Source organism: Archangium violaceum (genome assembly GCF_016887565.1).
Taxonomy (GTDB): domain Bacteria; phylum Myxococcota; class Myxococcia; order Myxococcales; family Myxococcaceae; genus Archangium; species Archangium violaceum_B.
The window spans coordinates 6033433-6091103 of the sequence record NZ_CP069396.1; the positions used below are offsets into that span (position 1 = coordinate 6033433).

Consider the following 57671-nt stretch of genomic DNA (forward strand, 5'->3'; position numbering starts at 1 on the left):
GCTGGACTTCCGGCGCTTCGGCGGCACGCTGCACCACCGGACGGCCTTCGCGGGCGCCACCACGGGCCAGCAGCTGCTGTACGCGCTGGACGAGCAGGTGCGCCGCTGGGAGGCCGAGGGCCGCGTCACCAAGTACGAGTACTGGGAGTGGCTCGGCACGGTGAAGGACGGCTCGGGCCGCGTCATCGGCAGCGTGGCCATGGATCTGCGCACCAATGAGATCCGCACCTTCCCGGCCGAGGCCGTGTGCCTGGCCACCGGTGGTCCGGGCATCGTCTTCGGGCGCTCCACCAACTCCATCATCAACACCGGTACCGCCGCTGGTCGCGCTTTCATGGAAGGCGCCATCTACGCCAACGGCGAGTTCATCCAGGTGCACCCCACCTCCATCCCGGGTGAGGACAAGCTGCGCCTGATGAGCGAGTCCGTGCGTGGCGAGGGTGGCCGCGTCTGGGTGCCGCGCAAGAAGGGCGACACGCGCAGCCCCAAGGACATCCCCGAGAGCGAGCGCTTCTACTTCCTCGAGGAGAAGTACCCCAAGTACAAGAACCTCGTGCCGCGCGACGTGGCCACGCGTGAGATCTTCACCGTGTGCCGCGAGATGGGCCTGGGGCTCGACGGCGGCGACGCCGTGTACCTGGACGTCACGCACATCCCGGCCCACGTCCTCACCGCCAAGCTGGGCGGCGTGATGGAGATCTACGAGAAGTTCGTGGGTGACGATCCGCGCTACGTGCCCATGAAGATCTTCCCGGGCATGCACTACTCGATGGGTGGCCTGTACGTGCGCTTCGAGGCGGGTCCGAACAACGAGCCGCTCGCCGGCAGCCCCATCAACCAGTCCACCAACATCCCTGGCCTGTACGCCGCGGGCGAGGCGGACTACGCCTACCATGGCGCGAACCGCCTGGGCGCCAACTCGCTGCTGTCCTGCATCTACAGCGGCATGATCGGCGGCCCGGCCATGGTGTCCTTCGCCAAGAGCCAGTCCAAGAGCGCCACCGACGCGGACAACCAGAAGTACTTCGCCGAGTCGAAGAAGTTCTGGGAGGAGCGCTTCGCCACCATCAAGAAGATGGACGGCAAGGAGAACGCGTACGGGCTCACCAAGGAGCTCGGCGACCTGATGACGGAGAACTGCACCGTCGTCCGCTACAACGACCGGCTCAAGAAGACGCTGGAGCGCATCCGCGACTTCAAGGACCGCTGGAAGAACCTCAACGCGCTGGACACCGGCAGCGTGGGCAACCGCAGCATCTCCTACGCCAACCAGCTCTGGAACATGTTCGAGCTGGCCGAGGTGATCGCCAAGAGCGCGCTCCTGCGCGACGAGAGCCGCGGCGCCCACTACAAGCCGGAGTTCTCGCTGCCCGAGCCCAAGACGAAGGATCCTCGCGAGGATCCCTCGTGGATGGAGCTGTGGAAGAAGCGTCACGACAAGTGGGCCAAGACGACCATCGCGAAGTACGCGGTGGAGGGCCCGCAGATCAGCTACGAGGACATCCCCACGCCCGTGCTCGACCCCGAGCCGCGCTGGTACGCCTAAGGAGGGAACGACATGGACAACGCGACCGCGCAGGCGCCTGTCAGCACCAACACCAAGCACGTCACCTTCCGCATCTGGCGCCAGGACGGCCCGGACAAGGCGGGCCGCTACGACGAATTCCGCGTTCCCTACGGCAAGGGCGCCAACGTCGTCTCCTGCCTCATGGAGATCCAGCGCAACCCCGTCACCACCGACGGCCGCAGGGTGCCCCCGGTCATCTGGGACGCCGCCTGCCTCGAGGAGGTCTGTGGTAGCTGCGCCATGAACATCAACGGGCGGGTCCGCATGGCCTGCTCGGCGCTGATCGACCGCATCATCGGGGACGGGGAGCCCATCATCACCCTGGAGCCGATGAAGAAGTTCCCGGTCACGCGCGACCTGGCGGTGGATCGCAGCCGCATGTTCGACGCGCTCAAGCGCGTGAAGGCGTGGATCAACATCGACGGCACGCACAACCTCGGCCCCGGCCCGCGTCAGTCCCCGGGTGACCAGACGGTGATGTACAAGCTGTCCACGTGCATCACCTGCGGCAGCTGCCTCGAGGCGTGCCCCCAGGTGACGATCGACAACGACTTCATCGGCGCCGCCTCCATCAGCCAGGCCCGCCTCTTCAACATGAACCCCACCGGCAAGATGAACGCCGAGGAGCGCGTCCGGGGTCTCATGGGGCCGGGCGGCATCCAGGACTGCGGCAAGGCGCAGAACTGCGTGAAGGTGTGCCCGAAGGAGATCCCCCTGACCACGTCCATCGCGGTGATGAACCGCGAGGTGACCAAGCAGGTCATCAAGGACATCTTCTTCGACCAGGAGGACGAGAAGAAGTCCGCGGGCGGTCCTGCCTAGCAGGGCAGGGGAGTGTTCGTTTCACCGCTGTTGCACGAGGCCCCGTGTCCGGCCGTTTTCCTCGGCGGGCCGGGGCCTCGGTTCTTTTCCGGTCCGCTGGTTTGGCTCTTGACAATAGGGCCTTGCCAAGCGGGCCATTCTGCGCGAGAGAGGCAGCCGCGTCGTCCCGCCCCGGGGATTTGCTCCCGGGTGCCAGTCTCGCGTCACCCGCGTCACCCGGAGCTTCGATGAAGATCCACGAGTACCAGGGCAAGGAACTCTTCCGGAAGTATGGCGTCCCCACGCCGAGGGGCATCCTCGCGCTCTCGCCCAACGAGGCCGAGGCGGCCGCCAAGGAGTTGGCGACCCCCGTGGTCGTCGTGAAGGCCCAGATCCACGCGGGTGGCCGCGGCAAGGGTGGCGGCGTGAAGCTCGCCAAGAGCCCCGCCGAGGCCAAGGAGCTCGCCAAGCAGATGCTCGGCATGAAGCTCAAGACGATCCAGACCGGGCCCGAGGGCCAGACGGTCCACAAGGTCTACATCGAGGAGGGCCTGGCCATCGGTCAGGAGCTGTACCTCGGCGTGACGCTGGATCGCGCCACCTCGCGCATCACCTTCATGGCCTCCCGTGAGGGCGGCGTGGAGATTGAAGAGGTGGCCGCCCACAGCCCGGAGAAGATCCTCCGCGAGGCGGTGGACCCGGCGGTGGGCTTCCAGGACTTCCAGGGCCGCAAGCTGGCCTTCGGCCTGGGCCTCACCGGCCCCACGGTGAACAAGTTCGTCCAGTTCTGCTCCGCGCTCTACCGCATGTACGTGGAGACGGACTCCTCCCTGGTGGAGATCAACCCGCTCGTCATCCTCAAGGATGGCGGCGTGGTGGCGCTCGACGCGAAGGTGAACTTCGACGAGAACGCCCTCTACCGGCACAAGGACCTCATCGAGTACCGCGACGTGGCCGAAGAGGAGCCTCGCGAGACCCAGGCCAAGGAGTGGGACCTGGCGTACATCGCGCTCGAGGGCAACATCGGCTGCATGGTGAACGGCGCGGGTCTGGCCATGGCCACCATGGACACCATCAAGCTGGTGGGCGGTGCGCCGGCCAACTTCCTGGACGTGGGCGGTGGCGCGAGCAAGGAGAAGGTGACGGCGGCCTTCAAGCTCATCCTCGCCGACCCGGCCGTGAAGGCGGTGCTCGTCAACATCTTCGGCGGCATCATGAAGTGCGACGTCATCGCCGAGGGCATCATCGCCGCGGCGAAGGAAGTGCAGCTCAAGGTTCCGCTCGTGGTGCGGCTCGAGGGCACCAACGTGGAGAAGGGCAAGGAGCTGCTGCGCAACTCCGGCCTCGCCATCACCCCCGCCGACAACCTCCGCCAGGCCGCTGAGAAGGCCGTCGCGGCGTTGAAGTAGTCCAGGCAGAGAAAGGTTCAAGCCATGAGCATCCTCGTCAACGAGAACACGAAGGTCCTCTGCCAGGGCATCACCGGCTCGGCGGGCTCGTTCCACTCCAAGCAGATGCTGGAGTACGGCACGAAGCTGGTCGCGGGCGTCACGCCGGGCAAGGGTGGCACCGACTTCGAGGGCAAGGTCCCTGTCTTCAACTCGGTGGCCGACGCGGTGAAGCAGACCGGCGCCAACACCTCGGTCGTCTTCGTTCCGCCCCCCTTCGCCGCCGACTCCATCATGGAGGCCGCCGACGCGGGCATCTCCCTCATCATCACCATCACCGAGGGCATCCCCGTCAACGACATGGTCCGCGCCAAGCGCTACCTGCAGGGTAAGCCGGGCGTGCGCCTGATCGGCCCCAACTGCCCCGGTGTCATCACCCCGGGCGCGAAGTGCAAGATCGGCATCATGCCGGGCCACATCCACAAGCCGGGCCGCATCGGCGTGGTGTCGCGCTCCGGTACGCTCACCTACGAGGCCGTGTTCCAGCTCACCCAGCTGGGCCTGGGCCAGTCCACCGCGGTGGGCATCGGCGGTGACCCGGTCAACGGCACGGACTTCGTGGACGTGCTGAAGCTCTTCAACGCCGACCCCGAGACGGACGCCGTCATCATGATCGGCGAGATTGGTGGCGACGCCGAGGAGCGCGGCGCCGAGTACGTGGCGCGCGAGTTCACCAAGCCCATCGCCGGCTTCATCGCCGGCCAGTCCGCTCCCCCGGGCAAGCGCATGGGCCACGCCGGTGCCATCATCTCCGGTGGCAAGGGCACGGCCTCCGAGAAGATCAAGGCGATGGAGGCCGCTGGCATCGTCATGGCCGCCAGCCCCGCCGAGCTCGGCACCACGCTGCAGGAGGCCGTCAAGCGCGGCGTCCCCAAGAAGAACCGCTAGTCCCACCTTTCACACGACACACCGAGGACCACGACAATGGCCATCGAGCGTACGCTGTCCATCATCAAGCCCGACGGGCTGCAGAAGGGCGTCATCGGCAAGATCATCTCCCGCTTCGAGGAGAAGGGTCTCAAGCCGGTCGCCATCCGCCTGCAGCAGCTCTCCCAGGCCCAGGCCGAGGGGTTCTACGCCGTCCACAAGGCGCGTCCCTTCTTCAAGGACCTGGTCAACTTCATGATCTCCGGCCCCGTGGTGCTCATGGTGCTGGAGGGTGAGAACGCCGTCCTGGCCAACCGCGACATCATGGGCGCCACCAACCCGGCCAACGCCGCCCCTGGCACCATCCGCCGCGACTTCGCCACCAGCATCGACCAGAACACGGTGCACGGCTCGGACAGCCTCGAGAACGCCAAGATCGAGATCGCGTACTTCTTCCGCGAGACCGAGATCCACGGCTACGAGTACTCCGGCAAGAAGTAGCCGCCAGGGCAACACGCCCACGACACGGCCCGGCTCCCGCGTTTCCTCGCGGGAACCGGGCCGTTGTCTTTTTCGAAAGACACCGTACTTGGAGTGAAGACGGGAATAAGATGGCGCTCCTCCCAGGAGCCACTCCATGTCCTTCGAATTCTCCATCGTCCCCGGCAAGGTCATCCACGAGATCATCCATGGCGACATCGCCGGCTGCGTCCAGCAGGTGGAGCGAGCCTATCTGCTCCATGGCGAGCGCAAGAGCGTCAACCCGGACAGCTACTTCCTGCGCTTCCCCGACAAGCCGGACGCCCGCATCATCGCCCTTCCGGCCTACCTGGGCGGGGACTACGACGTCGCGGGACTGAAGTGGATCTCCAGCTTCCCGTCCAACGTGAAGAAGGGCTTCCCCCGGGCCTCCGCCGCGCTGCTGCTCAATGACTACGAGACGGGCTACCCCTTTGCCTGTCTGGAGAGCTCCATCATCTCGGCGGCGCGCACGGCGGGCTCTGCGGTGCTGGCGGCGCAGTGGCTGAATGGAGGGCAGCGGCGCACGCGCTCGCTGGGCATCGTCGGCAATGGCCTCATCGCCCGCTACATCTACGACTTCTTCCTGAAGATGAACTGGGAGGTGGATGAGGTCTGGCTGTACGACACCACGCCCGGCGAGGCCGAGCGCTTCGCGGACAAGGTGTGCGACAAGGCGCGGCACCGCCGTGTGCACGTGGCGCCGGATCTGGCCACCACGCTGCGCTCCAGTGACATGGTGCTGCTGGCCACCACGGTGCCCACGCCCTACATCACCGACGCGAGCCTGCTGTCCCACCATCCCATCGTGCTCAACATTTCACTGCGCGACGTGTCGCCGGAGATCGTCCTCGCGAGCCACAACATCGTGGATGACGTGGAGCACGTGATGAAGGCCAACACCTCGCCTCACCTGGCGGAGAAGCTCAGCGGGGGACGCGGCTTCGTCACCGGCACACTGGCCCAGCTCATCCAGGGGGAGTGCAAGGTGGACCGCTCGCGCACCATCCTCTTCTCGCCCTTCGGGCTGGGGGTGTTGGACCTGGCGGTGGGCTCGTGGGTGTTCGAGCAGGCGAAGGCCGCCGGGAAGACCGTGGAGATCAACGACTTCTTCTACGAGCTGACGCGCTAGCCCCGGAGCAGGGGAGAGACTCCAGGAGATGAGAATTTCCTGGCAATGGAGAACTCAAGGGGATGTTGGCGATGTATGGTTTTGCTGGTTAAATTCCTGGCATGACCAAGATCAACCCCAATGTCTTCTCGGGGCAGAGGCCTCCCCGGATCAATCAGAACCGGGTGAAGAAGCAGCCCAGGACCGAGACCGGGGATGCTTCTCACGTGGTGCCCAACGTCACGGTCGACTCCTTCCTGGAGCAGGAGCCCACTGGCAAGAGCAAGGAGCTGTGGCTCGGCAAGGGCGAGCAATCGGGGCTCCGGCAGCAGCTGGCGAACGACAGCGGACGGGCGCCGAAGCAGGAGCTGGGAGAGCGGGAGGGCAAGGTCGGGCGCAACCTCGTGTACCAGCAGAGGCTTCGCACATTCGCGGGCGAAAATCGGCTCCCCATCCCCACGGTGACACAGCCCTGCGCCCCCGACATCGAGCCCACCCGATGCGTCGGCGATGCGGAGGTCGCGCGCAGGCTGACGCAGGCTCGCCTGGGTCCAGGTGAGCAACCCAGGCCCATCGCCCAGGCCACCTACATGAGTGGTGACCGCAACGCCATCTGCGCGGCGATGGTCTTCGACGAGCGGCTCAAGGTCGACATCCTCCACAAGAAGGGGGATGCCGGGGATGCCGCGGCGGCGCAGAATCTCAAGGGGTTCTACGTGGACGCGCTCAAGGCCCACGGGCTCTCTGAGGAGGCGGCATCCGCCCGCATCAAACTGGTCCCGGAAGACGACCCCCGGACGGCCTACCAGCAGCGGACGGAGTTCCCCGGCAGCTCGAGGGGAAATCTGACGCCCGGAGTCTGCACGAGCGTCGTGGCGAACGCCTTCCAGAACGACACCGTGGGCTCGAAGGAGGCGCTCAAGAAGGTCTGGCTCGGCTCGATACCGGAACAGGACCGGAAGACGCTGGATGCCTGGGTCCAGAAGAGCTTCGGGCACGTCCAGGACGGCTCCGTGCTGGTCTGGGTTCGTCAGGCGGGCACGGAGGCCAACCGCCGTCCCGAGCTGAACATGAGCGAGTTCGCCCTCGCCCAGGTGACCCATACCGTCAAGGAGCTGGGAAAGCCGTTCCACCTGGTGGGAGACCCCATCGGGAAGGAGACGGCCGACAAGCACCCGCTCATGAACTTCTGGGAGAAGATGCCCCCGGGGCTCAACGACCGCACGCACCAGCTCTACGTCATGAACAAGCTGAGCGAGCGGGGCTGCATCCTCGTGGGGATGCGCAGCGGCATCCTCGAGCCGCACGCGATGCTTGGCATGCCCACCGTCTCCATCGAAGGGGCGAGCGGCGCGAGCCGCAACGAGCGCCTGCGGCAGTACGCGGGGCGCCTTCCCTACTGGCGGCCGCTCGAGACCGTCTCCGACATCGGAGAGGGGGCGACACAGCTGCAGGCCACCCGGGAGGACCGGCGGCTGCTCAAGGACCACATCCGAGGGGAAATCCAGTCACACCTGGGGGATCTGGGACCCCAGGGACAGGAGATCCTGACGGCCCTGGACAACAAGCAGGACCCCATTCCCATCCTGGGCAAGATGAAAGGCGATCTCAGCAGGCTCATCAAGGACAAGGGAAGCGATCCCACCACCCAGCGCAAGCTCGAGCTCGTCAACTCGCTCGACGAGAAGCTCAAGCTCAGCCGTGAGCTGAAATCGGAGATCGAGCAGCACCAGTTCCAGATGGAGGAGCTCGATTATCTGAAGAAGAGCCTGCAGCAGTTCTACGGGATGTCCTGAGTCCGCGTTGCCAGGATCGGTCCGACGAGGAGCCCCTCCGCCGTCTGGGGCTCCCCGAGACGCCAGCTCTGCCCGGTGGCGCTGTAGGGGTACACCAGGAAGAGCGAGGAGGCGCGTGTCTCGACCTGGATGCCCAGGCCGGACTCGCTTCCGGACTCGAGCGTGGTGACGAGTGCGATCGCCGCCACGTCGGCCGAGCCGCTGCGTTGCTCGAGATGCCCGAGGGTGGCATCCAACAACTCGTCCCACGAGGCGCGTGGCAATTGGTCTCGCGGAAAAAAGGTTCGTGGATTGTCGCCTGCCGGGTCGAGCGTCAGCCCGAACGGGAGCACGGAGCCGTGCTTGCGGAGCAGGAGCAGGCCCGCTTCACGCGCCACATGCAGCGCCTTTCCCAGCAACTCCTCGTCATTCATGGCCGCCGTCCTCCGTGCGAATCCCGGTGGGGCCGCAGGGTACGCGAAGGGTTCTTTTACCAGAAAATAATATTTTGGGAGTCTGGCAAGAATTACAGGATTCTGCTTGACCCGATTCGCGGAATTCGATGATAACCGATAAATGAACAAAACACTCGTGTTGATGACTGTCCTGGCGATGGCTCTGGTGTCCACTGGCGCTGAAGCAGCAAACACGCTTCCAGCCAACCAGGCCCTGTATGCGGGAGATCGGCTCGTATCCGCCAATGGCGCTTATCAGCTCATCCTGCAGGCCGGTGACGGCAATCTGGTGGTGTACCGTATCGCCGACATGAAGCCGATCTGGGCGGCCTATACCTCTGGCGGCGCGATGGCGGTCATGCAACAGGATCGCAATTTCGTCGTTTATGGGAATGCGAATGGCACCAATCCCCTCTGGGCCACCAATACAGGTGGGTCTGTCGTGGATACCGGTGCCTACCTTCTCCTTACGAATACGGGCGTATTGGCGGTTGTCAATTCCGCTTCGAAGGTGCTCTGGTCGACCCCCGCGGATCCGGCGACTCAGCCGTGCCTGCCGACGATTCCCTACACGGTTTGTTTTTTCCCTGGCTCGCCGAATCAATATACCAGCACTATCTTTGCCTGTAATTACGCCGACGCCGTGAATCGTGCGGCAATGTCTGGCGGCCGCCTGGGGGCTTGCTTCTAGGAGCTTGTCGGAGAACCCCACCGTAGCGGTCTTTATCGCCATGTCAGCCCCTCCTGGCTCCCTCCCCAACCTTGCACTGCACCGGGAGGAGCATGCTGGACATGAAAGAGAGTGAACCCAGGATGCGGAGTACCTTGGGGCTGGCGGGCTTTCTCCTGGTGCTCGTGGCGGCCCTCGGTGCCCAGGCGGAGCCGCCCCCCTCCACGTTCCCTGGCCGAAAGCCGGACTCCAGAGAGCCCTGGGGCGCTTTTCTTGGCAAGGCCGCTCATGAGGTCATTGGCATAGAGTACACTTTGCAGCACCCCTCCAGCGTCGTCTTCCTCAACACCGCCAGCCTTTCAACCATTGTGAAGGAGGGGAGGTTGGGGGACCCCGAGCGTCTTACAGAACGCGTGAGGCTCTTGCGCCCGGACATCACCGATACCCGCCTCCTCGTGTTGTTCGAGATCAAGCCGAACGGTGAGGAGTCGCACAGGGAAGGGAGAGAACAGGCGGGACGCTACCTGGCGGCGCTCAATGAGGCCGTCAAGCCTGGCAAGAAACTCGTGGGAGGCACTGGCTTCGAGGGGTCCCTCTTCCTCGAATTCGAGAACGGGGGAGCACTCTGGCAATTGTCCTGGCGCACGCCAGAGCCTGGAGTGACTCTGTACCGCTGGAGCTACCGGCGCAAGAAGCCCAATGCCTCCTGGAAGGAGCGGGCGGCCCAGAAGGTGGAGGAGTTGCCCGTGGAAGAAATAGCGCAGCGCGCTGAGTTGGCCGAGCAGGCGATCCGGGCTGCCTATGAAGGGGGCGAACGACCCAAGGGATTCCAGGGCCAGGTCTACCTGCCTGTGGACTGTCGCTGAGCGGGCGGGAGGCGTCTGCCGCCCTCGGAGCGAGCGAAGTGCCTGGCGCTTGAGGTGTTCCTGGCCGCGGTGTTAGGGCGAAAAGCCATGACCACGGAACACTCCCCGGTGCTCGAGTTTCCAGCGATGCTTTACGGCACCACCGCCGCCATCCTCCGCAAGGTGAGAGCCGAGGGCCACTGGTGGGCCCGGGAGTACCTCAAGACCGGTGTCTTTCCCCAGCCTCGGCAGATGCGCCAGGTGCCGCCCGGCGAAGTCCTGGTGGTGCGCCCAGGGGCCGAATTCGGCTTGAACCACCCACGCTGGTGGATGCACATGTTCGTCGGCGTCTTCACCAGCTTGGACGAATGCGTCCAGAAGGAGGAGCGTCAACGCACTGAAGATGCCTTCGAGTCCTTCTGCCTGAGTACTCCTTGGGGGGCCCTCTACCATGCTGTGTCTCCGCCCCCCTTAAGGAGCGCTGAGCGCATGGCGAACCGGCTCGCCGCGGTGCTCCGCTTCTGGGATGTGCTCCAGGGCCTTCGCTATGCGTTCTGGTTCGGTAGGAAGTACACGCTGGAAGAACTCATGGAGGATATCTACCGCAAGACCCTGGAGGCATGGTGCCCTGGAGGCCCTGCCTCGGTCCGCGAGCACATGGCCCTGACGGTGGAGCGCATGTCTCACGCTACCCGAGACGATTGTCTGGAGGCCGTGCTCCGGGTGATTCCTGTCCTGGTGAAGGTGGACACCGACTTGAAGCACCGCGAGGTGCTCAGCGACCCGGGCTTCCTGCGCGATCGTCTCTGTGCGCTTCCCCTGGAGGACTTCGAGGATTTATCCAGCGCCTACAAGTACACGGTGGCCGTACAGTTGGCTGCCTGGGACAGGGAGTTGGGACGGCATTAGACGCCGGTGACCTCGCTGTAGGCCGAGGTTCCCGCGTGGTCGGAGGAGACGTGCTCTAGATAGCCGAAGACGGCCCGGCTGACACGTGCGACGAGTGTCGCGTCGTCGCGCTCGCCGCGGTCTCCCGCGGAGTCGACAAGGCCCTTCACGATCGCCAGGAGATCGCTGGCGACGAACGGGGCTCGAAATGTCCCCCCCTGCGCGCGTCGGCCCATCGTGAGCACCAGGATCGGAGCATCGTGATCAGCGGGCCAAGGGGCCCGAGGACTACGCTGGAGGTCAGGTGGTTCGCCCTACGGGGCCCGTCGGCTGGTAGCAACCGGACGCGGGAGGGCGGGCGAGCCGAGCGAGCACGCTGGACGGCATTCGTCGACGGCCCTCCGTCAGGAGGGCCGATGGCCACGGAGCGACTGTCCATGCGTCACATACGAGAAGTGCTACGGCAGAAGTGGGAGCAGAAGAGAAGCCACCGGGAGGTGGCCAGCAGCCTGGGAATCAGCGCGGGAGCGGTGGGGAGCGTGCTGGCGCGCGCCACGGCCGCGAAGCTGAGCTGGGAGCAGGTGGAGCAGATGAGGGAGGAGGAGCTGGAGGAGCGGCTGTATGGCGTCGCGCCGAAGCCCGCGGCCCAGCGGCCCCTGCCCGACCCGGTGTACATCCACACGGAGAGAAAGAAGCCCGGCGTCACGCTGGAGTTGTTGCACCTGGAGTACCTGGAGAAGCATCCGGACGGGTACCGCTACACGCAGTTCTGCGAGTACTACCGGCAGTGGCTGGCCAGAAACCGGCTCACCATGAGGCAGGAGCACCGGGCGGGAGAGAAGCTCTTCATCGACTACTCGGGAAACAAGCCGCACCTGGTGGACTCAAATACGGGCGAGCGCGTGGAGGTGGAGCTGTTCGTGGCGGTGCTGGGGGCCTCCAACTACACGTACGCGGAGGCCACGCGCACGCAGCGAGGGCCGGACTTCATCGCCAGCCACCAGCGCTGTTTCATGTACCTCGGCGGCGTGCCGGGAGCGCTGGTGCCCGACCAGCTCAAGAGCGGGGTGACGCGAGCGTGCCGCTTCTACTCGGTGCCGTACGCGCTGGTGCACCAGGTGCTGGAGGCGCGGGTGACGGCCACCACGGTGGAGCTGTACCAGCGCGGCGAGCGCGTGGCGAGCCACGTGCGCAGCGACGAGCGGGGCCGGCACACCACGCAGCCCGAGCACATGCCCAAGGCGCACCAGAAGCACTGGGTCGGTTGCCGCCACCTTGTCTGGGTGACGTCCGAAGGCCCTTCCTTGTGACGAGTAGGGGGCGGAGGCGGCTCGCGACCGAGGGGGGAGCTCAGCCAGTTCATCCTGTGGTCCAACCCTGCCTCATGTAGGCCGGGGAGGGCAATTTCCCCGGCCTACCTGCTACGGGTTGGCTACTTCACAGCGTAGAACAGGTCGTCGTGGTCGGGAGAAGATGAACCGCACGTGTGCGGGCCTACAGCCAGGGACACGTGCCCGACTGAGTAGAGATGGCGGTCCTCGAGCCCGTGGTTGGAGGGAAGCTCGGCCCAGAGCTGAAAGCGCACCAGGGTCCAGGTGGTCGGCTCGAAGCCGACGAGTGACGCCAGCGCGCCGTCATCGTGCACGCGGTTCTTCGCGCGTCCGGTTTCGGAAGCGCGCAGGGCATCGAGCGCGGCATGGGGCGGGATGGGAACCGTTTCGCGTGAGGCGAAGCGCGCCTCCGCGATCCTCGGCGACACTTCCGCATGCCATACGGACCAGGTCTTCACGGACGGCCAGCCGAACGATTGCGTCAGGCCGACGAAGCCCGGTCCGCTCAGGAACTCGTTCATCCCCGCGGGTGACTTCCAAAGGTAGAAGGGTGCATACAGGTTCTCGGAGTCCGACGGCTGCCGCGCCTTCTTTCGAGCGCTGAGATAGGCCTTGAACACCAGCTCTGGGAAGCCATCCATGAGGTGGCCCTTTTCGGCGATGCGGCGGTCGACAATCGACATGTCGTAGTCGGCGGGCAGAACGAAGCTGTATTGCATGGCAATCATCGTGAATCCTCTTGAAGGGTGGAATTGGGCACCGCCGCGATTCCGCGCCCGAACGACCAGTCCTCGGCCTCGGTGGTGTTGACGACCACCATGATGTCCTCCGGCCGGATGCCGGGCGCATCGGCCAGCAGTTCCGCCAGCCGCTGATAGAAAGCCTGCTTGACGCCGCGCGTACGGCGTCTGCCCGCCGTAATGCAGACCAGGACGTAGTTGTCGGAACGCGGGCCGCACAGGTAGTGCCGGTCGAACACCAGTTCTTCCGGTTCATGCTGATGAATGATTTGAAAACGATCGTCCGGTGGCACCTCGAACGCCTCGACCAGCGCGCGGTGCACGTTGTCGGACAGCGCCTTCAAGAACGTCGGCGATCTTCCTCTGAGCAGCGAAATACGGGCCAGGGGCATGGCGTGCATCTCCGGTTTCGTGCCGTCAACGGCTTTCGAGTGGATTGACGGCGAAAAGCTAGTGCGCCATGTTGATCAAGAAAATCGGGAACTTTCGAATCGATGATTCGAAAAAGCGGGATGGTTGCATGCGCAAGGTGAATTTCGATCTGGATGCGTTGCGCAGCTTCAGCACCGGCATGGAGCTCGGCAGCTTCGCCAAGGCCGCCGACAAGCTGGGCCGCTCGACCTCCGCCATCAGCGCGCAGCTGAAGAAGCTGGAGGAGCAGGCGGGCACGCCGATCTTGCGCAAGGAAGGGCGGGGCCTGGGTCTGACGGACGCCGGCGAGGTGCTGCTCGGTTATGCGCGCCGCATCCTGGAGCTGAATGACGAGGCGTGGATGGCGCTGGGCGGCCTGGAGCTGGAGGGATGGGTGCGGCTCGGCATGCAGGAGGACTTCGGCGAACACCTGTTGTCCGACGTGCTGGGGCGCTTCGCTCGCAGCCATCCGGGAGTGCGTATCGAAGCGAAGATCGCGCGCAACGGGGAGCTGATGACGCAGGTGCGGACGGCGAAGCTCGACCTGGTGCTTGCGTGGCAGGCGGGAAACGATATCCCGCATACGGAGTCGGTTGGCACGTATCCGCTGCAGTGGATCGGACCTGCCGACCGGCCGCTGGGACCCTGGCGCGAACGCGGCGGGCCGGTGCCCCTGGTCGCCTTCGAAGCGCCGTGCCTGATGCGCAGCATGGCGACCGAAGCGCTGGACCGCGCCGGCATTCCGTGGCGGCTCGTGTTCACGAGTCACAGCCTCGGCGGCGTCTGGGCGGCCGTCGCCGCGGGGCTGGGTGTCACGGTGCGCACGCGTTTTGGCATGACACCGGGCTTACGTGTCCTGAGCCCCGAAGAATACGGTCTGCCGAAGCTGCCCGCGCTCGGTCTTGCCATTCATCGCGCCGAAGCCGAGCCCGCGCCGGTTTGCCGACGGCTGCATGAAATCATGCGTGAGAGCATCGCGGAACTGGAAGGCCGGCTTCGGTAGGCCTTCCTCCACGGCCCTATCGTGCTTCCACGGGGGCCGGGAACATCCTCGGCTTCTTGCGGATTCCCAGGCTGAGGGGCACCGCCACCAGGGCGATGACCGTGGCCACCAGGTAGACGTCGTTGATGCCCTCCACGAACGAGAACAACTCGATCTGACGGCGCTCCGTCATCCCCTGCTGCATGAGCACCTGCGCCTCCCGGGCCGTGAAGGTGGACAGGAGCGACGTGAAGATGGCGATCGAGAATGCCCCGAACACGTTTCGCAACCAGTTGCTGATGGAGGAGGCGTGGCCGCTCAGCTCGCGGGGAATCTGCTCCATGCCCGCGTTGCTGGCCGGCATCATGGACAGAGAGATGCCCACGTTGCGCACCAGCATCCACACCACCATGTAGGAGCGTGGAATCTCCGGCGTCAACCGGCTCAAGGCATACGTGCCTCCCGCGATCAGCAGGACGCCGGCCGCCATGAGCGTGCTCGGTCCGAGCGGGCCATACAGGCGCCCGACCAGGGGCATCAGGAGCGCCATGGCCAGGGAGGCCGGAAGGAGGATCAATCCGGTCTCGAGCGGCGTCACGCCCTGGATCTTCTGCAGGAACAGGGGCACGAGGAACGCGCCCGAATACAGGCTGATCGTGATGATGCTCGAGATGATCAGCGTCACCACATAGCGGCCGTTCGTGAGCACGCGCAGGTCGAGCAGCGGAGCGCTCGTCCGCAATTCCCTGACGACGAAGACGATCAGTGACAGCGTCCCGAGCAGGAACAGGGACACGGTCTTCACATCGGTCCACCCCCAGCCCCTCCCCTGGCTCAGGGCGACCAAGAGCGACAGGGTACCGGTGATGACGGTGAGCAGCCCGGGGAGATCGAACGCCTTCGGGGCCTGCAGGCGGTAGAAGGGAATGGTCCGCACGGCCAGGCCCACGGCGACGAGGCCGAGCGGAACGTTGATGAAGAACAGCCACCGCCAGTTGCCCAGGGTGATCAACCAGCCCGCGAAGGTCGGCCCGAACGCGGGAGCGAGGCTCGCCGACAGGCTCCAGAGACTGGCGGCCAGCGCCTGCCGTTCCCGTGGAACGAGCTGGTAGATGAGCGTCATGGTCACGGGCATGATGGCGCCGCAGAACGCGCCTTGCAGGAACCGGAAGACCACGAGCGAGCGCGCATCCCAGGCCACCCCACACAGCACGGACGTCAGGAGGAAGCCCACCAGGCTGGCCACGTACACCCATTTGAAGCTGAAGCGTCCGCCGAGATAGCCGGTGAGCGGAGCGCTCGTCCCCATGGCGAGCATGAAGCCCGTCAGGGTCCACTGCAGCAGGGACAGGTCGGCACCGAAATGTCTCTGCAGCTCGGGGATGGCGATCGTGATCGTGCTCGAGCCCAGCACGGACATGAACGACCCGACGAAGAGGGCGGACATGAACGGCCAGAATCGGGTGGCTTTCGGCTCTTCAGATGGGTGCATGGGGGACTCGTTATTACCAGACCAGCGGCAGGCTCGTGACGGCCAGGTTGAAGCCACCCACGAACCGCGGCTTGTTCTGGGGGTCCAGACGGAATGGCGGTACGCGCTTCAACCACTCCTGGTAGAACACCTTCATCTCCAGGCGGGCCAGATTCAGCCCGACGCACCGGTGCGGACCCGTGTTGAACGTCATGTGCTGCTCCGTCCGGCCCAGCATGAACTGCTCGGGGTTGGGGAACACCGCGTCGTCGTAGTTGGCCGCTGGCAGGAGCAGGAACACCATGTCCCCCTGCTTGAACTGGACGCCATGGCAGACCTCGTCGCGCATCACCCGCCGGGGCGTGGACGCGACGCCATAGAGCCGCAGCAGCTCCTCGATGGCTCCAGGCAGGAGGCTGGGGTCGGCCCGGAGCTTCGCCTGCAACTCCTGATCGCGCGCCAGGTGCCGGACACCAAAGCTCAGGGCATTCACCACGGTCTCCAGCCCCCCGAGGAACAGGGTGATGCTGTAGCCCAACATCTCCTGGAACGTGGGGCTGCGGCCGTTGATGTTCGCGTCGAGCAGCCGGCTGATCAGATCATCCTCGCGCTTCTCCTGCCGGGCCTTGATGGTCTCCGCGAGAATCCCCGCGATGCGTTTGAAGGTCGCCTCGCGCGTCGCGTGATCCACCGTGGCGGACGTCGCCTGCGTGGCCAGGTGACGGAACTCCGCGAGGCGGTTGGTCGGCATGCCGGCCAGCTTCATGAACAACGTGACGGGCAGCGGCTCGGCGATGTCCGAGAAGAAATCGCAGCGCCCCGCGCCGAGCACCTTGTCGATGAGCTCGTTCGTCATCTCCCGGATCGACGTCTCGAGTCCGGAAACGGCCTTGGCCGACAGCGGCTGGTTGAGCGGCGTGCGGTACGCCGTGTGCTGCGGTGGATCCACCGCGATGGGCAGCATCACCAGGCTCGGCTGCGAGTCCTTGTGTTCCGCCGAGTGCTCCCCCGACATCATGAAGGCGTTGCTGTAGACCTCCGGGTTCATCGTGATGTCCACGATCGCCTTCTTCCGGGTCACGAACCACTGACCACCATTGAGCGGGGAGAAGAAGATGGGCGGGGCCTCGAGGATGAGCGAGCGCATCCGGGCGTGCGGATCCTCGAGCATCCGCGGATCCCTGGCGTTGTCGTATTCGTAGACCAGCTCCGGCGGGATGTGCGCGGGAATCTTGTCCAGCTTCTGACCGCTACTGAAGGAACTCATGTTCGAACCTCCGTGGCTGTTTGGAGAAAAAACGCGGGAATCTGTCGGGTCCTCACTCGCCCGTCTGCGAGACGGGAAGCCGGACCACCAGCCCATCCAGCGCGGGCGTCACCTTGATCTGACAGGTCAAACGGCTGTTGGGCTGCACGTGGAAGGCGCACTCGATCATTCCCTCTTCCGCCGCATCGGGCGGGGGGATCTTCTTCAGCCAGGCGTCATCGACGTAGCCGTGGCAGGTCGCGCAGTTGGCGAAGCCTCCGCACTCGGCGACGATGCCCGGCACGAGGTTGTCCATCGCCACCTGCATGACGGACTGCCCCTCCTGCGCCGTGACCTCGTGCTGCTTCCCACTCGCTTCGATGAATGTGACCTTCGCCATATATCCTCCTGGATCCTCGTGGGGGTTGACTGTCTTCACGCGGCGATGCTGGCGAGCGGGACGGCCACGTCACCCAGACGGGCCGCATCCACCTCCGCCCGGCTCGACACCAGCCGCCTCGCGGCCATGAACTCCGCGGGCCGGCCGATGACATCCGCGGCGATGACCCGTCTGTCCTTGAGATAGAAGGCCGAGAATTCCTTGCCCTCGGCGGAGCTCCGCGTGACGCACTGCTCGTAGCCCGTGGAGAGCCCCACCATCTGCAGCTTCAAGCCGTACTGGTCCGACCAGAACCAGGGAATGGCGGAGGAGGGCTCCCGCTTGCCCATCAGCGTGGCCGCCGCGACGCGCGCATGCTCGATGGCATTGGGCACGGATTCCAGACGGATGCGTCCGCCCGTGTAGGCGCTGGGCTGATTGGCGCAGTCCCCGATGGCGAGGATGTTCGGATCGGCCGTACAGGCGTACTCGTCCACGACGATGCCATTGTCGACGGCCAGGCCCGCCGCGGAGGCCAGCTCCGTGTTGGGGATGAGGCCGATTCCCACCAGCACCAGATCGGCCTCGAGCCGCTCCGGCACGCCGTGACACGCGAAGCCCACCCCGCGCACCTGGCGCCGCGCCTCGTCGAGCTCCAGGCTCCGCACCTCGCACGAGAGCCGGAGCTCCACGCCCCGCTCGCGGTGGAGCTTCTCGATGAACGAGGACACCTCCGGCCCCGTCACCCGGGAGAGCAGGCGAGGCGCCGCCTCCAGCAGCGTCACCCGCAGCCCGAGCTGCACGGCCACGGCCGCGACCTCGAGCCCCACGTAGCCTCCTCCGACGATGACCAGGTGGTTGCCGGGGACGAACCTCCCGCGCATCGCCTCGATGTCGGAGATGGACCGCACGGAGAACAGGTTCTCGAGCCGGGCACCCTCCAGCCCGGGAAGACTCAAGGGACGTGCCCGGCCTCCCGTGGCCAGAACGAGCTTGTCGTAGGCCAGCCGGCTCCCATCCCCGAGTGAGACTTCCCGCGCGGCACGGTCGATGGCCTCGACGCGTGTGCCGGATTTGAGCTCGATGTCGAAGCGCTCATAGGTCGCCAGCGGCTTGAGGTAGAGGTCGGTCAGCGCCACCTTTCCCTGCAGGAACCCCTTCGACAGCGGAGGCCGCTGGTAGGGCGGATGGGCCTCGTCTCCCAGCAGGAGGACGCGCCCCTTGTAGCCCTGCTTTCGCAAGCCGGCGGCCAGCTCGCCACCAGCCTGGCCGGCTCCCACGATGACGATGCGCTCTTCCATGGCCACGACGTTCCTCTCTCGTCCGAGCAGCACCCCGACGTCGCCGACGTGCCGCTCCGCATTCATTTGGAGATGTTGACTTTGCTGGGTGTGCCGTTTCCGTTCAGCGAGGTCACCGCCAGGAGGAGACGGGGGCCAGCCATAGTCCGACGATTGCGTCGATCAGTCCGTCCGCGGTGGACGTCCACGTCGAGCGGGGGTTCGCGGTGCCTGCCTGCAGCGCACGTTCCCGCTCGGCGCACAGGTGCACGAGCATCAACCGGCCCATGTCGTTACGCTCCTGCCGCACGTCCTCGGGCAGACGGGGGATCAGCCGGAACATGCCCTCGAGGGCCTGCTGCAACGACCGCGAGGTGGATGCCTCTTTGAACACGCGCTCGCGCAAGGAGGGATGGGTCGACACCTGGGCGACGAACCGCGCGTACCAGGAGGGGATGCCCAGTGAGGCGAGGTGCTGGGTGGTGGGCCGCACGAGACAGGACACCCAGTCGCGCAGGTCGGGCGAGTTGGAGATCTCCGCGAGCATCTCGGTACGTCGCAGCTCCAGCGACTCGGCGTGGCGGCGCGCGATCGCCAGGATGAGCTCTTCCTTGGAGCCGAAGTGGTAGCTGACGGCGGAGTTGTTGGACTGGCCCGCTGCCTCGCTCACCTGACGGTTGGAGACTGCCTCCACTCCATGCTCGGCGAACAGGCGCTCGGCGGTGACGAGGAGAAGCTCGCGAGTCTCGCTGCCCCGGTCGGATTTGCTCGAGCTCACGAGAGCACCGGGACCCTTTCGCAGGACCTGCTTGCTGTCGTCGGCACTCATCGTGACTCCGGGGGGTTGGCCTGTCTTCAGGCCCATGTGAGAAGAATTAAGTCGAGTGACTGAAAAAGTCAACTGACTTAAATCGAGGCCTGATGAGCGGATGCGGGAGGCTCAGCCGAGTCAGTTCAGCTGCCTGGCGGGTGCGCACAGCCGCTCGCGCAGAGTGGCTACGGGGGTCTCCCAGTGGTGCTCGAACCAGAAGTCGAGGAACAGCGGGGCCGCGCGGCCCCGGTGGTGCGCGGCCTTCACCCGCCGCAGGTACTCGGACCTTCCGACGCCAGACTGTGGCTCCTTGAATTGTCCGAGCGTGCCGATCAGCAGGATGAGCACCGCGGTCCGGATGCCCAGGTTGCCCAGGGCGTACGCCTGCAGCTCCATCTCGCCCACCACGTCCGTGCCGTAGCCCGTCAGCAGGTGCAACACGTCGTGTGTCTCGCGGTAGCGCTTGGAGATGAAGTCGACGTCGTTCTTGATCTCGAGCGTCGTCTCGAAGGGCGAGATCTTGTTGTCGCGGAAGTAGCGCGCGTACGCATGGCCGAGCGTTCCCTCGGGCAGGCGCTCGAGCGCGTCCAGGTCCAGATCCTTGCTCTGCAGGGAAGGGCGCTCGGACAGCATGCGGCGCCCGTCCTCGGTGAGCTGGAGCCGCTGGACAAGCGATGCGTAGACGTTGAGGTCCAGGCTGGCTTGGATCGCCTGGCCATAGGTGGGATTCCCCTCGTTGCCTCTGACCAGTTTCAGGGCTGTGAGTGCCACGCGCAGGCGGGTGAACAGGGAGGCGTTCTCGGGCAGGGTCAAGGTCTGGGCGTCGATCATGGGGCGGTCTCGTTGGGTAGGGACTGGGTTTGGGGGCGACCTACTTCGGCAACAAGGCGCTCATCTGGTTGTAGATGAACCGCGCCGCGCGCTGGGGGTTCAGTCTGTAGATGGCATCCATGAGCCTGGCATCGGATCCCACCATGACGCGGTAGCGGTCGTTCTCGATGCCCTCGAGGATGATCTGCGCGGCCTTGCCAGGCGCCAGCACCTTGGGCGTCGGCCCGTCTCGGCGATTCTCCTGCTGGAGGTCCATCTTCACGCCAGAGTTCACCACGATGTTCGTTCCAATCGCCCCCGGGAAGACGACCGTGACCTTCACGTTCGTCCCCAGGAGCTCCGAGCTCAGGCCCTCCGTCAGCAGCTTCACGGCCGCCTTGGCCGCCCCGTAGATGGTCTGCCCCGGCACGGGCAGGAATCCACCCATGCTGGAGATGTTCGTGATGTGCGCCTCCGGGCGTGCGAGCAGGTGCGGCAGGAACGCCTTGGTCATGTAGAGCGTTCCGAACAGGTTGACGTTGATCACCCGTTCGATCGCCGCGTAGTCGAGATCCTTCAACCTGACGAAGGGTTGAATGATGCCGGCGTTGTTGATGATGCCGTCGACAGCCCCGAAGCGGGAGATGACCTGGTCCGGGAGCGCATCCACCAGGGCCCGGTCCGTGATGTTCAGGGTGTAGGTGGCCAGCCTGTCCCGGTTCTTCCCCGCCAGCGCGAGGGTCTCCTCGAGGGCGGACGCGTTGATGTCAACGGCGGCGACGCTCGCGCCCTTCGACAGAAGAGCCAGCACGAGCTCCCTGCCCATGCCATTTCCGCCGCCGGTCACGACGACAACCTTGTTCTGGACCTTCATTGCCGTGTTCTCCTCTCAACGCGCCGGAACGAACCGATACAGGGCGCTCTCGATATCGGACGACAGGTAGATGGTGCCCGAGCCGCCCACGGCCACCCCGGTGGGGATGTAGCCCGGCGGCAGGCCCTCGCTCTCGGGCAGGCCGATGCGCAAGCCGCTCGCGAGCACGGTGGAGCGCCCCGTGGCCGGATCGATGCGCACCAGCTGCTTTCGGCCCACCTCGGCGACGATCAATCCGCCGTCCGGATGCCGGGCGATGCCCTCCGGGGCCTTCAGTCCCTTGGCCACCGTGCGCCGGGCTCCATCCGACAGACGCACCCGGGTCACCCGTCCCGAGCGCACCTCCGTGACGTACACCCCCGGCTCCTCCGCCTCCGTGTCGGCCACGAGTCCAACGGGCCCCTCCAGGCCCCTGGTCAGCACCGTGGTCCCCGCGGGCTCCGCGGCATCCACCCGCACGAGCCGGCCCGTGGTGGCCTCGGCGACGAGCAGCGTGCCATCGGGCAGCTCGAGCGCGCCCTGGACACCATTCGTGTTCGGAATCGTCCGCAGCACCTCTCCGGAGGTCCGATCCAGGACCTGCACGCTGCCCAGGTAGGCACTGCTCAGCACCACGTGCTTCGCGCCCAGCGCCACATTCATCGGGAAGGTCATCCGTGAGGAGAGGACCCGGGTCGTCTGGTTTATCTTCCCATCACGCCCTCCCACCCGCCGGAAGGCATACACATCCGCCACGTACAGCTGCTCGTCCGGATCATCCGGCGCGACGGCGAGGCCGGAGGGCACGCTCAAGCGCGCCTCGACGAGGGGCCGGACGGAGCCATCGGCGGGATTGACCACGTGGATGTCGTTGTCCACCATGTTGGACACGTACACCTGGTCATCGGGACCGACCGCCAGGTTGTCGAGCCCGGTGGGCAGCTTCGCGACGACTTCCTTGTCTCCCGTGGGCAACCGGACGCGGATCAGCTCGCCCCGCACCGAGTCAACCACGTAGAGGTTCTCGCGGCGCGAGTCGAAGTTGGTGGCGACCGGCATCGCGAAGCCCCCGGCCACCACCTCGATGGACCCCGTGTCCACGTCCACCCGGACGATCTGCCCCTTCATCAGGAGCGGGCCGTACAGCTTGTCGTCCGGACCGAACTCGAAGCCGTTGAGCATGCCGTGCCCGGAGAGGATCCGCCGAGGCGGCTTGCTCCCGCGCGGATCCACCTCCAGGAGCGCATCCACCCCGCGGCCGAGCTGGGTGATGTAGAGCCTGCCGTCGCGGCGGAAGGCCAGCGAGTTGAGGCCCGGCAGCTCCTTGGCGATGACGCGCGTCTTTCCATCCGGAGTGCGCCGCATCAACCGGCCGGAGAAGAATCCGGTCCAGTAGACGGAGCCATCGGGCCCCAGGGTCACATCATCCGCGCCACCCAGCGGAGGCCCCACCAGGGTGGACACTGCTCCACTGGCCAGGTCGATGGAGTGGACCGTCTGGCCGAGCAGATTGCTGGCCAGCAGGTGCCCCTTGCCATCGACGGCCATTCCATGGACGCCCTGGAAGGGAGAGCCGGCCACCACCACTTCCTGGCGATAGGCCGGTGGTGGTGGGGCGGCCAGGGTCTGGGTGCTCGCCATCAACACGCAGGCGATCAGGGACTTGTAGGAGAATCGATGCATGGGGGGCCTCAGTGGGGGGCGCGGATGACTCATGGGGTGGGGGACGTGCCTCCAAGCGTGACTTCCAGGCCCGCGAGATCGTTGCCCTTGCGCCAGTTCCGCAGGACTTCGATGAACTCGAGCGTGCCGCCTCCGAAACCGGCGCTGCGAATCGCGCTCGGGGGAGGCCGGACTCCCTCGTTGTTGTAGTAGCCGGGCGTGCAGTCGGGACCGCCGAAGGAGGCGTTCTTCGTGAGGTTGCTGAGGATCACCTCCCACCACTGCTGTTGCGCCTTCTCCGACGGTTCGATCGTCTCGACGCCCTGCTTCTTGCACTGCTCGATGATGTAGGCGGCGTGTTGCGCCTGCTCATCGAGGATGTGAACGAAGTTGATCGCCCAACCGCTCTGGGGGCCGCTGAACAGCACGAGGTTCGGATAGCCGCGGCTGTGCATGCCGTGGAGCGTCGACGCGCCATCGGCCCAGCTGTCGCGCAGGGACTTGCCGCCGCGCCCGCGAATGTCGAAGCCCAGCCGGCGGGTGTAGTCGCCCGTGACCTCGAAGCCCGAGGCGTAGATCAGGCAGTCGACCTCGTATTCCTTGCCCTTCACCACCACTCCGGTGGGAGTAATCCGCTCCACGCCCTTGCCATCGGTATCCACGAGCTGGACGTTGGGGCGGTTGAACGTGTCCAGGTACTCGTCGTGGAAGCAGGGCCGCTTGCACAGCGGATCGTAGTAGGGCTTGAGCGCCTCGGCCGTCACCGGGTCCTTGACGATGGTGTCCACCCGCGCGCGGATCTCCTCCATCTTGCGGAGGTCCGCCATCTTGCGGAGCTCGGCCGCCTCCTCGGGGGTCCTGGCGCGGCGGCTGTCGGTATCGTCGAAGATGTAGGTCCAACCGTCCCGCACCATGTCCACGTCCTGCGCGCGGCCGGAGACGATGGCGGTGAAGTTGACCATGCGCTCCTGCTGCCAGCCGGGCTGGAGCGTCTTCGCCCAGGCCTCGTCGGTCGGCCGGTTGCCACGCACTCCAATGCTCGAGGGCGTGCGCTGGAAGACATGCAACTGTTTGGCCGAAGCCCCGAGGTGGGGGATCGCCTGGATCGCGGTCGCGCCCGTGCCGATGATGCCCACGCGCTTGTCGGCCAGCTTGCTCAGGCCGCCCATGGGGCCGCCGCCGGTATAGGCATAGTCCCACCGGCTGGTGTGGAAGCTGTGGCCCTTGAAGGTCTCGATCCCCGGGATGCCGGGCAGCTTCGCCTTGTGGAGGATGCCTCCGGCGATGATGACGAACCGCGCCGCGAGCTTGTCACCCCGGTTGGTCGTGATGTTCCAGCGCCGGGTGTCCTCGTCCCAGTTCATCTGCTCGACCAGGGTCTGGAACAGCGCCGTCTTGTAGAGGTCGAACTGCCGGCCGATCCGCTGGCAGTGGGCGAAGATCTCCGGCGCCTTGGCGTACTTCTCCGTCGGGATGTAGCCGGTCTCCTCGAGCAGCGGCAGGTAGATATAGGATTCCACGTCGCAGGCGGCGCCCGGATAGCGGTTCCAGTACCAGGTGCCGCCGAAGTCGCCGCCCTTCTCGATGATGCGGAAGGAGTGGACTCCCGCCTGGCGCAGCCGCACCGCCGACAACATGCCGCCAAAGCCACCGCCGACAATCAGGACGTCGATCGTCTCGGTCACCGCCGGACGGGTGAAGCCGGGCTCGACGTACGGATCCCTGTCGAAATCCTTATAGACGCCGCTGAGGTCGCGGTACTGGGTGTCGCCGTCGGGACGCAGCCGCTTCTCGCGCTCGAGCCGGTACTTCTCCTTCAGCGCTTCCGGAGAGAACGAGACCACACCCTTGTTCTTCTCATTCATGAGCATTTCTCCTTCACTTGGGTTGTTTTCGACGGAGGTGTTGCCTTTGCCGGGTGTGCCGTTCTCGTCCAGCGAGGTCACCGGCGGGCGGAGACGGGGGCCAGCCACAAGCCGACGAGCGCGTCGACCAGACCCGCCGCGGTGGACTCCCAGGTCGAGCGGGGGTTCGCGGTGCCCGCGTGCAGCGCGCGTTCCCGCTCGGCGCACATGTGCACGATCAGCAACCGGCCCATGTCGCTGCGCTCCTGCCGCACGTCCTCGGGCAGACGGGGGATCAGCCGGGACATGCCTTCGAGGGCCTGCTTCAGCGACCGCGAGGTGAACGACTCGTTGATCACGCGCTCGCGCAAGGAGGGATGGGTCATCACCTGGGCGATGAAGCGCGCGTACCAGGAGGGGATGCCCAGCGAGGCGATGTGCTGGGTGGTGGGTCGCACGAGGCAGGACACCCAGTCGCGCAGGTCGGGCGAGCCGGTGAGCTCCGCGAGCAGGTCGGTGCGCCGCCGCTCCATCGACTCGGAATGCCGACGCACGATGGCCAGGATGAGCTCTTCCTTGGAGCCGAAGTGGTAGCCGACGGCGAAGTTGTTGGACTGGCCCGCTGCCTCGCTCACCTGGCGGTTGGAGACGGCCTCGACGCCGTGCTCGGCGAACAGGCGCTCGGCCGTGACGAGGAGAAGCTCGCGAGTCTCGCTGCCCCGGTCGGATTTGCTCGGGCTCACGAGAGCACCGGGGCCCTTCCCAGGACCTGCTTGCTGTCGCCGGCACTCATCACGACCTCCGGGGGGATGGCCCGTCCTCGAGCCCACGCGAGCAGGATTAAGTCAGTCGACTGAGCAAGTCAACTGACTTAATCTCGCGCCTGGTCGAGGAGGAGGCAGCCTCGCCGGTGGGTTCGAGGCGCACACACGCCCCGCTGGAGGTCGAGCTTCGCGGGGGGCCGCGTCGTCTCAGGCCGTGGCCCGTGAATTCGGGTCCGGAGCGGCGTGGACCCTCGAGCGGTTTTCCGCCATGGCCTCGAGGCTGTAGCGCTGCATCAGCTGGATCCAGCTGTTGACGCACTGGTATGCCCCGTGAACCATGCCGCGGAACAGCAGGGGATCCCGGCCATGGGTGGCGACGAGCTGGAAGATCTCCTTCCCGTGCTCCTGATCCGCATGGCTGTGGTGGAGCAAGGTCCTCAACGCCTTCCTCGGGATGCCGAGTCGCCGGGCAATCTGTCGCAGCGCCTCGGCATCGGGTGGGTGGCACTCCGTCGCGAAGTAGAGGCCGAGCACCGCCGTCGGGGAGCTGTTCTGGAGGAGCGCGAGTTGGTTCTGGGTCAGCTCGCGAAGCTCCGGGTCGGGTCCACTCGAGAGGATGTCTTCGCGGCGGCAGCCAATCGCGGACAGGTCCTCCAGGAGCCAGGCGGGGTGCGCCCCCTCCTCCCTGGCATGTTCTCGGGCCCAGGCCAGGAACGCGTCATGGGTGGAGCCACACCTGTTGGCCTCGTGAATCGCCGTGCGGAGCAGGTGGTTGGCGATGTTCATGAAGTGGTAGACCTGAACGGCCACCCTTCGCCATCCATTGGCTCCGGAAGAGGCGAGGAGCCAACTCCACCACTGGTGGTGCAGCGCATGCTGGGGCGCGAGGAACCGTTCGAGCCTTCGGGCCGGGTTCGCCATGTGAGCGCTCTTCCGTTCCGTGGATTCAGATGCAAAACATCTGGGCCTTGAGCTTCTTCGTCAGCTTGTGGGTGTAGATGAGCTTGTCGATGTCTTCATCGGTCGCGTTCTTGAGAAACTCCACTTCCGCCGGGCTCAAGTATCTCCCCTGGGTGCTCAACACCTTCGCCACGCCTTTGACGCCCTGCTTCTCCAACTCCCGGATGGATTCATCCAGTGTGCGAACTCTTTCGGCTGCCAGGGTCGAGAGATCCTTCATCTCCTTGTTCAGTTCCCGGATCGCACGTTTTCTTTCCTCTGGCTTCATGTGTGTTTCCCCTTCCTGAGAGGTTGTGTGGTTCCGTCCTGGAAGGTTGTTCCTGGTGGTGTGACAACCAAGGGATTCCCGGTCCGAGGGTTGTGTCGGGGGGGAGATACTCGGGGCAGCATGGTCGCCCAGGGGGGAGGCTCCCAGTCACCTGAGCACCGGGAGGAGCGGGCGACAGGCTCGGCGAAGAGTCGGCCCGCCGGCTCCCGGGTCTGGTGACTTCCTTACATCACACCTCGGGTTGTCATTATCTCCCTCTGTGTAGAGGTATTTCGAAAGGCGGTAGCGCATGGAAGGAGACTCTGGTCCAGAGCTCAGCGGGGAGGACTTGCCCTCAGTGGACTCACTGGGCGATGAGCTCGACTTCGAGGACTCCTTGCTGAGAGCAGTGGCCTTGCCTGCTCCGCTGCATCACAACCCGGAGATAGGAGCTGGGTTGGGGGGGCAGGATGGTCGCCGGTTCAAGATCCTCGAGCGGCTGGGGGGCGGCGCCATGGGGTGCGTCTACCTGGCCTGGGACGAGCAGCTTCACCGCAAGGTAGCTCTCAAGTTCCTGCTCCCCAGGCGCACCGATGAGGAGATGACCGCGCTGCTGCGCCAGGAGGCCCGGGTCATCGCGCAGCTCGATCACGAGAACATCGTGCGCCTCTTCGATGTCTCGGATTGGCAGCCCGGTCCCGGACTACCACGCTTCCCCTTCCTCGTCATGGAGAGCCTGGAGGGTGAGTCGCTGGATTCCTTGATGCGGCACGAGAAGTTGGAGCTGCCGCGCGTCCTGCGCATCCTGGCGGAGGTGGCCGCCGGGCTCGCTCATGCGCATGCGCAGCACGTCGTCCACCGGGATCTCAAGCCCAGCAACATCTTCATCACCCAGGAGGGGAGGGTGAAGCTGCTGGATTTCGGCCTGGCCTACCTGCTGAGCTCCGAGCCCCACTTCTCCTCACGGCGCTCCCTGGCCATGGCCGGGACGCCAGCCTACATGGCTCCAGAGCAATGGAGAGGGGAATGGCAGGATGGGCGCACGGACCTGTGGGCCGCCGGGGTGGTGCTCTACGAGTTGCTCACCGGGACGCTCCCGTTCCCGGAGGGCTCCCCGGCGCAGTTCCGCACCTGGGTGACGTCTCCAGAGCCGATGCCCTCGGTGCGCGAGCGCCGCCCGGAGCTGCCGTGGGAAGTCGCGATGCTCGTGGACACGGCGCTGGCCAAGGATCCCTCCCAGCGCTTCCAGACGGCCCAGGAGCTGTATCAGGAGGTGCGAGAGCTGGAGGAGCATCTGGGCTTCCGACCCTCGGACTCGTCATCTCCGCGCATCCAGCGCCGACAGGTGACGCTGCTGGCGTGCTCCCTGACGGGCCTCGACCACATGAGCACGGACCCGCCCGACGCGGAGGATCTCGGCGAGTTGGAGATCGCCTTCCACCGGGCCTGTGCGGCGGCCATCCAGCAGGCGGGTGGCCACCTCGCTCTATCGATGGGCAATGAGGTGCTCGCCTGCTTCGGTCATCCCCAGGTCCATGAGGAGGACGCGGAGCGTGCCGTGCGTACCGGGCTGTATCTGTCGCGCCACATCCCCGAGGAGATCCAGACGCGGGTGACGCAATTCCTCTCCCATCCGTTGGCGGTGAAGGTGGGCATCCACACGGATACGGTCATCCTGGAAGCGGGTCCCGTGGGGACGCAGGGGCAGGTGTTGACGTTCCGGGGAGAGGCCCCCCAGCGGGTGAGGTGGCTGGCGAAACAGGCCGCGCCTGGGACGATCCTGCTCAGCGGTGCGACCTGGGAGCTGGTCCGTGGAGCCTTCGAGACCCAGATGCTGGGCCCCCGGGACTTCCAGTGGCTCTCGGGCACGACACACCTGGACGTCCACCAGGTGCTGGCCGAGCGAACGGCCGTGTCCCGTTTCGATCGAAAGCGCCTGGCCAGCGGACTGACGCCCCTGGTGGGGCGGGAACGGGAGCTGGAGGCGCTGCTGGCGCACTGGCAGCAGGCCCAGGGAGGACAGGGCGGCGCTGTCCTGCTGTACGGCGAGGCCGGCATCGGCAAGTCGCGCCTCATCCGGGAGGTGGGGCAGCGGGTGGCGGCGGAGGGGGGCCTGTGGTTGCAGTTCCAGTGCTGGTCCCAATCGGGCTCCAGTGCGCTGCGTCCCGTCATCGAGCTGCTGCGCCACTCCCTGCGGGAGGTCGCACCCGAGCAGCGGCGGGGCGTGCTGGAGGAGCGGCTGGCGGCGCTGGGCCTGTCCCTCGAGGCCATCCAGTTGCTGGTCTCCCTGCTGATGCTCGAGCCTCCGGTCCCGCAGGTACTGCGGCTGTCCCCGGAGCGACGCAAGGAAGCCACCCTCGAGGCGCTGGTGAGCCTGTTGCTGCTCGGCGCGATGCGACAGCCGATCCTGGCCGTCGTGGAGGACCTGCATTGGGCCGATCCTTCCACCCTAGAGCTGCTCGGACGCGTGCTGCGGCAGCTGAAGGGTGCACCTGTCCTGCTGGTGCTCAGCGCCCGTCCCGAATTCATCCCTCCCTGGGGGACGGACTCCGGGTTCCGGTCGCTGACGCTCGAACGCCTGTCGATGGAGGAGATCTCCGTGCTGGTGCGGCGGGTCGCCTGGAGACGCGAGCTGCCGGAAGACGTGGTCGCGCAGATGGCGGCACGCACGGACGGCATCCCCCTCTTCGCCGAAGAGATGGCCCGGCTGATCCTCGGACGCGGGACGGCCAGAGGTGCCTGGTCGGTTCCGCACGCCATTCCGTTCACCCTGCAGGAGTTGTTGTTCGCCCGGCTGGACAGGCTCCCGTCCCGGCTGAAGTCACTGGCCCAGCTGGCGTCGGTGATCGGGCGCAGCTTCCATCAAAAGCTGCTGGTCCAGCTCACCCGGCGCAGTGAGATCGCGCTGCGGCGCGACCTGGAGGGGCTGTTGGCGGCGGAGCTGCTGCAGCCGCAGGAGGGTAGCGCCGAGCCGGGATATCAGTTCCGTCATGCGCTCCAGCAGGAGGCTGCCTACCTGTCCTTGCCCCGGAGTGCCCGGCGCGCACATCACCGGTCCATCGCCTCCGTACTGGTGGAGCGGTTTCCCATGGTGGTGGATGAGCAGCCAGAGGTGCTGGCCCACCACTATACGGAGGCGGGAGACGTCGAGACGGCCATCCATTACTGGGTTCGGGCGGGGGAGCTCGCCAGCAAACGCCTGGCCAACGAGGAGGCCATCCGCCACCTCACCCTGGCGCTGCAACTGCTGCGCAGCCTGCCGGAGTCTCCCGAGCGTCCCGGGCAGGAGTTGAAGCTGCTGTTGACCCTGGGCGTGCCACTCGTCCAGGTCCAGGGCTACGGCTCCCCCGAGGTCATGCGGATCCACGGCCGAGCGCATGAGCTGCTCCTCTCGGGAGACGAGTCCCTGGAGATGCTCGAGCTGCCCTACTGGAGCCTGTATGCCTATCATTTCTCACGGTCCAACTATTCCCTGGCGCGCGAGGTGGCGGAGTTCATGGTGGGCGTCGGGCAGCGCCAACATGACCCGGAGCTGCTCGCCCAGGCCTACCGGATGCTGTCCCTGATCAGCATCATCTGGGGCCGGTTGCACGAGGCGCAGGACCATGCCCGGCATGCCGAGCTGTGTTCGGACTTCGATCTCGAGCGGCACCGGGCCGTGGCGGCCAGGCAGTGGATCAACCCGCGGGTGGCGGCGCTGTCCTATGGCTATGTCTATCAGACGATGCTCAATCATTCCGAGGAGGCGTACCGCTACGGTCTGGAGACGATGGATCTGGCCTTGCGCATCGGCCATCCCCATACGACAGCGTTCGCGTTGATCCAATTGGCCATCGGCTGCCACTTCCGCGAGGACGCGCAGGGGGTGTTGAGGTGGACCGGGGAGGCCGGCAGGCTCGCCGACGAGAACCGCTTCCGGATGTGGCGGGCCTGGGCCTCGATGTTCCGGAGCTGGGGACTGGCCGCGGTGGGGCGGCCCCAGGAGGGCCTCAGGCTCAGCGAGGAGGCGAGCGAATATCTGCGCACCTCGGGCATCCTGGCCTACCAGTTCAATTACAATCTTGGCATCCGCGCGGACATCCTCCTGCGGCTCGGACGGCCCAGGGAGGCCCTGGAGACGCTCGATGTAGCGCTGCGATGTTTGGACAAGGTGGGGGAGCGCTTCTACGAGCCCGAGTTGCACCGCCTCCGGGGCGAGTCGCTTCGAAGTCTGGGCCGCGAAGAGGCGGCCCGGGAGAGCTTTTCCCAGGCCCTGCGTACCGCCCGTGCACAAGGCTCGATCGCCTTCGAGCTCAAGGCGGGTGAAGCGCTGGGACTGCGGCCGCCTCTTTCTCCTTCCGCGTCAACCTGGGTGAGTGGGTGAGGGCGGAAGCCACGCATACAGCTCCAGGCTGCTCAGCTCGGTGAAGCCCAGCTTCTCGCAAATGGGGGCCGAGCTGGTGCGGTCCGCCTGGACGACAGCGGCCCGTGCTCCGTCGCGGTAGGCATCCGCCAGACGCCGCGCGACCAGACTGGTGTAGATGCGCCGGTGGCGCCAGACGGGAAGGGTGGCCGAGCTGAAGAGCTGGACGATGGGCTGGTCGGGCAGGTGTACCTTGGCGGCATAGGCCACGGGCTCCTTCACGCCGTCGAGATAGGCCAGGTAGACGCGCGCATGGAGTCGGCCCATGTGCCGCAGGAAGAGGAGGGCGAACTGGCGGCAGACGTCGTCCGGTGCGGGGTACGCCTGGGCCAGCAGCCTGCTCGCCACGTCCAGGTCATCCTCGGTGGCGACCCGGATGTGGATGTCGGGGGCCACCGGGATGGGGACCTGGAGGTCCGTCAGGGCCAGCCCCGCGAGGTCCGCCAGCTTGACGAACCCGAGGGCGGTGAGGCGCGGCCTCAGGTCGGCCGGGGTGGAGCCGGGCCCCACCAACCAGCCAACGGCCTTCTGCTCGTGGGCGAAGCGGTCGCGTACCCGCTGGATGGTGGCGTTCGCGTTCTCCGGGCTCAGCTGACTCAACCCCACCAGGTTGGAGAGGGGATAGGAGACCGAGGTCCACCGGCCCTGGATGCCCGGGATCGATAGGGATTCCACCTGCCCGGACACATCGGGCAGCAGGAACATGCTGTCCTCGATCGCCCTCACGAGGGCTTCACGGGTAGGCGCCACATCCATGGGGGTAAGGTAGGTGGCTCGAGCCAGGTTCGGACAGGGGCCCCAAGCGTGCGACAGTTCGCCAGACGAAGGGTGGGGCGAGGAGCCCTCCCGTCAATCCGCCAGCCCGCGGGAGACAGCGGGCTGGCAGGGCACCGGAGCCTGGCTCGGCCTCTCAAGGCATCGGACGCGAGGTGACGGACGGCGCCTCGGGCATCGCCGGCCAGCCATTGCGCCAGATGATGGCGTCCACGAGCATGACGCGCGCGGTATGGCCCGCGTTCCACGCGTGGTAGACCATGACCGAGCTGCCCGCCGGCGTGTTCACGACCGAGCCGTGTCCTGGCCCTTCCCACCCGGGGACGGTCTTGAGGATCGGCGCGCTCGCCTTCGTGTAGGGGCCCAGCGGGCTGGTCGCGCGCGCCACGCCAATGGCATACGTGCCGTTGTAATAGGCGTTGCCGCTGTAGAAGAGGTAGTAGTAGCCGTCCCGCGCGACGACCCACGGCGCCTCGACGACTCCGCCCTCCCAGGTCCTGTCATTGGTGATCAACTGCGTCCGGGTGCCGACGAGCGACAGGCCATCCGCCGAGAGCGCCTGTCCGTAGATGGGCGTCTTCTGGCCGACGGCGTTGCCATCCGCCTTCCACACCAGGTAGCGCGCGCCCGCGGGGGTGGTGAGGAGCGTGGCGTCGATCATCCCCATGCCGGTGTCGTGCACGAGCGGACGGCCGATGTCCGTGAAGGGGCCGGTCGGGCTCGTCGCGGTGGCGGCGCCAACCGACAGCTTTCCATCCGTGTGGCGCGCGGTGAAGTACGCGATGTACTGAGTGCCGACCTTGTGGATCTCCGGGGCCCAGAAGTCGCCGGTGGCCCACGTGGGCTTCCGGGTCGAGGGGAAGATGGAGCCCGCGCTCGTCCAGTGGACCAGGTCCGGCGAGGTGCGGATCGGAAACGCGTTCGCGGCGCCTCCCGACGTACAGGCGGCGATGTACCGGCCCCCATCGAAGATGACGCCAGGGTCGGCGCAGTCCGCCGAGAGCACCGGGTTCTGATAGAGGCCGCCGCAGCCCGAGTACATGAACGACATGGCGCAGGCGTTCGAGCCGGTGAAGTACGGCTTCCAGTCGTTGGAGAGGATGGCGTAGGAGTTGGGGCTCTCGTTGACGCAGGCGCGGTCCCAGAACACGCGCCCGCCCACGTCGTCGTACTGCGCCGTCCCGGAGTGGATCCACGCCGGGCCGTAGGTGACGCGGGTGGTGCACGCGGGCGCGCCGGCACAGTTCGTGTCGAGCGCCATCACGCAGGCGTTGTTCCCAGTGAAGTACGGCTTCCAACCGTTGGAGAGCACGGCGTAGGAGTTGGTGCCCTCATTGATGCACCGGCCATCCCACGTCACCAGGCCATCCGCGGTGTCGAACATGTCCGGGTGCCCCGATGGGTGGATCCACGCGTTGCCGTACGTGATGCGGGTGGTGCACGCGAGCGCCGCCTCGGTGGAGCGCGGGGCCTCACCGGACTCGACGTCGCCGAGCTCCCCGCCGCAGCCCGGGCCAGACACAAGCGCGGCGCCCACGACGGTGAGTGCCGCGACACGCTGATTCATTTTCATGATGCCTCCTGTGAAGTAGAGGGCTTATTCCATGAAATCCAGGGATGTCCAGATCTGAGGTGGTCTTCCGCCGCGGTGCGTCCTATGAATGGCGCAATCCCAGGAGGAATAAGGCGTAGGGTCGCGTGTAGGAGAAGTGGAGGGGTACTGCATGCGTCTTCTGAAGGTCTTCCTGGCTGCCGCCGTCTTCCCCATCACCGCCTTCGCGCAAGGGACGGCACAGCGAGGCATCGAGGTCGGTGACCTCAACCGGAGCGTCGAGCCGTGCTCGGACTTCTACGAGTATGCGAATGGCCAGTGGAGGGCCCAGAATCCCATTCCTCCCTCCATGGTGCGCTGGAGCCGCCGCTTCGCCTCCGGTGAGTTGGCGAAGGAGCAGCTCAAGGGCATCCTGGAGGAAGTCTCCCGCAAGCAGGACTGGCCCACCGGCAGCGTGGAGCAGCTGATTGGCGACCACTATGCCTCGTGCATGGACGAGGCGCGGCTCGAGGCGCAGGGTCTCACGCCCATCAAGCCGCTGCTGACCGACATCGACGGGGTGAAGAGCGCCGCGGACGTGCAGCGGATGATTCGCCGCTTCCACGAGCTGGATATCGCGGTGCCGTTCGCGCTGGGCGCCGCCTCCGACAATCACAACCCGAGCCAGATGATCACCGACATCGCCGCCCGGGGGCTCGGCATGCCGGACCGCGACTACTATTTGAAGCCAGAGCCGCGCTTCAAGGAGGCCCGGGAGAAGTACCTCGAGCACGTCGCGAACACCTTCAAGCTGGCCGGATACACCCCGGAGGCGGCCAGGGCCGCGGCCAGCACCGTCTTCGCTCTCGAGTCCAAGCTGGCCGAGGCCTCGCTGGACAACGTGGCCCTGCGCGACCCGAAGGCGACCGACCACAAGACCTCCTTCGCGGACCTGCGCAAGCTCACGCCGCGCTTCGACTGGGTGGCGTACTTCCAGGGCGCGAAGCTACCCCGGGCCGACCTCAACGTGGAGCAGCCCCGGTTCCTTCAAGAAGTGGATCGCCAGCTCCAGCAGACGCCGGTGGCGGACTGGAAGACGTACCTGAAGTGGCACCTGCTCCACTCGGCGTCCCAGTCGCTGTCCAGGCCCTTCCAGGAGGAGATCTTCAGCTTCTACGGCCGCTACCTGGGCGGCGCGAAGGAGGAGAAGCCCCGGTGGAAGCGCTGCGTGGAGTCCACGGACGCGCTGCTGGGCGAGGCGCTCGGCAGGAAGTACACCGAGAAGTACTTCCCGCCCGAGGCGAAGGCCCGCATGCAGGAGATGGTGAAGAACCTGCTGGCGGCCATGGGGGACAGCATCCAGGGCCTGGACTGGATGGGCCCCGAGACGAAGAAGAAGGCGCTGGAGAAGCTCTCCACCTTCAACCCGAAGATTGGCTACCCGGACAAGTGGAAGGACTACAGCCACGTGAAGATCCGCCGGGACGCGTTCTGGGCGAACGTGATGGCCGGCCGCCGCTTCAACGTGGTGGATGACTGGAGCCAGATTGGCAAGGCGGCGGACCGCGGCCGCTGGGGCATGACGCCGCCCACCTCGAACGCCTACTACCACCCGTTGCTCAATGAGATCGTGTTCCCGGCGGGAATCCTGCAGCCGCCCGCGTTCAGCATGGAAGCGACCGACGCGGTGAACTACGGCGCCATCGGCGTGGTGATCGGCCATGAGATCAGCCACGGCTTCGACGACCAGGGCGCGCAGTACGACGCGCGGGGCCGCCTGAGCAACTGGTGGACCGACGAGGACCTCGTGAAGTTCCAGGCGCGCGGCCAGTGTGTGGTCGACCAGTTCGAGAGCTACTTCATCGAGCCGGGCCTCCACCACAACGGCAAGCTCGTGCTGGGCGAGAGCATCGGAGACCTCGCGGGCGCGCGGATCGCCTACCTCGCCTTCAAGAAGTCGCAGCAGGGCAAGCCCCCGGCGCCGACCCTCGACGGCTTCACGCCGGACCAGCAGTTCTTCATCTCCTGGGGCCAGTTCCGCGGCGACGCCATCCGCCCCGAGACGCAGCGGCTCATGATCCAGGGGGACCCGCACCCGACCGGGAAGTATCGGGTGATTGGCCCGCTCTCGAACATGCGGGAGTTCCAGCAGGCCTTCAGCTGCAAGCAGGACGCGGAGATGGTGCGTCCGGCCGAGAAGCGCTGCGAGGTCTGGTAGTCACAGCTCGCCCAACTTGGGCGAAGTGACAGCCCCGGCTCAGTCCGTGCCCTGATTCGACCCGGGCGCCCCGTAGCGGCGGTGCAGTCCCTCGCCCGCCTCGTCGAGGGGGCCGCCCGGGAAGGGCACGGGGCCGTCGATGTCGAAGAAGAACCGATGCCCCTGGCTGGGGTGGGTGGAGTCGGCATCGTAGTGGGGCCGGATGTCCTCGGCCTCGAGCCCCCGCTCCACCCTCTCCTTGGCGACGGAGGGCCTGGTGTCGACAGGCGCCTCCAGCTTCACCGGATCCACGGGATCGGACTTCTTCGACTTGCGTCTACCGAACATGGTGACACTCCTCGTGCGGTGCGGACGCGCGAAGGCGCACGCCCTCCAAGGGACAATCTGGGGGGGATCGGCCCGCGAGACACGGGCCAGGGGGCGCACGAGGGGCTGGCTCGCCTGGCTGGTGAGCGGCGAGGCGCCTCGGGTACTCCGGGCTCAGCCCTTCTTCGCCGGACGGACGGGCACGGAGACCTGCGTGTTCTCCCACGAGAAGTTCAGCGTGGTGCCCTTGTCATCGAAGGCGATGGTGAGGGCCTCGTAGGTGTCCGCGCTCTTCTTCACCGGCACGTCCACCCGCAGGACGTCATTGTCCTTGTTGTACTTGTAGGCGCCCCACTGGCCCACGTCCTTGTTGACGATGAGCGTCCACTTGTCCGCCTGCGGAATGGTGAAGAGCGCGTAGGTGCCCGCCGGCAGCTTCTGGCCCGCCAGCTCGAGGTCCCCCGTGGTGGTCAGCTCCGTGGCGGCGTTCGCCCCCAGGCGCCACACCTCTCCATAGGGCACCAGCTTGCCGAAGATGACCCGCTTCTGGCCCGTCTTCGGATCCTGCATGCGCGGCGAGTTGTACGTCACCTTCACGTACGTGGTGTCGTCCAGCTTCTTCGCCGCCATCTCCATCGGGCTGACGGGGGCCTTCGCGGGCGGAATGACCTTCTGCGCCAGCGCGGGCGTCGCCGCGAGGAGGATGATCGCGGCCAGGGTCGGGATGCGCAGGTGCGACGTGAGTCCACGGGTCGTCATGGGTGGGGCCCTCGGGGTGATGGGTGAACGGAAACGGCGGCGGACCGTACCATGACCCTCACCCCCCGCCCTCTCCCAGAGGGAGAGGGTGCATGCGAAACCCGCTGGGTCTTCGTCAGGCGAACACTCGCTCCATGTGGATGTACGGCCGCTCCGCCCGGATTCCCCGGCCCCGGCAGTACTCCAGGAACTTGTTCGACTCGATGATCTGCGGCGCCTTCTCGTCGTACGCCAGCACCATCACGTGCCTCAGCCACGGCTCCTGGCCCATCGCGTACACGTAGACCTCCTTCGGGTTCAGGTGGTTCACGATCTCGCTGGCTCGCGCGCAGTTGGAGCCGTTCAGCCGCCTCGACTGGTCCACCTTGCGCGGCACCGGCTGGCTCAAGAGCGGCCCGTACATCCAGCTCATCGGCCCTCCCTCGCACTCCATCCCCAGGCACAGCACGTCGATCTCTCCCACCACCTCCCGCAGGTGCTGGTACATCCGCGGCTCCAGCGCGTTCGAGTCCGCCGCCATCAGGAACGACTTGCCCCCCATCTGCACCAGGTGCGCGATCTTCGCCTGGATCGACAGATCGCTGTGCTCCCCCAGGAACGGCACCCCGGTGATCGCCCCGCCCGGAATCGCGATGCGCTGCAGCTCGTCCAGCTCCACCACGTTGCGGAAGCCGTTGTGCTCCAGCATCAGCCGCAGCGACGGATCCGCCAGCCCTCCGCCGTTGTTGCGCGGCACCACCACCGTCCCCACCCGGTGACGCAGCTGGATCAGCGTCTCCATCATCAGGTGATCCGCGTGTCCGTGTGTGATCACCACGTAGTCGATCCGCTCCGGCAGATCCGCGTGCGTGAAGCGCGGCTGGTCCGTCGGGAACTCGTAGCTGATCACCGGATCCGTCAGCACCGAGACCTCGCGCGACTCCATCAGCACGCACGCATGGCCGAAGTAGCGCATGCGCACCCCGTCACCCGTCCACCGCTCCGGGCGGCGCGGCGGCGTCTCCGTGAAGAGCGCCGCGAACTCGGTCGCCGCGCTGGAGGGCACCCCCAGCATCTCCGCCACCTTCCCCGGCGAGCCCGGCGTCGTCCTCATCCGGAACAGCTCGTCCAGGCCCTCGTGGCGGTAGGGCACCTTCAGCCACAACGGCGACTCCCCCTCGAGCCGCGGCGTGCTGTAGATGTACTTGCGCGCGTCCCCGTCCACCTGCATCAGGAAGACGCTCTGCGACGACTCCTGGTGGTAGCGGCTGTGGTACAGCAGCGGCTCGATGAAGCGGATGCTGGCGTGGTGCGCCATGTCGTACGTCAGCTCCACGTAGCCGCGCAGCACGTCCGGCACCTTGGGATAGAGGCTCTCCAGCGACGGGCCCGTGGCCGTGGTGGCCAGCATCTGCTCCAGCTCGGCCACCGCCTTGGTGTAGGCCACCATGTGCGCCTGCTCGCGCGTGGTGCGATCCAACAGCGCCTTCACGTCCGCCACCCGCGAGGCCGGGTAGTTGAGGAAGGGCCCTCCCATGAGCGCCGGGTTCTTCAGCGCCGCCACGTGCACGTCCGGATTGGCCACGAACGACTGCATCAGCTTCATGTGCAGGTTCGTCACGAACAGCGGTGCCGTCGCGGGCGAGAGCAGGAACCACCACGCGTACCACTGGTTGTAGAGCGGCTCGATGGCGACGTTGGGCTTGAGATACATGACTGTGTGTTTCCTGGAAGAGGTTGGAGGGGAGGGGGTTGTCGAAGTCTAGGAGTCGGCCAGGGGTTTGAGCTGGCGCAGGCGCAGCAGCAGATCCGTGCGCTCCTGGAAGAAGTCCTGGCGGGTGCGCCACGTGGCCACCCCGAGCCGGTGCGCCGACAGGCACTGCGCCACCGGGCCCACGTCATGGACGCGCGGCCGCAGCCTCCCGCAAGCGCTCAGCAGCAGATCCTCGCCGTTGGCCAGCGTCGGCACGTTCAGGCCCAGCAGGCCCGCCAGCCGGTAGAGCTCCTCCAGGTGCTCGCGCGTGAAGAAGTAGACGCGGTTGATCGCGTCCACCCGGCGATCGCCCACCAGCCCCGCTCTCCAGCCCTGGTCGGCCGGCTCTCCTGGTTGGCCCTGGTAGGTCTCGCCCTGGATTCCGTGCGGCGTGCTCGGATCCTTCACCAGCGCCGAGAAGAGTCGCTCGACCTGCTCGGGCCCCAGGAAGGTGTCGTCGTCGATGCTCGCGAAGTACTCGCCCGGCTCGCCGCGGGCCAGCTCGAAGCGGATGCCCGCGTACCGGCGCTCGGATTGATCCACCAGCCGCAGCCGCTCGTCGCGCACCCGCACCCAGTCCCCGATGCGGTAGGCCGGATTGTTGTTGGACACCAGGATGCGGCCGACGAAGCCCGAGCGCAGCAGGCTGTTCACCATCGGCTCGATGTTGCGCACCCGCCGGTAGCTCAGCAGGACCACCGTCAGCCGCTCCGGTCCCGTCGCCGGGACGCTCGGCCCGTGACGCACCTGGTTCTGCCAGCGCGTGAAGTCCCGCAGGTAGTTCACCCTGCCGGGAAACCACGAGTCGTATTGGTTGGCGTGGGTGAAGGACTCGATCAGCTCGTGCCAGGGATTGGGCAGGGGCATACGTATTCCGGAGCGGACTTCAGCGGGAGTTGCCAGCCTGGGACAGTGCCACTCTCTGCGGCTCGTCCGTCAGGAGCTGGCCGGAGTCCAGGCGGATGAGACGATCACACAGGTGGAAATAGCGATCGTCGTGCGTGATGACGAAGACGGTCTTGCCCCGCTTCTTCAGGTCCGGCAGCAGCTGCTCGTAGAAGACGGCCTTGAAGACGGGATCCTGGTCCGCCGCCCACTCGTCGAACACGTAGAAGGGGCGATCCTCCAGCCAGCACACCAGCAGCGCCAGGCGCTTGCGCTGGCCCTGGGACAGCGCCGTGGTGGACAGCTTCCCGTCCACCACCTTCACCTTGTGGCTCAGGTGCAGCCGCTCGAGGTAGCCCTGCACCTCGCTGGCGCGCTCCTGCGTCCCCAGTCCCAGCAGCCGATCGAAGAGGTGGAAGTCGGAGAAGATCACCGAGAAGAGCTGGCGGTAGTGCTCGCGCCGGGCATCCGTGACGGGCTCCCCGTCCCACAGCAGCGTGCCGCCCTCGGGCGCGTACAGTCCGATGATGAGCTTGGCGAGCGTCGTCTTCCCGCTGCCGTTGCCTCCCACCAGGAAGACCAGCTGGCCGGGCTCGAACGACAGGTTGATGGGGCCCAGCGTGAAGCGTCCGTCCTCGTCGTCCTCGCGCCGGTAGACGTGCGTGATGCCCACCAGCTCCAGCCGGCGGAAGGTGGCGTTGGCGGAGGCCGGGAGGACCTCGGGCTCCACGCTCAACGTGAGCGCTTCCAGCTTCCTCAGGGCCACCGCGCTCTGTCCCAACCCGTGGAAGTTGCCGATCACCACGTCCAACGGCTGCTGCATGTAGAGGATGGTGAGCACGTAGCCGGTGAGCGCCTCGAACTTCACCGCGCCGAAGGCCGGCAGGGCGAAGAGCAGCAGGCCGATGAACCCGAGGAAGAGGAACAGGCCCCAGCTCACGTTGGCGGAGTCGACGTTGCTGCTGGTGGTGTCCATCCGCCGCAGCTTGTTCGCCGTGCCGTCCATGTCCTCGTCGAGGAAGGCGTGGCGCCGCAGGTGGTGGATCTTCAGCTCCTTGAGCCCCTCGGTGAGCGTGCGGAAGTGCTTCTGCAGCATGTCGTACGTCTCGCGCGAGCCCTTCATCAGCCGCAGCGAGTACGAGGCCGGCAGCCAGTAGGTGAGCACCCCCACCATGAGGAACGCGAGGAACGACAGGAAGACCCACCAGGAGAGCCACGCCAGGTAGGCCAGGCAGCCCAGCACGACGGCGAGGTTGATGACGATGGTGGGCAGCACCAGCAGGCCGGTGCTCACGGAGAGGATGTCGTTGTTGAGCGCCGCCATCAGCCGGTGGGCTCCCAGCTCCTCGAGCTGCCGCAGCGGCGTGGAGAGGATGCGGCGGCTGAGCCCCACTCGCAGCTCGTACACCACCCGGTGGTGCAGGGTGTTGAGCAACATCTGCGAGCCAATGCGGCTGCTCAGCACCAGCGCGCCGAGCAGGACGAACTGCAGCGCGCTCTCACGGGTGGCCTGGCCCCCACTGGCCAGCACACGGGTGATGAGCGAGATCATTCCAGCGCTGCTCGCACCGGAGGTCGCACCGCACAGGATCGAGAGCAACACCACCCAACGCGAGGTGCGCAGGAGCATCCACAGCAACTTCATGACGCCACCTCTCGCTTCGCACGCACACCCACGGGAGGTGCCGGCAACGACTCCAGCCGCTGCCGGGGATCGGCCGCGACGCACTCCATCAGCACCCGCAGGTAGTCACCCAGGGTTTCCACCGTGGCGGGCTCGAAGAGCTCGGTGCGGTACTCGAAGTTCACGGCCAGGCCCTCGGGTGTTTCGCGGAAGTGTAGCGAGAGATCGCTGATCGTGAGCTCCAGCTCGAGCGGCACCGGCCTCGTGGTGAGGCCCGCCACCGGAGCCTGCTCCTGCTCCGCCTCGGAGTAGGACATGCCCACGGGGTAGGGCGGGCCCTGGTGGGGCGTGCCGTTCAGCAGCTTCATCAGCTCGGCGTGCGGCAGCTCCTGGTGGGCGAAGGCCTCCAGGTAGGCGGCGCGCACGCGCTGTAGCAGCTCGAGGAAGGTGGGATCGCCGGACAGATCGCCACGCACCATGAGCAGGTTGGCCATCATGCCCACCACGGCGTCCAGCTCGGGGCGGGGCCGGTTCGCGTGGGCGAAGCCGACGAGCACGTCCGAGCGGCCCGACACGCGCGCCAGCATCGTCTGCAGGCCCGTCAGCAGCAGGATGAACGGCGTGGCCCCCTCGCGGCGGCCCAGCGCGCGCAGCTCGCTCCACACGGAGCCCGGGATGACGACCTCGTGCCACGCGCACCGCAGCGTGCCCTGGGCCGGGCGGGCCCGGTCATACGGCAGCTCCAGCGCCGGCGAGATGCCCTCCAGCTTCTGGCTCCACCACTGGCGCAGCCGCTCCAGCTCCTCTCCCCGCAGCCGCTCAATCTGCCAGCGGGTGAAGTCGCGGTACTGCAGGGCCGGCTCGGGCAGCGGCGAGGGCTGGCCCCGTGAGAAGGCCTCGTAGAGGGCGCCCAGCTCGCGCGTCACCACCTGCTCGGAGACGAGGTCCGTCACCGCGTGGTGCAGGACGAGCAGCAGGATGTGCTCCTGCTCACCCAGGCGCAGCAGGCCGGTCCTCAGCAGCGGACCGCGCTCCAGATCCAACGGGCGCCAGGCCTCCTGACGGAGGTGACGCAGGGCGGCCTCCTCGCGCTCGGCCGGAGCCAGGTGGCTCAGATCCACCTCCGACAGGGTCAGATCCAGCCGCGGCAACACCTTCTGCACGGGCTCTCCGTCCACGGTGGGGAACGTGGTGCGCAGGCTCTCGTGGCGGCGCACCAGCTCCTGGAGGCTCCGCTCGAGCGCGTCCACGTTCAGCTCGCCCGAGAAGCGCATCGCCCGGACGACGAGGTTGAGCGGACTGTCCGGGCCCATTCGCTCCGGCGACCAGTACGCCCGCTGCGCGTGCGACAGGGGCAGATGATCAGCGGGCGGCGTGGGCACCACCGGCGGGAGCGCGCTCTGATCCGGTCCCGCCGCGGCCAGCCGGGCCGCCAACGCGGCCACGGTGGCGTGCTCGAAGAAGTCCTGCAGGGACAGCTCCACTCCGAAGGTGGTCCGCAGCCGGGAGACCAGCTGGGTGGCCACCAGCGAGTGTCCTCCCAGCTCGAAGAAGTTGTCGCCAGTGCCGACGCGCTCGACTCCGAGCACTTCGGACCAGATGGCGGCGAGCATCTCCTCCACCGGCGTGCGCGGCGCCACGTAGCTGTCCTTCGCGGTGGCGCTCTCGGGGGCGGGCAGGGCCTTCTTGTCCACCTTGCCGCTGGTGGACAGAGGTAGGGCCTCCAGGGGAACGAAGGCCGAGGGCACCATGTACTCGGGCAGCCGCTGCTGGAGGGCCGCACGCAGCTGGGCGGAGGAGGGCGCCGGCTCGGTGTCGGGCACGAAGTAGGCCACCAGCCGCTTGCCGCCGGGGCCGTCCTCGCGCGCCACCACCACGCCCTCCTGGACTCCGGGGCACTCGAGCAGGGCCGACTGCACCTCGCCCAGCTCGATGCGGATGCCGCGCAGCTTCACCTGCTCGTCGGCCCGGCCCAGGAATTCCAGCTCACCGGCGGGCAGCCAGCGCACCCTGTCGCCGGTGCGGTAGAGGCGTGCGCCGGGGGAGTCGGAGAAGGGATTGGGGATGAAGCGCTCGGCGGTGAGGTCGGGCCGACGCAGGTATCCACGGGCCAGGCCGGGGCTGGAGACGAAGAGCTCGCCGGGCACGCCGATGGGGACAGGGCGCAGGCGCTCGTCCAGCACGTACACCCGGTTGTTGTCCCAGGGCTTGCCGATGGTGGGCCGCTCCGGGCGCATATGCGGGTTGATGGTGGCGCAGACGGTGACTTCGGTGGGGCCGTAGGCGTTGAGCATGCGCCGGCCGGAGACCCAGCGCTGGGCCAGCTCGGGAGGGCAGGCCTCACCAGCGGAGATGAGGGTGGTGAGGCCTTCCAGGCCCTGGGGAGAGAGTTGGGCGAGCACCGAGGGGGTGAGGGTGACGGAGGTGACGCGCTGGCGCACCAGGAGTTGCTGCAGGGGCTCGCCGGGCATGAGCTGCTCGCGGGGAGCGAGCACCAGGCAGGAGCCGCCCACCAGGGAGCCGAAGATTTCGGCGATGGAGGCGTCGAAGCTCAGGGCGGCGAACTGCAGGACGCGGCTGGAGGGGGTGAAGCCGTGGTGGCGGGCAGCGGCCAGGGCCGTGTTGCACAGGCCGCGGTGGTGCAGCAGCGTGCCCTTGGGCTGACCGGTGCTGCCGGAGGTGTAGATGATGTAGGCGAGGTTGTCGGGGCCCACGGGGGAGGCGGGAGGCGAGGTGGGCTGGGAAGCAACCTGGTACCAGTCGGAGTCGAGGCAGAGGAGCTGGCCGTAGGCGGGCAGCTCATCGGCGAGGCTCTCCTGGGTGAGGAGGACGGGAGCGCCGCAGTCCTGAAGCAGGAAGCCGAGGCGAGCGGCGGGCAGGGAAGGCTCCAGGGGGACATAGGTGCCGCCAGCCTTGAGGATGGCGAGCAGACCGATGACCAGCTCGAAGGAGCGCTCCAGGCACAAGGCAACGGGAGTCTCCAGGCCGACGCCCAGGGAGAGCAGGTGGTGGGCGAGCTGGTTGGAGCGCTCCTCGAGCTCGCGGAAGGAGAGGGTGGAATCACCCACGCACAGGGCGGGAGCATCCGGGGAGCGGGAGGCGACGGCCTGCACGAGGTGGTGGGCGCAGGAGTCGGAGGGGAAGGGGGTGGTGGTGTCGTTCCACTCCACGAGCACCTGGCGCCGCTCCTCTTCGGACAGCAGCGACAGGTCTCCCAGCCGCTGCTCGGGCTGGGCCATCATGGCCTCCAGCGCCGCCTTCCAATGGCCCAGCAGCCGGCCGATGGTGGCCTCCTCGAACCGCGGAGACTCGTACGACAGCATCAGCACCAGCTCGCGCTGCGGCATGGCGCAGGCCGTGAGCGGGTAGTTGTTCCGGTCGACGATGACGAAGTCCTGCACGTCCAGCTGTCCGGAGCCCTCCTTCACCGAGTCGTCGACGGGGTAGTTCTCGAAGACGAAGATCGTGTCGAAGAAGGACGCGCCGCGAGGCACCTGGCTCCAGGCCTGCACCTGCACGACCGGCGTGTGCTCGAACTGGCGCAGCTCGACCAGTCGCGTCTGGTGACGCTGTAGCCACGGTATCAGCGAGGCCTCGGGCTCGAGGCGCAGGCGCACCGGCAGCGTGTTGATGAACACGCCCGTCATCTGCTCCACGCGCGACAACGAGGGCGGTCGGCCGGAGACCGTGGCTCCGAAGAGCACATCCTCCACGCCCGCATGCCGCCCCAACACCACTGCCCAGGCTCCCTGGATCAGCGTGTTCAGCGTGAGCTGGTGCCGGCGCGCGAAGTCCTGCAACGCCGTCGTCTCGCTCTCGGACAGTTGCAGCGTGCGCTCGTGCATCTGCTGCGGCGCCGAGCTCGGCGTCGACTCGGGCAGCGGCGTGGGCTCCGTGAAGCCCGCGAGCTGCTCGCGCCACCAGGCCTCGGCCTGGGCCAGATCCTGCCGCCCCAGCCAGGCGATGTAGTCGCGCCACGCCGGCACGGGCTCCAGCCGGGGCGTGCGCCCCTGCGAGAGCGCCTCGTAGAGCGCGAACAGGTCCTTCATCACCAGACCCACGCTCCACCCATCCAACAGCAGGTGGTGGTGGCTCCACATGAAGCGGTACGCGTGCGTGTCCAGGCGCACCACCGTGAGCCTCATCAGCGGCGCGCGCGACAGCTCGAAGCCGCGGGCGCGATCCTCGCGCATCAGCTCCTCGAAGCGCGTCCGCTGCTCGGCCTCGGACAGGTGGCGCCAATCGTGCTCGTGCCACGGCAGCTCGGCGCGGGCGCACACGGCCTGCAACGGCTCGGCCACTCCCTCCCACAGGAAGGCCGTGCGCAGCACCGGGTGACGCTCCAACGCCAGCTCCCACGCGCGGCGCAGCGCCTTCATGTCCATCGGCGAGCGGAACGTCCACGCGAGCTGCTCGAAGTACACCCCCGAGTGCGGCGACATCAGCGCGTGGAAGAGCAGGCCCTTCTGCACGTGCGAGAGCGGATAGAGATCCTCCACGTCCGGCACCGTGCGCAGCAGGCGCTCGAGCGTGGCGTCATCGACGCGGGCCAGCGGGAAATCCGACGCGATGGGACGCGACGCCTCTGGTGCGTGACGGTTCGCGATGAGCGCGCGCAGCGCCTCCACGTAGCGCCGCGCCAGCGCCTCCACCGTGGAGCGCTCGTGGAGGTTCTCGCTGTACGTCCACGACAACTCCAGGCGTCCACCGTAGGAGAGGCTGTTGATCTCCAGCAGGTGGGTGCGCAGACCCTGGTCTCCCTGGGCCTTGCCGCTGGACTCGGGCGCGGGGCTGAAGGCCGACTCCTTCGACACCACCGAGTCGAGCTGCCCGAGGTAGTTGAACGACACCTGGGCCTGGGGCAGCGATCGCAGGCGCTGGGAGGCCTCGTCTCCGCGCAGGTAGCGCAGCAGGCCGTAGCCCACGCCCCGCCGAGGCACCTGGCTCAGCGCCCTGCGCGCCGAGCGCACCGCCTCGGCGGACGACGCGGTCGCGGGCACCTCCATCAACACCGGGTAGAGCGAGGTGAACCAACCCACCGTGCGCGAGATGTCCACGTCCTCGAACAGAGCCTCGCGGCCGTGGCCCTCCAGATCCACGAGCAGGCGCGACTGGCCGCTCCACGGCGAGAACGCCTGGGCCAGCGCCGCCAGCAGCACGTCGTCCATGCGGGCCCGGTAGGCGGCGGGCACCTCCTGGAGCAGGAGCCGCGTCTCCTCGGTCTCGAGTGACACGGTGAAGGTGCGCGCGGAGGCGAGCGTGTTGGCGCCCACCGTCTTGTCGGTGGGCAGCGGCACCACGTTCCGGCGCGACTCGTCCAGCCAGAAGGGCAGCTCCCGCGCCATGGCCTCGGAGCGCGCGAGCTCCACCAGCCGCTCGGACCAGGCCTTGAACGACGTGGACCGGGCCGGGAAGCGCACCGGCTGTCCCTCGCACAGCTGGGCGTAGGCGGTGGCCAGATCCTCCAACAGCACGCGCCAGGAGACGCCGTCCACCACCAGGTGGTGCACCGCGATCAGCAGCCGTTCCGGACGCTGGGGCCCCAGATCGAAGAGCGCCGTGCGCAGCAGCGGGGGCGAGCCCAGATCGAAGCTCGCCTGCACCCGGGTGGCCTCGGCCTCGATGCGGGCGGGCAGCTCGGAGTCGGGCGTGGCCGACAGGTCCACCTGCACGAGCGAGATGGTGGGCCCCGGCGGCAGGTTCTCCTGCTTCCACTCGCCGGACTCGGAGCGCACGTAGCGCATGCGGAGCGCGTCATGGTGCTCCACCAGGTGCTGGAGCGCCTGCCGCAGCGGCTCGAGCTCCACCTCTTCCCGGGCCTGCAACAGCACGGCCTGGTTGTAGTGGTGCGTCTGGGGCTGCTCCTGCTCCAAAAGCCAGTGCTGGATGGGCGTGAGCGGCACCGGTCCGGAGACAGGGCCCTGCTCCACCTGGGGCACCTGGCCCGCGGACAGCGTGGCGGCCAGGGCCGCCAGCGTCTGGTGCTGGAAGACATCGTTGGGTTGCAGGTTCAGGCCGACCTGACGGGCTCGCGCCACGATCTGCAAGCTGAGGATGGAGTCACCGCCCAGCTCGAAGAAGTTGTCGTCCGCGCCGACGCGCTCGCGCTTGAGCACCTCGGACCAGATGGCGGCGAGTGCCTCCTCCATTGGGGTGCGCGGCGCCACGTAGGTGTCTTGCGTCGTGGCGCTCTCAGGAGCGGGCAGGGCCTTCTTGTCCACCTTGCCGCTGGTGGACAGAGGCAGGGCCTCCAGGGGGACGAAGGCCGAGGGCACCATGTACTCGGGCAGCCGCTGCTGGAGGGCCGCGCGCAGCTGGGCGGAGGAGGGCGCCGGCTCGGTGTCGGGCACGAAGTAGGCCACCAGGCGCTTGCCGCCGGGGCCGTCCTCACGCGCCACCACCACGCCCTCCTGGACTCCGGGGCACTCGAGCAGGGCCGACTGCACCTCGCCCAGCTCGATGCGGATGCCGCGCAGCTTCACCTGCTCATCGGCTCGGCCCAGGAATTCCAGCTCACCGGCGGGCAGCCAGCGCACCCTGTCGCCGGTGCGGTAGAGGCGCGCGCCCGGGGAGTCGGAGAAGGGGTTGGGGATGAAGCGCTCGGCGGTGAGGTCGGGCCGGCGCAGGTAGCCACGGGCCAGGCCGGGGCTGGAGACGAAGAGCTCGCCGGGCACGCCGATGGGGACAGGGCGCAGGCGCTCGTCCAGCACGTACACCCGGTTGTTGTCCCAGGGCTTGCCGATGGTGGGGCGCTCCGGGCGCATATGCGGGTTGATGGTGGCGCAGACGGTGACTTCGGTGGGGCCGTAGGCGTTGAGCATGCGCCGGCCGGAGACCCAGCGTTGGGCCAGCTCGGGAGGGCAGGCCTCACCAGCGGAGATGAGGGTGGTGAGACCCTCCAGGCCCTGGGGAGAGAGTTGGGCGAGCACCGAAGGGGTGAGGGTGACGGAGGTGACGCGCTGGCGAACGAGCAGTTGCTGCAGGGGCTCGCCGGGCATGAGCTGCTCGCGGGGAGCGAGCACCAGGCAGGAGCCGCCCACCAGGGAGCCGAAGATTTCGGCGATGGAGGCGTCGAAGCTCAGGGCGGCGAACTGCAGGACGCGGCTGGAGGGGGTGAAGCCGTGGTGGCGGGCAGCGGCCAGGGCCGTGTTGCACAGGCCGCGGTGGTGCAGCAGCGTGCCCTTGGGCTGACCGGTGCTGCCGGAGGTGTAGATGATGTAGGCGAGGTTGTCGGGGCCCACGGGGGAGGCGGGAGGCGAGGTGGGCTGGGAAGCAACCTGGTACCAGTCGGAGTCGAGGCAGAGGAGCTGGCCGTAGGCGGGCAGCTCATCGGCGAGGCTCTCCTGGGTGAGGAGGACGGGAGCGCCGCAGTCCTGAAGCAGGAAGCCGAGGCGAGCGGCGGGCAGGGAAGGCTCCAGGGGGACATAGGTGCCGCCAGCCTTGAGGATGGCGAGCAGACCGATGACCAGCTCGAAGGAGCGCTCCAGGCACAAGGCAACGGGAGTCTCCAGGCCGACGCCCAGGGAGAGCAGGTGGTGGGCGAGCTGGTTGGAGCGCTCCTCGAGCTCGCGGAAGGAGAGGGTGGAATCACCCACGCACAGGGCGGGAGCATCCGGGGAGCGGGAGGCGACGGCCTGCACGAGGTGGTGGGCGCATGAGTCGGAGGGGAAGGGGGTGGTGGTGTCGTTCCACTCCACGAGCACCTGGCGCCGCTCCTCCTCGGACAGCAGCGACAGGTCTCCCAGCCGCTGCCCGGGGTTCGCGACCATCGCCTCCAGCACCCGCTGGAAGTGCCGCGACATCCGCGCGACCGTCTCCTCGTCGAAGAGGTCGGTGCTGTACTCCCATTGGCCGTGCAGTCCCTCGGGGGACTCCTCCATCGCCACCGTGAGATCGAACTTGGCCGTCCGTGCCTCGCTCTCGACGGCGCCGAGCTTCAATCCCGGCAGTTCCAGATTCACGTCCGGCGCGTTCTGCAACAGCAGCTTCACCTGGAAGAGCGGGGCGTGTCCGAGGCTGCGCTCGGGGTTGAGCTCACGCACCAGCTCCTCGAAGGGCACGTCCTGGTGCGCGTAGGCGGCCAGGGCCGTCTCCCGGGCCTTCGCCAGCAGCTCGCGGAAGCTCGGGTTGCCCGACAGGTCTCCGCGCATGACGAGCTGGTTCACGAAGAAGCCCAGCAAGCCCTCCGTCTCGGCGCGGTTGCGGTTGGCGATGTCCGTGCCGACCACCACGTCCGTCTGCCCGCTGTAGCGCGAGACCACCGTCTGGAAGGCTGTCAGCAGCGTCATGTACAGCGTGACGCCCTCGCGGCGGCTCATCCGCACCAGGGCCTCGCTCAGCGGCTTGGGCAGGCGCACCCGCAGGTGGGCGCCTCGGAAGGACTGCACCGGCGGGCGCGGTCTGTCCGTCGGCAGCTCCAGCACCGGCAGCGCCGCGAGCTGGCGCTTCCAGTAGCCGAGCTGCGCCTCCAACGCCTCGCCCCTCAGCCACTGCCGCTGCCACACCGCGAAGTCCGCGTACTGCACCGGCAGCTCGGGCAACGCTGGCGTCTGGCCTCGCGCCAGCGCCTCGTAGATCGCCGCCACCTCGCGCACCAGGATGCCCGCGGACCAGCCATCCGTGACGATGTGATGCATCGTCACCAGCAGCACGTGCGACCGCGCGTCCAGCCGCAGCAGCACCGCCCTCAGCAGCGGGCCCCGCTCCAGATCGAACGACCCCTGGGCCTCCTGTCCGGCGCGGCGGCGCACCTCGGCCTCGTGCTCGGCGGACGGCAGGGACGACAGATCCACCACCTCCAGCCTGGCCTGGGGCTCGGCGGAGATGCACTGCACGGGACCCGTGGGACTGTCTCGGAAGGTGGTGCGCAGCACCTCGTGGCGCCGCTGCAGCTCCAGCACGCAGCGCGCCAGCGCGTCCACCTGCAGCTCCCCCTCCAGCCGCACCGCCAGCGGCATGTTGTAGAAGGGATTGCCCGGCGACATCCGATCCAGGAACCACAGCCGCTGCTGGGCGAAGGACAGCGGCAGCGCCTCGTCGCGCGGCGCCGGCTTCAGCGCGGGCACGGCCAGGGCCGTCGCTCCCGTCCGCAGCGACTGGATGCGCTCGGCCAGCTCGGCCACCGTGGGGGCCTCGAAGAGGGTGCGCAGCGGCACCTCCACGCCACACGCCTCGCGCAGCCGGCTCACCACCTGCGTGGCCAGCAGTGAGTGCCCTCCCAGCTCGAAGAAGTTGTCCTCGGCCCCCACGCGCTCCACGCGCAGCAGCTCGCCGAAGAGCCCCGCCACCAGCTCCTCCATCGCGTTGCGCGGAGGCACGTGGCGCTCCGCGCCCGGCGTGGCCTGCGGTGCCGGCAGCGCCCGCCGGTCCACCTTGCCGTTGTTCGTGAGCGGCAGCGCCTCCAGCACCATGAAGGCCGAGGGCACCATGTACTCGGGCAACCGCTGCCGCAGCGCCTTCCGCAGCTCGCCCAGCTCCAGCGTCTGTCCCGGCCTCGCCACGAGGTAGGCCACCAGCCGCTTGTTGCCCGGCACGTCCTCGCGGGCCACCACCACCGCCTCGCGCACCGCGGGCTGCTCCACCAGCGCCGCCTCGATCTCTCCTGGTTCGATCCGGAAGCCGCGCACCTTCACCTGCTGGTCCGCGCGGCCCGAGAACTCGAGCTGTCCGTCCCCCCGCCACCGCACCACGTCACCCGTGCGGTACAGGCGCGCTCCGGGCTCGGTGCTGAACGGGTGCGGGATGAAGCGCTCGGCCGTCAGATCCGCCCGGCCCAGGTAGCCGCGGGCCAGGCCCACTCCGCCCAGGTACAGCTCGCCCTTGTGTCCCACCGGCACGGGCCGCAGGTGCCCGTCCAGCACGTACACCTCCACGTTGGGCAGCGCCCGGCCAATCGGAGGCACCCGCCCGTCGGCCTGGCACTCCACCAGCGTGGCCACCACCGTGGCCTCCGTGGGGCCGTACGTGTTGAGGAAGCGCCGCTCCGGCGCCCAGCGCGCCACCACGTCCTCGGGGCACGCCTCGCCTCCGGAGATGACCGTGCACAGCGCCGGCAGTCCGTCCGCCGGCGTGGCCGCCAGCGCCGCTGGCGTGAGGCTGAGCACCGTGATGGAGGACTCCCGCAGCAACTGGTGCAGCGAAGGCCCCGGCATCATCTCCTCGGCGGGCGCCAAGCACACCGTGCCGCCCGCGCACAGCGTGGTGAAGATCTCCTCCACGGAGATGTCGAAGGCGGGGCTGGCGAACTGCAACACCCGGCTGCCGGGCCCCACCTGGTAGGCCTGGGCCTCCTGCACCACCAGGTTGCACACGCCCCGGTGCGTCACCAGCGTGCCCTTGGGCCGCCCGGTGCTGCCCGAGGTGTAGAGCACATAGGCGAGGCTGTCCGCGCTCGCGCCCGACTCCACCTTCCCGTCCGCCTCCCGCTCCAGCTCGCTCCAGAGCGAGTCCAGGCACAGGGTCTCCGGACGTTGGGCGGGGAGCCGCTCCAGCAGCCGCTCCTGGGTGAGGAGCACCCGCGCGCCGCTGTCCTCCAGCAGCCAGCCCAGGCGCTCGGTGGGCAGCGATGGATCCATCGGCACCCAGGCGCCACCGGCCTCCAGCACGCCGAGCATGCCCACCACCAGCTCCAGCGAGCGCTGCGCGCACAGGCCCACCCGCACCTCGGGGCCCACGCCCAGCGCGCGCAGCCGCCGCGCCAGCCCGCGCGCCCTCCGCATCAGCTCCGCGTAGGTGAGCCGCTGGCCTCCGAACTCGGCCGCCACCGCCTCCGGCGTCCGCTCGGCCCGCGCCTCCACCAGGTGGTGCAGGCACGACTGCTCGGGGAAGGGCGCTCGCGTGCCCTTCCACTCGCCCATGATCTTCTCGCGCTCCGCCTCCGTGAGCAGCCCCAGCTGGGACAGCCGGCGCTCGGGGTGCGCCACCGCCTCCTCCAGCAGCCGCCGCAGGTGGCCCACGAAGCGCGCCACCGTCGACTCGTCGAAGAGCTCGGTGCCGTACTCCAGCTCGCCCACCAGCTCCTCGCCCTCCTGCGACAGCGAAAGCGTCAGGTCGAAGGTCGAGTGGCCGGTGTGCGTCGGCAGGAACTCCAGGCGCAGCTCGGGCAGGTCCGAGGCCGCGTCCCGCCCCGCGTTGTGCAGCACGAACATCACCTGGAAGAGCGGCGTCCGGCGCAGATCCCTCTCCGGCTGCAGCGCCTCCACCACCGCCTCGAAGGGCACGTCCTGGTGCGCATAGGCATCCAGCGAGCCCTGGCGCACGCGGGCCACCAGCTCGCGGAAGGACGGGTCATCCGAGAAGGTGGTGCGCAGCGCCAGCGTGTTGACGAAGAGGCCGATGAGGCCCTCCGTCTCCTTGCGCGTGCGGTTGGCGATGGGCGTGCCCACCACCACGTCATCCTGTCCAGCGTAGCGGCCCAGCAGCGCCTGGAAGGCGGCCAGCAGCACCATGAAGGGCGTGGCCCCCTCGCGCTGCGCGAGCCCCTGCACCGCCTGCGTCAGCCCGCGCTCCAGGCGCACCGGGTACACCGCTCCCGCCAGCGTCGGATCCGCCGGGCGCGGCCTGTCCAGGGGCAGCTCCAGCGGTGCGACTCCCCGCAGTTGCTGACGCCAGAAGCCCAGCTGCCGCTCGAGCTCCTCGCCCCGCATCCACTGCCGCTGCCAGCGCGCGAAGTCCGGGTACTGCCAGGTGAGCGCGGGCAGGCGCGGCTCCGCGCCTCGGGAGAAGGCCAGGTAGAAGGCCGCCATCTCCTTCATCAGCAACGCCATGGACCAGCCGTCGCAGATGATGTGGTGCAGCGTGAGCAGCAGCAGGTGCTCGTGCTCGCTCAGCCGCAGCCGCGTCGCCCGGACCAGCGGACCCCGCTCCAGATCGAAGAGCTGCCGCGCGTGCTCCTTCATCCGATCGAGGGCGGCCTGCTTCGGATCGGGCAGGGCGCGCAGATCCTCCTGCGGGAGCTCGAACCGGGCGGGCGGCTGCACCACCTGCCGCGGCTCACCCTGATGCTCGACGAAGGTGGTGCGCATCGCCGCGTGGCGCGTCACCAGCGCCTCCAGGCCCCGGCGCAGGGCCTCCGCGTCCAGCATGCCCAACAGCCGGAAGGCGAACGGGTTGTTGTAGAGCGAGGTGCCCGGTTGCAGCTTCTCCAGGAACCACAGCCGGTGCTGGGCGAAGGACAGCACTCCCGGCTCCACCTCCACCGGGGCGCTCGTCTGGGGTTGCGCCTGGACCGCGGTGTTGACCGCTTGCGCCGCCTGCTGCTCGGCCAGCCGCCGCAGCAGCAGCTCGCGCTTCTCGGGAGGCAGGTTGGCGATGCGCTTCTCGAGGTCGCTCGTCTTGTTGCTCATTCCAGCTCCGAGAGGAGGGCTTCCAGGGCCGCGGTGTCCGTCGTCGCGGTACGGGCCTGGAGGATGGCCGTCGCCATGCCGGCGAGGGTGGGATGCTCGAACAGCGTGCGCAGGGGGAGATCCACCTGGAAGGACTCGCGCACGCGGGAGAGCACCTGGGTACCCAGTAAGGAGTGCCCTCCCAATTCAAAGAAGTCGTCGTGGATGCCGACCTCGGCCACGCCGAGCAGCTCCTGCCAGATGTCGGCCAGACCGCGCTCGAGGCTGTCGCGCGGGGCCTCGAAGGCGGTGCGCAGCCGCGGACGGCTGTGGCGCGTGGTGGGCGGACGGGCCGCCTGCTGCACCTGCTGCACCCAGAGGGTGCGCCGCGCGGTCAGGTCATGCGTGGAGACGATCCACCGCGTGGCTTCGGGAGCCGCCAGCAGCCGGCGCAGGGCGTCCATTCCCTCGGGCAGGGTGATGGAGGTGCCCGCCTCGTCCTCGTCCCGGGCCTGCCAGCCATCCCAGTCCACCGACACCCACTGGGTCGCCCCCTCGCGGGAGCGGGCCGCGGCGAGGCAGTCCAGGAAGGCATTGCCGGCCGCGTAGGCGGAGAAGCCCAGTCCGCCCAGCACGGTGGAGATGGAGGACTGCAGGAGGACGAAGTCCAGCGCCTGGTCGCGCAGCGCCTCGGCGAGCACGAGCGTGCCCTGCACCTTGGCCCGCACCAGGGGCTCGCAACGCTCGGGCGTGGAGTCCCGCACGGCCACGTGCGTGTCCTCTCCGACCACGCCAGCGGAGTGCACCACGCCATTCAGCGCGCCGAAGCGCTCGCGGGCCCGCGCCAACGCCTGCTCCAGTTGCGCCGGCTGCGAGACGTCCGCGCGCACCAGCAGCACCTGGGCCCCCTGGGCCTCCATGGCCTGCAACCGCCGGATCTTCCGCGACACCCCATCCTGCTCGCCGCGCGCCGCCAGCCACGCCGGCCACTCCTGGCGCTCGGGGAAGGGGGAGCGTCCCACCAGCACCAGCCGGGCGCGCGCCGTCGAGGCCAGATACTCCGCCACCATCAGTCCGATGCGGCCCAGGCCTCCCGTCACCAGGTAGGTGCCGCCCTCGCGCAGCCGCCCCAGGCCCTGACTCGGGGCGGGCAGCGGATGCGGTGCGTAGCCCTCCACCCACCGGTGCTCGCCACGCAGGGCCACCAGGGGCTCATGGGACGGGGCGCGCAGCTCCGCCACCACCTGCTTCGCCAGCCGCGTCAGCCGGGCGCCACCCTGCGCGGGCGGTACCACGTCCACCAACCGGCAGCGCAGCCGCGGGTACTCCTCCTGGGGCAGCACGCGGCACGGTCCCAGCACCAGCGCGTTGCCCGGCCGCAGCGGCTCCTCTCCCGTTACGTCCTGCGTGCCAGAGGTGACGACATGGAGCGTGCTCTCCGCCTGTCCCAGTCGCGGCCCGAGGGCCTGGGCCAGCGCGAGCAGATCCTGGAAGCCCCGCTCCTGCTCCGCCTCCAGCGAGGACGCCGGCTCCAAGCTCCACAGGTGCAGCACGTGCTCGGGCAGTGGCCCCTGCTGGCGCAGCTCCTCCATCAGGGCCTCGTGATCGGCCCGGCGCCCCGGGGCCAGTCCCCACTCGCGCTCACCCAGCCGGGCCAGACCCTCCGCGCGCGGCACCACCCGCACCACCTGCGCGCCCGAGGCCTCCAGCCCCTCCACCACCTGCCGGCCCAGTCCCGTGCCGTCCACGTACACCAGCCAGCGCGTGCCGCTCAGCTCCTTCAGGCCCGAGGCCGGCAGCCGCGCGGGCTTCCACGCCGGGACATGGAACCAGGCGCCCACCTCGGTCTTCTTCCCCGCCGAGCCCGGCGCCTGCTGCACCACCGCCATACCGGCGCCGCGCTCGATCCAGTAGCGCTCGCGCTGGAAGGGGTAGGTGGGCAAGGGCAGACGGCCGCGTTTCTCGGAGGCGTACAGCTTCGCCGCCTCCAGCTTCACGCCCTCCAGCCAGAGCTGGCCCGCCGCCTCCAGCATGGGCGAGCCGGTGCCGGGCCGCTCACGCCGCGCGCCCAGCGAGCCCACCACCGTCACCGCCGCGGCGTTCCCCGCGCACTGACGCACCAGCGTGCTCAGCGCCCGTCCCGGACCCACCTCGACGAAGAGGCGCGAGGGCTCGGAGAGCAGCGTGGCCACGCCCTCGGCGAAGCGCACCGGGCGCCGCAGGTGGTCCGCCCAGTAGCGCGGGTTGGTGGCCTGCTCGGCGGTGATCCACGTGCCCGTGACATTGGAGACGAAGGGGATCTTCGGCGGCGACAGGCGCAGCGTGCGCACCTTGGCCTCGAAGGGAGGCAGCGCCGTCTCCATCATCGCCGAGTGGAAGGCGTGCGAGGTGTGCAGGCGGCGGTGCTGCACGCCCTGCTGCGACAGGCGCGTCTCCAACGCCTGGATGGCGGGGGTCGGCCCGGCCGCCACGCACAGGGCCGGAGCATTGACGGAGGCCAGCTCCAGCTCCGCCCCCAGCAGCGGACGCAGCGCCTGCTCGGAGAGGGCCACCGAGAGCATGGCGCCCTCGGGCTGCCGCTGCATGAGCCGGCCGCGCTCGGCCACCAGCGCCAGCGCGTCATCCACCGAGAACACCCCGGCCAGACACGCGGCCACGTACTCGCCCAGGCTGTGGCCCACCATCGCCTGGGGCTTCACTCCCCAGCTCATCCACAACCGCGCCAGCGCGTACTCCACGACGAAGAGCGCCGGCTGCGCCAGGGCCGTCTGCTTGAGCCGCTCGGCGGCCTGCTCCTCCTGGCCCTGCTTCGGGTAGAGCACCTCGCGCAGATCGAGCCCCAGGTGCGGCACCAGCTTCTTGCAGCACTCCTCCAAGTGGCGGCGGAAGACGGGCTCCGAGGCGTACTCCTCCTGCGCCATGCCCGGCTCCTGGGTGCCCTGGCCCGGGAAGAGGAAGACCACGGGGCGCTCGTTGGCGTCCTGCTCCGTGGTGAGCACCCGGCCCGGCTCGCGCGACTGGAGGAGCCGCTGCGCCTCCGCCGTGTCGCCGCAGACCAGGACCCGGCGGTGCGAGAAGCGCCTGCGCCCCGCCAGCAGCGTGTAGGCCACGTCTCCCAGCTCCGCCTCCGGGTGGCTGGCGAGCCACGCGGCCAGGTTGTCGGTGGCCTGCTCCAGGGCCTCGGGGGTACGCGCCGAGAGCGTCAGCAGGTGCCGGGGCTTCGCGCTGGGTTGGAGCTCCCGCGCCGGGGCCTCCTCGAGCACGACATGGGCGTTGGTGCCGCCCATGCCAAAGGAGCTGACGCCTCCGCGCCGGGGAGTCTCCCCGGCCGGCGCCGGCCAGGGCTTCAGCGCGTCGTTGACGTAGAAGGGCCCGTTGTCGAACTCGATGCGCGGGTTGGGCCTGGTGAAGTGGAGCGTGGGCGGCATCTCGCGGTTGCGCAGCGAGAGCGTCATCTTGATCAGCCCGGCCAGGCCCGCCGCCGTGTCCGTGTGGCCGATGTTCGTCTTCACCGCGCCCAGCGCGCAGGTGCGCCGCTGCCCCGCCCGCGAGCGGAAGGCCTGGTTGAGCGCGGCCACCTCGATGGGATCTCCCAGGGTGGTGCCCGTGCCGTGTGTCTCGATGAACTGGATGCTCTCGGGGCCCACGCCGGCCACGGCCAGGGCCTCGGTGATGACGGCGGCCTGTCCTTCCACGCCGGGGGCGGTGAAGCCCACCTTGGCGCTGCCGTCATTGTTGATGGCGGTGCTCAGCAGCACGGCGTGGATGTAGTCCCCGTCCTCCACGGCCTCCGAGAGGCGCTTGAGCACCACCACCCCCACGCCGCCGCCACCCGCGGTGCCCTGGGCCTTCTCATCGAAGGCGCGGCAGTGCCCGTCCGGCGAGTGGATGCCGCCGGGGACGTGGAGCTCGCCGGTGGTCTGGTCGGGAGAGAAGGAGACGGCGCCGGCCAGGGCCATGTCACTCTCGCGCGACAGCAGGCTCTGACAGGCCAGGTGCACCGCCACCAGTCCGGTGGAGCAGGCCGTCTGCACGGTGACGGCCGGGCCGCGCAGGTCCAGCTTGTGGGCCACGCGGGTGCACAGGAAGTCCTTGTCGTTGGCGAGCGTGAGCGCGTAGGGGCCCACCGACTCCATCACCTGCGCGTTCGGCAACAGGCGCGTGAGCAGGTATCCGCTGGGTCCCGTTCCGCCGAAGAGGGCGATGGGCCCGGGGAAGCTCGCCGGCTCGTACCCGCCGTGCTCCAGCGCCTGCCAGGCACACTCGAGGAAGAGGCGCTGCTGCGGATCCATCGCCTCGGCCTCGCGCGGGCTGTAGCCGAAGAAGGCCGCGTCGAACAGCTCGGTGCCCTCCAGCACGAAACCCGAGCGCACGTAGTCC

Annotated in this window: 39 protein-coding genes (2 of these 39 only partly in view); 14 read left to right on the plus strand and 25 right to left on the minus strand. The window is 67.9% G+C overall.

Annotation, left to right across the window (positions count from 1 at the left end):
• The 7 genes from sdhA to JRI60_RS24480 all read left to right on the plus strand — a co-directional run.
• Window positions 1–1546 carry the 3' portion of a succinate dehydrogenase flavoprotein subunit gene (gene sdhA / locus JRI60_RS24450; RefSeq protein WP_204228298.1) on the plus strand. The gene continues 332 nt to the left of window position 1, outside the view, so 1546 of the gene's 1878 nt are visible here — the last part of the coding sequence; the start codon falls outside the window, past its left edge; it ends in the stop codon at window positions 1544–1546.
• A gap of 12 nt (window positions 1547–1558) precedes the next feature.
• Window positions 1559–2389 (plus strand): succinate dehydrogenase iron-sulfur subunit, encoded by an 831-nt coding sequence (gene sdhB / locus JRI60_RS24455; RefSeq protein WP_204228299.1) that lies wholly within the window; start codon window positions 1559–1561, stop codon window positions 2387–2389.
• 227 nt (window positions 2390–2616) lie between these two features.
• Entirely contained in the window at window positions 2617–3777 is a 1161-nt protein-coding gene (gene sucC / locus JRI60_RS24460) for an ADP-forming succinate--CoA ligase subunit beta (RefSeq protein WP_204228300.1), read from the plus strand.
• A gap of 24 nt (window positions 3778–3801) precedes the next feature.
• On the plus strand, window positions 3802–4704 hold the full coding sequence (sucD, locus tag JRI60_RS24465; protein WP_204228301.1) for a succinate--CoA ligase subunit alpha: 903 nt from the start codon (window positions 3802–3804) through the stop codon (window positions 4702–4704).
• Window positions 4705–4740: 36 nt separating this feature from the next.
• Window positions 4741–5184 carry a nucleoside-diphosphate kinase gene (gene ndk / locus JRI60_RS24470; protein WP_204228302.1) on the plus strand — a complete coding sequence of 148 codons (444 nt, stop codon included), beginning with the start codon at window positions 4741–4743 and terminating at the stop codon, window positions 5182–5184.
• A gap of 136 nt (window positions 5185–5320) precedes the next feature.
• A complete protein-coding gene (gene sbnB, locus JRI60_RS24475) occupies window positions 5321–6334 on the plus strand; it encodes a 2,3-diaminopropionate biosynthesis protein SbnB (protein ID WP_204228303.1) in 1014 nt (337 codons plus the stop codon).
• 101 nt (window positions 6335–6435) lie between these two features.
• Entirely contained in the window at window positions 6436–8109 is a 1674-nt protein-coding gene (locus tag JRI60_RS24480; RefSeq protein ID WP_204228304.1) for a hypothetical protein, read from the plus strand.
• Here JRI60_RS24480 and JRI60_RS24485 read toward each other — a convergent pair.
• A complete protein-coding gene (locus JRI60_RS24485) occupies window positions 8094–8522 on the minus strand; it encodes a hypothetical protein (RefSeq protein ID WP_204228305.1) in 429 nt (142 codons plus the stop codon). The two genes, JRI60_RS24480 and JRI60_RS24485, sit on opposite strands and share 16 nt — an antisense overlap.
• A 142-nt stretch (window positions 8523–8664) precedes the next feature.
• Here JRI60_RS24485 and JRI60_RS24490 point away from each other — a divergent pair, with 142 nt between their 5' ends.
• From JRI60_RS24490 to JRI60_RS24500, 3 genes are all read left to right on the plus strand, one after another.
• A complete protein-coding gene (locus tag JRI60_RS24490; protein WP_204228306.1) occupies window positions 8665–9234 on the plus strand; it encodes a hypothetical protein in 570 nt (189 codons plus the stop codon).
• A 92-nt stretch (window positions 9235–9326) separates the two neighbouring features.
• Window positions 9327–10079 carry a hypothetical protein gene (locus tag JRI60_RS24495; protein ID WP_239470704.1) on the plus strand — a complete coding sequence of 251 codons (753 nt, stop codon included), beginning with the start codon at window positions 9327–9329 and terminating at the stop codon, window positions 10077–10079.
• Between the two features lie 87 nt (window positions 10080–10166).
• Window positions 10167–10967 (plus strand): hypothetical protein, encoded by an 801-nt coding sequence (locus JRI60_RS24500; RefSeq protein ID WP_204228307.1) that lies wholly within the window; start codon window positions 10167–10169, stop codon window positions 10965–10967.
• On the opposite strand, the gene JRI60_RS24505 is transcribed toward JRI60_RS24500, so the two are convergent.
• A complete protein-coding gene (locus JRI60_RS24505; protein ID WP_204228308.1) occupies window positions 10964–11116 on the minus strand; it encodes a hypothetical protein in 153 nt (50 codons plus the stop codon). The two genes, JRI60_RS24500 and JRI60_RS24505, sit on opposite strands and share 4 nt — an antisense overlap.
• A 267-nt stretch (window positions 11117–11383) precedes the next feature.
• Here JRI60_RS24505 and JRI60_RS24510 point away from each other — a divergent pair, with 267 nt between their 5' ends.
• Entirely contained in the window at window positions 11384–12256 is an 873-nt protein-coding gene (locus tag JRI60_RS24510) for a Mu transposase domain-containing protein (RefSeq protein WP_204228309.1), read from the plus strand.
• Window positions 12257–12378: 122 nt separating this feature from the next.
• Here the strand turns inward: JRI60_RS24510 and JRI60_RS24515 are convergent, their stop codons facing one another.
• Both JRI60_RS24515 and JRI60_RS24520 read right to left on the minus strand, forming a co-directional pair.
• Window positions 12379–13005 (minus strand): DUF4865 family protein, encoded by a 627-nt coding sequence (locus JRI60_RS24515; protein ID WP_204228310.1) that lies wholly within the window; start codon window positions 13003–13005, stop codon window positions 12379–12381.
• Window positions 13002–13409, minus strand: a complete 408-nt coding sequence (locus JRI60_RS24520; RefSeq protein ID WP_204228311.1) for a tautomerase family protein — start codon at window positions 13407–13409, stop codon at window positions 13002–13004. Before JRI60_RS24520 ends, JRI60_RS24515 begins: the two co-directional genes overlap by 4 nt.
• Window positions 13410–13477: 68 nt before the next feature.
• Between JRI60_RS24520 and JRI60_RS24525 the strand changes: the two genes are divergently transcribed.
• Complete coding sequence (locus tag JRI60_RS24525; protein ID WP_239470705.1) at window positions 13478–14431, plus strand: LysR substrate-binding domain-containing protein; 954 nt, start codon at window positions 13478–13480, stop codon at window positions 14429–14431.
• 16 nt (window positions 14432–14447) lie between these two features.
• Here JRI60_RS24525 and JRI60_RS24530 read toward each other — a convergent pair whose 3' ends face one another.
• The 12 genes from JRI60_RS24530 to JRI60_RS24585 all read right to left on the minus strand — a co-directional run bounded on the left by JRI60_RS24530 (window position 14448) and on the right by JRI60_RS24585 (window position 26758).
• Window positions 14448–15857, minus strand: coding sequence for a DHA2 family efflux MFS transporter permease subunit (locus JRI60_RS24530; protein ID WP_239470706.1), 1410 nt, complete (start codon window positions 15855–15857; stop codon window positions 14448–14450).
• A gap of 58 nt (window positions 15858–15915) precedes the next feature.
• Complete coding sequence (locus tag JRI60_RS24535; RefSeq protein ID WP_204228313.1) at window positions 15916–17148, minus strand: cytochrome P450; 1233 nt, start codon at window positions 17146–17148, stop codon at window positions 15916–15918.
• Window positions 17149–17200: 52 nt separating this feature from the next.
• Window positions 17201–17527, minus strand: coding sequence for a 2Fe-2S iron-sulfur cluster-binding protein (locus JRI60_RS24540; protein ID WP_204228314.1), 327 nt, complete (start codon window positions 17525–17527; stop codon window positions 17201–17203).
• Between the two features lie 35 nt (window positions 17528–17562).
• Window positions 17563–18873 (minus strand): NAD(P)/FAD-dependent oxidoreductase, encoded by a 1311-nt coding sequence (locus JRI60_RS24545; protein WP_239470707.1) that lies wholly within the window; start codon window positions 18871–18873, stop codon window positions 17563–17565.
• Between the two features lie 46 nt (window positions 18874–18919).
• Window positions 18920–19615, minus strand: coding sequence for a TetR/AcrR family transcriptional regulator (locus JRI60_RS24550; protein WP_239470708.1), 696 nt, complete (start codon window positions 19613–19615; stop codon window positions 18920–18922).
• A gap of 120 nt (window positions 19616–19735) precedes the next feature.
• Entirely contained in the window at window positions 19736–20428 is a 693-nt protein-coding gene (locus JRI60_RS24555) for a Coq4 family protein (RefSeq protein ID WP_204228315.1), read from the minus strand.
• Window positions 20429–20468: 40 nt separating this feature from the next.
• Window positions 20469–21281: an SDR family NAD(P)-dependent oxidoreductase gene (locus JRI60_RS24560; RefSeq protein WP_204228316.1), complete on the minus strand. Its 813-nt coding sequence runs from the start codon at window positions 21279–21281 to the stop codon at window positions 20469–20471.
• A 15-nt stretch (window positions 21282–21296) separates the two neighbouring features.
• Window positions 21297–22943 (minus strand): SMP-30/gluconolactonase/LRE family protein, encoded by a 1647-nt coding sequence (locus JRI60_RS24565; protein WP_204228317.1) that lies wholly within the window; start codon window positions 22941–22943, stop codon window positions 21297–21299.
• Between the two features lie 29 nt (window positions 22944–22972).
• Window positions 22973–24787, minus strand: coding sequence for a flavin-containing monooxygenase (locus tag JRI60_RS24570; RefSeq protein ID WP_204228318.1), 1815 nt, complete (start codon window positions 24785–24787; stop codon window positions 22973–22975).
• A 77-nt stretch (window positions 24788–24864) separates the two neighbouring features.
• Complete coding sequence (locus JRI60_RS24575; RefSeq protein WP_204228319.1) at window positions 24865–25509, minus strand: TetR/AcrR family transcriptional regulator; 645 nt, start codon at window positions 25507–25509, stop codon at window positions 24865–24867.
• Window positions 25510–25737: 228 nt separating this feature from the next.
• The gene (locus JRI60_RS24580) at window positions 25738–26340 is read right to left on the minus strand and encodes an iron-containing redox enzyme family protein (RefSeq protein WP_204228320.1); all 603 of its coding nucleotides are present in this window, start codon (window positions 26338–26340) and stop codon (window positions 25738–25740) included.
• Window positions 26341–26476: 136 nt separating this feature from the next.
• Window positions 26477–26758 carry a hypothetical protein gene (locus JRI60_RS24585; protein ID WP_204228321.1) on the minus strand — a complete coding sequence of 94 codons (282 nt, stop codon included), beginning with the start codon at window positions 26756–26758 and terminating at the stop codon, window positions 26477–26479.
• Between the two features lie 337 nt (window positions 26759–27095).
• Between JRI60_RS24585 and JRI60_RS24590 the strand changes: the two genes are divergently transcribed.
• A complete protein-coding gene (locus JRI60_RS24590; RefSeq protein WP_239470839.1) occupies window positions 27096–31100 on the plus strand; it encodes a protein kinase domain-containing protein in 4005 nt (1334 codons plus the stop codon).
• On the opposite strand, the gene JRI60_RS24595 is transcribed toward JRI60_RS24590, so the two are convergent.
• Both JRI60_RS24595 and JRI60_RS24600 read right to left on the minus strand, forming a co-directional pair.
• The gene (locus tag JRI60_RS24595) at window positions 31080–31895 is read right to left on the minus strand and encodes a GNAT family N-acetyltransferase (protein ID WP_204228323.1); all 816 of its coding nucleotides are present in this window, start codon (window positions 31893–31895) and stop codon (window positions 31080–31082) included. The two genes, JRI60_RS24590 and JRI60_RS24595, sit on opposite strands and share 21 nt — an antisense overlap.
• Before the next feature lie 154 nt (window positions 31896–32049).
• Window positions 32050–33486: a glycoside hydrolase family 43 protein gene (locus tag JRI60_RS24600; protein ID WP_204228324.1), complete on the minus strand. Its 1437-nt coding sequence runs from the start codon at window positions 33484–33486 to the stop codon at window positions 32050–32052.
• 151 nt (window positions 33487–33637) lie between these two features.
• Here JRI60_RS24600 and JRI60_RS24605 point away from each other — a divergent pair, with 151 nt between their 5' ends.
• Window positions 33638–35662, plus strand: coding sequence for a M13 family metallopeptidase (locus tag JRI60_RS24605; RefSeq protein ID WP_204228325.1), 2025 nt, complete (start codon window positions 33638–33640; stop codon window positions 35660–35662).
• A 39-nt stretch (window positions 35663–35701) separates the two neighbouring features.
• Here JRI60_RS24605 and JRI60_RS24610 read toward each other — a convergent pair whose 3' ends face one another.
• The 7 genes from JRI60_RS24610 to JRI60_RS54585 all read right to left on the minus strand — a co-directional run.
• Window positions 35702–35989: a hypothetical protein gene (locus tag JRI60_RS24610; RefSeq protein ID WP_204228326.1), complete on the minus strand. Its 288-nt coding sequence runs from the start codon at window positions 35987–35989 to the stop codon at window positions 35702–35704.
• 153 nt (window positions 35990–36142) lie between these two features.
• Window positions 36143–36727 (minus strand): DUF2911 domain-containing protein, encoded by a 585-nt coding sequence (locus tag JRI60_RS24615; protein ID WP_204228327.1) that lies wholly within the window; start codon window positions 36725–36727, stop codon window positions 36143–36145.
• A 115-nt stretch (window positions 36728–36842) separates the two neighbouring features.
• A complete protein-coding gene (locus JRI60_RS24620; RefSeq protein ID WP_204228328.1) occupies window positions 36843–38420 on the minus strand; it encodes an MBL fold metallo-hydrolase in 1578 nt (525 codons plus the stop codon).
• 48 nt (window positions 38421–38468) lie between these two features.
• On the minus strand, window positions 38469–39326 hold the full coding sequence (locus JRI60_RS24625) for a hypothetical protein (RefSeq protein WP_204228329.1): 858 nt from the start codon (window positions 39324–39326) through the stop codon (window positions 38469–38471).
• Window positions 39327–39345: 19 nt separating this feature from the next.
• The gene (locus JRI60_RS24630) at window positions 39346–40989 is read right to left on the minus strand and encodes a cyclic peptide export ABC transporter (RefSeq protein ID WP_204228330.1); all 1644 of its coding nucleotides are present in this window, start codon (window positions 40987–40989) and stop codon (window positions 39346–39348) included.
• Window positions 40986–53312 (minus strand): non-ribosomal peptide synthetase, encoded by a 12327-nt coding sequence (locus tag JRI60_RS24635; RefSeq protein ID WP_204228331.1) that lies wholly within the window; start codon window positions 53310–53312, stop codon window positions 40986–40988. The genes JRI60_RS24630 and JRI60_RS24635 overlap by 4 nt, the downstream gene beginning before the upstream one ends.
• Window positions 53309–57671: the 3' portion of a type I polyketide synthase gene (locus JRI60_RS54585; RefSeq protein WP_204228332.1), read on the minus strand. The gene runs 191 nt beyond the window's last position; only the last 4363 of its 4554 coding nucleotides appear in the window; its start codon lies beyond the right edge, outside the window; its stop codon occupies window positions 53309–53311. The genes JRI60_RS24635 and JRI60_RS54585 overlap by 4 nt, the downstream gene beginning before the upstream one ends.

Bases quoted from the DNA above. Each gene is read 5' to 3' on its own strand.
- JRI60_RS24595 (WP_204228323.1), bottom strand. From the start codon at position 31,895: ATGGATGTGGCGCCTACCCGTGAAGCCCTCGTGAGGGCGATCGAGGAC.
- ndk (WP_204228302.1), top strand. From the start codon at position 4,741: ATGGCCATCGAGCGTACGCTGTCCATCATCAAGCCCGACGGGCTGCAG.
- JRI60_RS24540 (WP_204228314.1), bottom strand. From the start codon at position 17,527: ATGGCGAAGGTCACATTCATCGAAGCGAGTGGGAAGCAGCACGAGGTC.
- JRI60_RS24610 (WP_204228326.1), bottom strand. From the start codon at position 35,989: ATGTTCGGTAGACGCAAGTCGAAGAAGTCCGATCCCGTGGATCCGGTG.
- JRI60_RS24520 (WP_204228311.1), bottom strand. From the start codon at position 13,409: ATGCCCCTGGCCCGTATTTCGCTGCTCAGAGGAAGATCGCCGACGTTC.
- sbnB (WP_204228303.1), top strand. From the start codon at position 5,321: ATGTCCTTCGAATTCTCCATCGTCCCCGGCAAGGTCATCCACGAGATC.
- sucD (WP_204228301.1), top strand. From the start codon at position 3,802: ATGAGCATCCTCGTCAACGAGAACACGAAGGTCCTCTGCCAGGGCATC.
- JRI60_RS24535 (WP_204228313.1), bottom strand. From the start codon at position 17,148: ATGAGTTCCTTCAGTAGCGGTCAGAAGCTGGACAAGATTCCCGCGCAC.
- JRI60_RS24585 (WP_204228321.1), bottom strand. From the start codon at position 26,758: ATGAAGCCAGAGGAAAGAAAACGTGCGATCCGGGAACTGAACAAGGAG.
- JRI60_RS24625 (WP_204228329.1), bottom strand. From the start codon at position 39,326: ATGCCCCTGCCCAATCCCTGGCACGAGCTGATCGAGTCCTTCACCCAC.
- JRI60_RS24605 (WP_204228325.1), top strand. From the start codon at position 33,638: ATGCGTCTTCTGAAGGTCTTCCTGGCTGCCGCCGTCTTCCCCATCACC.
- JRI60_RS24510 (WP_204228309.1), top strand. From the start codon at position 11,384: ATGCGTCACATACGAGAAGTGCTACGGCAGAAGTGGGAGCAGAAGAGA.
- JRI60_RS24525 (WP_239470705.1), top strand. From the start codon at position 13,478: ATGTTGATCAAGAAAATCGGGAACTTTCGAATCGATGATTCGAAAAAG.
- JRI60_RS24485 (WP_204228305.1), bottom strand. From the start codon at position 8,522: ATGAATGACGAGGAGTTGCTGGGAAAGGCGCTGCATGTGGCGCGTGAA.
- sdhB (WP_204228299.1), top strand. From the start codon at position 1,559: ATGGACAACGCGACCGCGCAGGCGCCTGTCAGCACCAACACCAAGCAC.
- JRI60_RS24555 (WP_204228315.1), bottom strand. From the start codon at position 20,428: ATGATCGACGCCCAGACCTTGACCCTGCCCGAGAACGCCTCCCTGTTC.
- JRI60_RS24490 (WP_204228306.1), top strand. From the start codon at position 8,665: ATGAACAAAACACTCGTGTTGATGACTGTCCTGGCGATGGCTCTGGTG.
- JRI60_RS24545 (WP_239470707.1), bottom strand. From the start codon at position 18,873: ATGAATGCGGAGCGGCACGTCGGCGACGTCGGGGTGCTGCTCGGACGA.
- JRI60_RS24615 (WP_204228327.1), bottom strand. From the start codon at position 36,727: ATGACGACCCGTGGACTCACGTCGCACCTGCGCATCCCGACCCTGGCC.
- JRI60_RS24500 (WP_204228307.1), top strand. From the start codon at position 10,167: ATGACCACGGAACACTCCCCGGTGCTCGAGTTTCCAGCGATGCTTTAC.
- JRI60_RS24600 (WP_204228324.1), bottom strand. From the start codon at position 33,486: ATGAAAATGAATCAGCGTGTCGCGGCACTCACCGTCGTGGGCGCCGCG.
- JRI60_RS24630 (WP_204228330.1), bottom strand. From the start codon at position 40,989: ATGAAGTTGCTGTGGATGCTCCTGCGCACCTCGCGTTGGGTGGTGTTG.
- JRI60_RS24530 (WP_239470706.1), bottom strand. From the start codon at position 15,857: ATGTCCGCCCTCTTCGTCGGGTCGTTCATGTCCGTGCTGGGCTCGAGC.
- JRI60_RS24570 (WP_204228318.1), bottom strand. From the start codon at position 24,787: ATGAATGAGAAGAACAAGGGTGTGGTCTCGTTCTCTCCGGAAGCGCTG.
- JRI60_RS24515 (WP_204228310.1), bottom strand. From the start codon at position 13,005: ATGATTGCCATGCAATACAGCTTCGTTCTGCCCGCCGACTACGACATG.
- JRI60_RS24480 (WP_204228304.1), top strand. From the start codon at position 6,436: ATGACCAAGATCAACCCCAATGTCTTCTCGGGGCAGAGGCCTCCCCGG.
- sucC (WP_204228300.1), top strand. From the start codon at position 2,617: ATGAAGATCCACGAGTACCAGGGCAAGGAACTCTTCCGGAAGTATGGC.
- JRI60_RS24565 (WP_204228317.1), bottom strand. From the start codon at position 22,943: ATGCATCGATTCTCCTACAAGTCCCTGATCGCCTGCGTGTTGATGGCG.
- JRI60_RS24495 (WP_239470704.1), top strand. From the start codon at position 9,327: ATGCTGGACATGAAAGAGAGTGAACCCAGGATGCGGAGTACCTTGGGG.
- JRI60_RS24620 (WP_204228328.1), bottom strand. From the start codon at position 38,420: ATGTATCTCAAGCCCAACGTCGCCATCGAGCCGCTCTACAACCAGTGG.
- JRI60_RS24550 (WP_239470708.1), bottom strand. From the start codon at position 19,615: ATGAGTGCCGACGACAGCAAGCAGGTCCTGCGAAAGGGTCCCGGTGCT.
- JRI60_RS24560 (WP_204228316.1), bottom strand. From the start codon at position 21,281: ATGAAGGTCCAGAACAAGGTTGTCGTCGTGACCGGCGGCGGAAATGGC.
- JRI60_RS24635 (WP_204228331.1), bottom strand. From the start codon at position 53,312: ATGAGCAACAAGACGAGCGACCTCGAGAAGCGCATCGCCAACCTGCCT.